Raw genomic sequence first — 57,671 nt, 5'->3', positions numbered from 1 at the left:
GTACAGAAATCAATCTGCCTGGGTCATTTAAGACGACTGTGTGTACGCGATACCAGGGTAGTCCCATTGACTGCGGTTCTCCAAGGTGTAAGTGATGATGTCTATTTTGACGGAAAATGCAGATTCTGAATCCCGAGCAGTTACCTGCGGGCTTTAAACTCTGCCTTTTGCCGAATGCCATCTACCTTCAAAGGTGGAAGCATAAAAATGAAAGTTATTTAAAGAAGTGTATCGAGTGTTAGAACCGATTGCAATATGTTGGGCATTATATTAGTTGCGAGTTGCCCATTTCGCAGCGGGCGGCGATCGTCCCGAGGCGTTCGAGGACTTGCTCGGCATCTATGAGTCTGGTGAGCACGACGTTGCCGATGTTTTTGGCAGGATCGTTCGGATCTGCGGAGGCTGTGGGTTTGACTTCTACCATGAGTACAGCCTCTTCGACGCGGTAGAGCCACATTTTTTCTTTGCGATCGCACAGACAGAGGTCTAGTTGTACAATGTCGGGGTGGCGTCTCCAAGCGGCGTAACTCCACTCGCCGCCGACTCCCCAGACTCGCCCAACTTTCCACCCGTCGGATAAGAAAAAATATTTCATTTGTTGTGTACGCTTGTTGAGATTTTTTTGTCTAACATAGCGCAAAACTGCAAGATTACGGAATTATTGAACCGCGAAGACGCCAAGGACGCGAAGGAAGAGCAGGGAAGAGGTAGGTAATTTTCTAGCTGTTGGGGATAAATTTACCTAATTATGAGAGGGGTTTCTGCTGGGTCGATCGGCAAAATATCCAATCTTTGATTGTTCAAGTCGAGTACAATTCCTAGCATTTACAGGGGAAATACTTCTCACAGCGGCTGGGTTCCGTCAGGAATCTCTAAACATTCTAATGTGCCTTCGGCGCCTAACAAGGTTGTGGTAATTTTGCTCTTTTGGTTCCTGGCTGGCGATCGCATAATCTTAAGCTCAATTAATATGCCCGAATTTTATCCTAATCAACCAACAAACTTCAGATTACACCAGACATCCATCCGCGTTCATCTGCGTTCATCTGCGGTTAAAAATCACCCATCAATATTTTTGCTAAAAACCCAATCCCAAAACAATCGACATTACTGCTAAAATAAAGTACGAGTCTTTGCAACTCAAACACCGACCATGACCGCACAAACACCAGTAGAATTCCAAGACAGTTTCGACATCATCGTAGTTGGTGCCGGACACTCCGGCTGCGAAGCCGCCCTCGCCACTTCTCGCCTCGGCTGTCGCACTCTTCTCCTCACCCTCAACCTCGACAAAATTGCGTGGCAACCCTGCAATCCCGCTGTCGGCGGCCCGGCTAAAACTCAACTCACTAACGAAGTGGATGCGTTAGGCGGGGAAATTGGCAAAATGGCCGATCGCACCTACCTACAAAAACGCATCCTCAACTCTTCGCGAGGCCCCGCAGTGTGGGCGCTGAGAGCGCAAACAGACAAGCGGGAATACGCCGCTGTGATGAATAATATTGTCGAAAATCAAGAGAATTTGACCATCCGCGAAGCGATGGTTACAGACTTAGTGTTGGGCAAAAACGAAGAAGTTATCGGAGTTGAAACATACTTCGGCGTCGCTTTTGAATGCAAAGCAGTAATTCTTACCACAGGCACTTTTTTAGGTGGCACAATTTGGGTAGGTAATAAGTCAATGCCCGCCGGACGCGCCGGAGAATTTGCCGCCGTTGGTTTGACGGAAACTCTCAACCGTTTGGGCTTTGAAACTGGCAGGTTAAAAACAGGAACTCCGGCAAGAGTTGACAAGCGTACTCTCGATTATACCAACCTGGAACCGCAGCCGGGAGATGCAGAGGTTCGCTGGTTTAGTTTCGATCCAGAAGTTTGGGTGGAACGCGAACAAATGCCTTGTTATTTGACTCGAACTACGCCAGCAACTCATCAGTTAATTAGAGATAATTTGCACCTTTCTCCAGTCTACGGCGGCTGGGTGGATGCGAAGGGGCCGCGCTATTGTCCGAGTATTGAAGATAAAATCGTGCGCTTTGCAGATAAGGAAAGCCACCAGATTTTTATTGAACCGGAAGGGAGAGATATTCCTGAACTTTATATCCAAGGTTTTTCGACTGGTTTACCGGAAAGTTTGCAATTGCAAATGCTGCGGACTCTTCCGGGTTTGGAAAAGTGCGAGATGATGCGCCCTGCTTATGCTGTGGAGTATGATTATTTGCCGGCAACTCAGTGCTTTCCAACGCTGATGACTAAGAAGATTGAAGGTCTATTTTGCGCGGGTCAGGTGAACGGTACGACTGGATATGAGGAGGCGGCTGCACAGGGGATTGTGGCGGGTATTAATGCGGCTCGGTTTGCGAAAAATCAGGAGATGATTGTCTTTCCTCGCGAGCAAAGTTATATCGGTACTCTGATCGATGATTTGTGTACGAAGGATTTGCGGGAACCTTACCGGATGTTGACTTCGCGATCGGAATACCGGCTATTGTTGCGATCGGACAATGCGGATCAACGCTTGACTCCGCTGGGACGGGAAATTGGTTTGATTGGCGATCGCCGCTGGGAGTTATTCGATCGCAAACAAGCTAATATTGTGGCGGAGAAGGAACGCTTGTACTCGACGCGGGTGAAAGAACACGAGGAAGTTGGCAAGCAGATTTTTGATGAGACTCAACAATCGATTAAAGGTTCGATTACTCTGGCTGATTTGTTGCGTCGTCCGGGTTTTCATTATGTCGATTTGGAACGGTACAATTTAGGCGATTCTAGTCTGAAGTTGGCTGAGAAAGAAGGTGCGGAAATTGATATCAAATATTCTGGGTATCTGCAAAAACAGCAAAATCAAATTGATGAAATTGTCAGACATGAACGCCGACAATTGCCGGGGGATTTGGATTATATGGCGATTACAACTCTCTCAAAGGAGTCGCGGGAAAAGTTGACTAAGGTGAGGCCGCTGACTATTGGCCAAGCGTCGAGAATTGGTGGGGTGAATCCGGCTGATGTTAATGCTTTGTTGATTTTTCTGGAAGTGCGAAACCGTCAGCAGCCGGCTGGTGTGGGAAAATAATTTGATGTTGCTGGTTTTGACTACGATCAACCAGCGGCAGATGATTAATTAACCACCAACCACGGGAGAATTTAATTTATATTGATCCAGAAGATTATCCAAAAACTGCAAGACATCCCCGAAGATAACCTTGCACAACTTTATGACTTGATTGACTACTTTCGCCTGGGTTTATGGAGAGAGCGTACATAGCCCCGCACTGCCGGTTTACTCACCGGACAACTCGTGGACGCTTTCTTTGAACCCCAACCAGAAGAGGAATTAAAGCAATGGGAATGAGCTACCTCCTCGATTTTGCTGTGGTGGATCTTTGATGACGCTAAACTCAACAACGACTATTGACACAGATCAAAATCATGAACTATATTAAAGAGATGGATGCAGCAGAAATGCTCTAAGCACGACATCCCGTTACCCACTTGGGTCGAGGAAATTCCGGTAAAGACGTTCTGAATACCAAAATTTATTTTTTGGTGAAGGCTCTTTAAGGAGCTTTTGTCACTTTTAAGGTAAGGGTCTAGAATTATGTCTAAACCAACAACTATGTTTGCTATCGATAAAACTAATAGTCAATCAGCAGAATCTCCTCTCTCGGTAACTCGTATTGAAATCGAAAAGTTGTTCGGTACGTACACTTATGATCTTTCAAAAGAAGTAGCAAGTACAGGTTCATTAAGCTCATTGTTTATTTTATATGGTGATAATGGTTCTGGAAAAACCACTATTCTTAAACTACTTTTTCATCTTCTTTCTCTTTCGGAAGACAGAAGACATCGTTCTTTCATAGCGCAAATACCTTTTGCTAAATTTGCTGTTTCGCTAGCTGGTGGAACCGATATAGTAGTTTCTCGTGAAGAAAAGAAGTTACTTGGACCTTTTCAAATTGAACTTCTAGAAAAAGGTAAGAATGTTTCCAAAGTTGAATATAAAATCGATGAGAGGGGAATACCCCAGGGTTTAGATGGAGATTTTTTAAGAAGGTTATCGGAACTTCAGTTAAGTGTATTTTTTCTTGGTGACGATAGAGTTCTCAACAGCGATGTATTTGAGTCAGAAAAAACAGAACTTGAGCAATTCTTTCTTATGTCGGAGAATCGTCGTATGGGTCTAGATCCGCGACGGTTTTTAAGAACGTCATCTCACGTTGCCAATATAGATCGAGATTTTGCATTAAGAACTTCTATAGCCCGTACTGAAAATTGGATTCAAGAGCAAGAATTCAAAGGATCTAATAGAGGGTCGGCCAGTGTTCATAATCTGTATGAAGAGATTATTTCAAGAATTATTACCTCAGGTGAAATAGTATCGGAGGATCTTCCACACTCATCACAACAATTAATTGAAAGATTAAAAGCCGAAGAAGATAGAAGTAAAGAATTTTCTCACTTTGGTTTAATGTCACCACTAGACACTCAAAATCTAATCCGTACAATTGGCAATAATAATAGTGAAGCAACTCTTCCTATTATTTGGAATGTCTTAAAACCCTACCTTGATAGCGTTTCAGCAAGACTAAATGCGTTGCAAGAGACACAAGATTTATTGGATCTTTTTGTAAGTACAGTTAATAGCTTTTTTAATGATAAAAAGATTGAGTTGCACGTTAGAACCGGGTTGAAGATCGCCGCAACTGGAAATGGTCAAGAGATTTCTCCCGAATCACTTTCATCTGGTGAAAAGCAACTGCTGCTATTGCTTTGTAATACTTTAACTGCAAGAGATAAAGCCACAATTTTTATCATTGATGAACCTGAAATATCTTTAAATATTAAATGGCAGCGGCAACTTATTCATGTACTCCTTGAGTTTACGAAGGGTAGCTTAGTCCAGTTTTTACTTGCTACTCATTCTATTGAGTTACTAGCTCAATATAGAAGGAATGTAGTTAAGCTACAAGATGTAAGCAACGAGATTGAAAATGGAAGATGAGAAACGCCGTAAATTAGATGAGTTAGTTGCTCGGTATGACCTTGAACCTAGTTTACGTGATGATGTGTATGTTGAAGGATTAACTGATAAGTCTATCATTCAATGGTTTTTGGAGAAATCTAATTTAGATACAAAAAACGTTGCTGTTTACGAAATTGATACTGTAGATATACCTACTGATCAGCTTTTTGCACTAGGATTAAATGACAGTAATCGTAGTCGAGTGATTTTTTTGGCTTTTCAACTGCAAAGGCTTTTTGAAACAACAAGCCTTCCTCACGTTGTTTGTATTGCTGACAGAGATTTTGATGACTTAATAGGAAGTTCAAGTATAGAATCTGAACTTTTACTATTTACTGACTATACCTCAATTGATATGTATCTTTTTGATTCTAATATTATTGAAAAGTTTTTAAGGTTGGCGTTACGTAAAGATGATTTAGAAGCTGTGAATATTCTCACAAATATTTACCCTATTCTTGAAGAAATGTTTTTACTTAGAGCCGCTAACCAATCTTTGAGTTATGAAATGGAATGGTTGTTACCAGGTGCATTAAAAGACTGCTTTAATAAAAAAAGACGAAAAGGTGATCCACTTGAATTTGATTCAAATGTCTTTGTTGAGAAATACCTAAATAAGAATAATAGAAAGTCAGAGAAAATTGCTTTTTTAGATAAAGTCAACGAACTCCGAAATAAAAATATATCAGAAATTAGGAACAAGATACGTGGACATGATTTTATTCAGCTTTTTTGCTGGTATATTGAGCCTTATCTTCCAAATAATAAAAAAGGGTTTACTGAAACAGAGATTGCATTTGCTGCTTTGCGATGTTGTTTGGATGTAAATTATTTGATGCAAGAAAAACTATTTCAAGAGCTTACAAGGCGTATGAGTAAATAAACCTAGACTAAGAGATAGAGATTGAGTGCATCAAGCCGTTTGATGACTGGTAAGATTATGTTATTCTACAAAAAATAGGCGGGTGGCGATAGCCCCCACTGACAATACTAAAGCATTTCGACATAAAGCCAGAGGTTTGAAACATAAATTTTCGCCCCTTGGCGTACTCCCTACATCTCTCGCCCAAACATCACATCACCCATTTCCTGCCGGTATCCGCACAGTGAAAATAGACCCTTTACCCTCCTCGCTTTCCACCAAAATTTCGCCGCCCATCATCTGACAGTAGTAGCGACTAAGTGTCAGGCCCAATCCGGCGCCGTCGTACGGTCGCGTTGATGAACAGTCAGCTTGCACAAAAGCTTCAAACAATTTGTGCTGTTGTTCTTCCGACATTCCAATTCCGGTATCCTTAACCGATAAGCAAATCCAATCCGACTCTTCAACATTCAGGAGGGGACAAGCGATCGCCGCAGAAGGAGTTTCATCGGCAGGCATTGAATTGTCAATCGCCGATCGCCCTGCTGCATAAAATTTACCACTGCCTTCAATGCGCCTGACAGTCAGTTTCACCCTACCGTTTTTGGTAAACTTCGCAGCATTACTCAGCAGGTGCATCAAAACCTGCCGCACTTTTTTGAAATCTGCGTGCATGATACCCGCAGTTCGATCGCACTCTATGTCTAAAACATTGCCATTTTTCTCTACCAACGGTTTCGCCGCACTCGCAACATTGTCAACCAGGGATTCGATGTCAAACTCCTGGATTTCGAGTTTCATCCCCCCAGCTTCAATTTTTGACAAATCGAGGATATCGTTAATCAAAGATAGCAGGTGCGTGCCCGCCTTCTGAATCTTGTCCAAGTCGGGTACAAACTCATCACATCCCGCATCTTCGGCATCTTCTGAAAGTAGTTGACTGTAGCCGATAATCGCATTTAAAGGCGTCCGCAACTCGTGGCTCATATTTGCTAAAAACTGGCTTTTAGCAGTGTTAGCGGTGACGGCGGCTTCCTTAGCTTGTTTCAATTCTTTTGTATGTTCCGAAACCCGCTGGATCAGGTGATTGAGAGACACAGCTAATGAGCCTATTTCGTCTTGTCCGGTGACGGGGGCTCGCAAATCAAAATTCGACTCGGCGGCCACTTGTTTGGCAATCTGAGTGACGCTCACGACTGGTTTAGCGATCGCCCGACTGGTGCGGTCAGCCACCATTCCAGCCACCAATACCGACAGCAGCATACTAATAATAATTATGGCTTTTTCCATTCCTTGAGCCTCCTCCATCACTTCACCGCCTTGCCCCTCTTGCTGCTGGGCAATATCGAGGATTTTGCTCAATTCCTCAAGGCTGCTGTTAAGCTGTTTTAGACCTTCTCCGCTTTCTGTCGCCAAAAGTTTTCTGGTCGACTCTATCTCCGGAGGTGACAGTTGCGATCGCTGGATTTTCTGCAAAGTTGACTTGAGAGTATCGGCGTAGGATTCTAAATCTTCCGTGCAATCTTGCAGTAAACTTTTGAGAACTTCCGGCTTTGCTGCCAGCCAAGCCGGTTGGCTATCGACAAACTTCTCTATACGTAACTGCTGCTCTTTTGCCTGAACAATACTCTTGACAAACAGCTCTTCTTTCTGTTTCAGATTGGCAGGATTCTCTACCAAAGAATCTAGCTGTGCTCCCTGCAATTGTGCCGCCAGCGCTGCATCTTTAAAATTTCCGAGCAATTGCGCTTGTAGGTGAGCATCATTGAATTGTTTTAATCCTTGTCCTTGGTAGTAATCGGCAATCACCAGCCCGCTCATGGAGCCAATAAATCCGATTCCTATTGCCAGGAAATACCCGCCACCAATTTTTTTATGGATAGACCAACCGCCAATTTTAGATGGCAACATTTTGCGGACTTTTAAGCATGACATTTCTACAAAATCCTGGCGGGGGATTTTCTTATGTGGAGTTTCTATAGAAGCGACTTGTTCAGAAATAAAGAGCGGCATCAGTTTACCTACTTTGCTATTTTTTGGGTTTACCTTTTGCGTTGCCACAGGTTCTTTCTGCGGGTTATATGTTTCTAACTCTGGATTGAGTTCGCCCTGGTATTCCGAAACTGCAACCGATAAACTTGCTTCGTTCCCTGTTTTTTTTAGCAAGTTAATTTTTGACATATGCAACCCCTGTATTCTGTTGAAATCTACCACACTCTTAAGTTATCCAAATGGAAAAGCTTGTCTGTTTGACCGTAGACATCTGTGAAAAAGCATCTGAAACTCTAGTTGAGTCAGAGGATAAACTTAAATTTGGTGGATGTCTAATAGATAATTAGACTGTTGATGGCTGTTGTCAAATTACTTTTTCGGCTTGTAAAAGTCTGTAGCAGGCAAAATCAAGAAAATTTTGTCCAAGCATGGAATTCTTCAGGCAGAAAATTCTCTCTGACCTGTTTTGCCTGTGAGTAGCCCAAAGCTGATATTGTCTGTTGACAATGCACCCGATTTCTTCGCTTTGGACTTTCGCTGCCAGCAATGCGACGATTGCTTGACGATTTTTGTTGAGCATTTTACGAATTCAGACCACAGAATGTCACAAATGCGGCAGCCGATCGAACTTTTGCACCCTGGCGATCGACTTTTGGCATCGTTGCCCCGCAAAGACAAGTCTGAGGTGAAGTGTCGTTAGTTGAGTATAACTGTAGGGCTTGCGAAAAGAAACCCGGTTTCTGCGAGTCAACTGTTGGCGATTGCGAGTTCTGGAGGGGCAGTTGTCAATTCGATCGCGAGTGCTAGCTTACCGTCTCTACCCAAAGCTTCATCGGCCAAGTGTACCATCCAGCGATTCGGCTTGGCTTGGGGTCTGGCGGCGAGCACTAACGCCCAAGCTTCCCGTTCTTTGCCACGGCCCAACAGCGCAGCACACACAGTCAAAGCTGTGGCCGTTGAACGGCTGATCCCACTTTGGCAGCAGATCAGCAAACTGCCTCTGTGCGACGATATTTTGAGGGCGAAGTCAATAATTTTCAGTACATCCTCAAGGGTAGGCAAGATTTGATCGGGGTCGTCAACGGGGGTGTCGAGGTCGTTAAACTCCAGGCACATTCGGTTTGGGATTTGATGAAAAGTTTTGGGTTCGGGAACACCCGGACTGCCGATCGAGATCAGGTATTTAATCTCGCGCCCCGCAGCGTGCTCAACAATGTATTCGCTGGCTTCTGCTTGCGAAGCAATCAGGATTTGCGGCAGTTTTTCACCCGATAAATCTGGGGAAACAGAGGGTTCAAAATCAACGGTTTCTGCCTCAGTCCTGACATCCGCCAAGTATTGGGCAGCCAGCGCACGAACGTCAGCAAATTCGCGATTTAAAGCTGTTTCCAGAGCCAAAATAGCAGCCGTTGAGCCAATTTGACCGAGGGATTTAACAGCGTTTTGGCGCACTCCAGAAGTTTCGTCTCCCAGCAGCCGCACCAAACCTGCCACAGCTTCCTCTGTCCCAATTTCCCCCAAAGCAGCAGCAACTCTCCACCGCACATAAGATTCGCTGTCGCCAATTGCGCTCGCCAGTCCCGCGACCACCATTTTTGGCAATTTCGCATCTCCCTCTGTATTGATGTTCCCAAGGGCAACCGCCGCCCTGCCGCGCACGAAAATGTCTCGATCCGAGAGCGACCCGATTACCGCCACCATAGCCACCTCGCTGCTGATTTCTCCCAAGGCAGAAACTGCACTGCCGCGCACGTCTGAGTCGTCATGGTTGAGGGCTTGCACCAGCCCGGCCACAGCCGTTTCCGTGCCAATTTGTCCCAATGCCTCGGCGGCCCTCAAAGAAACTGCATAGGAGTCTGGATCATCGTGAAGCAATTCTACTAAGCCGGGTACTGCCTCACAATCGCCGATTTTCCCCAAAGCCGCCGCCGCTCTAGCGCGGACGATGTGATTTTCGTCTCTGAGGGCATTCAGCAGCCCTGGAACTACCTCAGAGACGCCGATTTTTCCGCAGTTGACGGCTGCCCGCCAGCGTACCTCAGAGTCTTGGTGTTTGAGGGCTTTCAGCAGCGTGGGGACGGCTGTTTTGGGGTGAATTTTGCCCAAGGCCCAAACAGCCCAGGCGCGCACCCCGGAGGCTTTGTGGTTGAGGGCTTTGAGCAGTGCTACGGCGGCTGGTTTCGAGTCAATTTCTCCTAAAGCCCAAGCGGCCCAAGCTTGGATTTGGGAATCTTTGGATTCGAGCGATCGGGCTAATTCAATTACTGCTGTTTCGGAGCCAATTTTCCCGATCGCTCGAATCGCATCAAGGCGCACTGCACTTTCTTTGTGGTTCAATGCCGCCACCAGCATCGGAATTGCCATATCGGAACTTGTTAGGGCCAGCAGTTGAATTTTGATCAACGGTGAAGTGGGGATTTTGTCGATTAATTTTATTGTGGCTATTTGAAATTCTGGCTTTACTGTTCCTGCTAACTTGGAGCCGAGTTTTAAATTTACTTTTAGAGCTAATTTTACTGCCCGCAAAGCTAGACTTTGCTGTTCTACTTGCGGCAATATAGTCGCCAAGGTTCGCATCCCTTGTTTTTGTTTCAAATATTTTTGATGGAATTGAGCATCGCTGAGCTCGGGTAGCTGTTGGATGAGGCTTGCTGCTGAGTTCACTGATTTATCCTAATATTTTGGCGAGCGGTTGAGATTGCTCTTTTAAACTGTCTTTAAAAAATATGGCGTCTACAAAACGCTACTTCTAAAAAAAAGCTTGCACCCACTTCTAAAATATGTCTTATTCCACTATTTTTGCAACTCCCCAATTATTAATTATTGGGTTTGTTTGGGCAATCACCTTGACAATTAGTAGCACTTGCTGCTTGGCATCGCTGCGCTTTTAACTGGCCTAGCTCTGCTATATCATTTTATACTCACCTCTTGCACCATTGTCAGCAACAGGCAAGATGCCTGTTCCACAAGAAAATTCCCCCTTTGTGGAACAGGCATCTTGCCTGTTAATAAAAGCTTATTGAGAATGGTGCAACATCTTATTTTATACCAACTTGGTTTGAAATAGCGATCGGCGCGGTTGACCGCGGCCAACCGGAAACAGCTTGATTGCGGGACAATCTCTCAACGAGCATAGGGCCCTTTTTTCAAAACCTTAGCCAAAGCGTCATCGTTCTCTCGCAAACCTTCGTAAAAAAACATCACTTCTCCTTGAATGCCGCAAGAGCGGTTGTAAGCAATTACTTGCAACAACAGCTCGGGAGTTATGCTATATTTGCTGGCTCGATTCGTCAACAAAATACCGGGCGACACACACTTTACTTGCTGCCCGCTAAGCTGTCCCCCAATCATTTTATCGACCAATTGTTTGTAAGCATTAAAATCGCGGCGATAAAACTGCGGGTGAAACAGATCGACCAAATTTTTGTCAACCCAAGCTTTAGAATCTTGCAAATATTCCACCAGTCCCCAGTCATAAGGACTCGGCGACATCGATAGCAACAAATCCGGATTAATAGCTTTCACTTCTCGGTGTAAACGAGCTACAAACTCAGTAATAATATTAGCACGCCACTGCACCCACTGTTGCTCTTTACAATCCGATGGTGCTGCCCTACCGCACTCTTCTCGATAGCGTTTAACTGTTTTTTCGTCGTAACCGCCTTCTACCGGAAACGCAATGCGATCGTCTCCTTGAACGCCGTTTACCGGATAATTCTTAGCAACTTCCAGCATCAACCCCATCACAAAGTCTTGTACTTCCGGGTCAAGAGAATTCATCCAGTCAAAGTTATTTTTCTTAAGTAAATTGCCGCTGGCATCACGGGCAGTCCACTCAGGTTTTTTCGCCAGCAAATGACCGCCCTTGCTATTGTAAGAACTCACAAATCCGTATTCAAAACAAGGAATAACTTTTAAACCAACTCTCTTGGCCTCAACACATATTTCTGCTAAGGGGTCGCGACCTTGATAGCGCGAGTCAATTTCCACCCCAAATTTTTCTCGCATAATTTTAGAAGGATAAGCCGTATAGCCCTGGCTCCAAATTATAGGAAAAACGGTATTAAATCCCGTATCGGCGAGAAAGTCCATTGCCTCAGCAATTCGCTCTTTTGATGTGAGAACTTTGCAGTCAGTGGTGGGTATCCAAACGCCGCGAATTCCACCAGGAGTGTTAGTCGCAAACGAACTTGGCAGCGTTGCTGGAGTTGGTGCAGAAAATCCAGTCGTCGCCAACCGCTGTTGGAGGGAAGAGGCAAAACTGCGAATTGCTGATTGGAAAGGTGTGAAAAGTCGCATTTATTTAATCTTTTTTTGTTGTCAGGTGGGCACTGCGCCCGCTACGTTATTGATTGGTAGCACCCGGTATTATTTATGGATAAGATGCGCCGAAGAACCGCCTATATTATTTATGGATAAGGTACGGAGTACGCACCCTAAATTCATTGGTAGCACCCGATATTATTTATGGATAAGGGGCGCAGTCCACGCCCCAAAATTGTACTATCCAGCTACTCCAGACAACTTCTGGCTCAAAGCTTCTTTCAAAAGTTCTGCCTTATCAGTTTGCTCCCAAGGCAGATCTAAATCAGTGCGTCCGAAGTGACCGTAAGCCGCCACATCTTGATAGAAACGGCCGCCTCTTTCAGCAGGCAAATTCTGCAAGTTAAATGCCTGAATGATTCCCGCAGGACGCAGTTCAAAATGTTGCTTCACAACTTCCAAAAGGCGATCGTCATCAACTTTTCCAGTGCCAAAAGTTTCGATCATCATGCTAACAGGCCGCGCAACGCCGATCGCATAACTCAACTGCACTTCGCACTTTTGGGCTAAACCGGCCGCCACGATATTTTTAGCAACGTAGCGACAAGCATAAGCCGCGCTGCGGTCTACCTTGGTGGGGTCTTTCCCAGAAAAAGCGCCGCCCCCGTGGCGGGAATAGCCGCCGTAGGTATCCACAATAATTTTGCGGCCCGTCAAACCCGAATCTCCTTGAGGCCCGCCGACCACAAATTTGCCCGTGGGGTTGACAAGGAAGCGAGTTTCTGCATCCGGCTTCACGTTAATATCGGCAAACACGGGTTGGACGACTGCGGCCCAAAGATCTTCTTTGATTTTGGCTTGAACTGCGAGCGTTTCTGTGATATCGCCGATCGTTTCGGTATGCTGGGTAGAAATTAAAATCGTATCTATGCCAACAGGTTTGCCGTCCTCGTAAATCACCGTAACTTGGCTTTTGCCGTCGGGACGCAGGTAAGATAACTGACCTGTTTTGCGGACTGCGGCCAGTTGACGGCAAATCCGGTGCGCTAAACTGATCGGCAGAGGCATCAATTCTGGCGTTTCGTTGCAAGCAAAGCCGAACATCAAGCCTTGGTCGCCAGCGCCGATGGCGTCCAATTCCTCTTCACTCGATTGTTCCCGGCTTTCGTGGGCTGTGTTCACCCCTTGAGCAATATCGGGAGACTGAGAATCAAGGGCTACCAACACTGAGCAACTATTGGCCGAAAAGCCGTTGTCAGCGTGGATGTAGCCAATATCGGCTATTTTTTTCCGCGCTAACTCTATGTAATTTACATGAGCTTTAGTGGTAATTTCTCCTGTCAGCAGCATCAACCCAGTGTTGACGACAACTTCGGCTGCGACGCGGCTTTTAGGGTCTTCGGTCAGTAAGGCATCTAAAATCGTATCTGAAATTTGATCGCAGATTTTATCGGGATGGCCTTCAGTGACCGATTCAGAGGTAAACAGGTAGCGGCGTGACAATGATTATTTCTCCTTAGATATGGGCTCTTCCTGCGCGACATCGACGACCAACGAGTTATTTTTCCGGTAAAGGCCAAGAATGATCGCCTCTGGGCTACCGTCGAATTTTTGTCGATCTGCAGAGCCGTGTTGAAGCAGGGTTTGAGACTGGGTAAAGTGACACTACTATAGCAAAGTCAGTTCCGGGAAGTCCCTAAAAACTTAGATTTTTTAGGATTGTCGATCGATCTTGGACACCGCTCGTCTACCCCCTAACCTGACAAAGGTAAGATACAGTCAGGGTATCGCCTTGTGCAAGGACTATGGCAGGACTCGAAAAATTACCAAACTTAATCCAAACAGTTGCTGACCTAGAATTTCCCGGCGATCCCATACCGCTTGACTCTCCATTTTATATTGATCCCTCAGGGGCCGAAGCCCTGGCCTGTGCAGAAATTAGCAAACCCGGAGGCCTTGTTCGCATTAAAGCTCCCAGAAAAATGGGCAAAAGTTCGCTGATGCTGCGGATAATTCACGCGGTAGTCGATCGTGCTGTCGTAACAATTAGTTTGGGAATTGGCAGCGTTGTTACGGGCGAGGAGAATGATGCGATAACGCTGCTACTGGCGGCTGATGAGGCTCTTTATGACTCGAAAAGGCAGGGGCGCGATCGGCTCACTATGAGTAAGCTTTTAAATTTTCGGTTGGCTGCTGTTAAGCTGTTGCACATTTAAAATGCGTATTTCAGAGGTTGAAATCCTTTACTGGCTTAGATAGCCTCGAAAATTTAAATGATGAACAGCTTAATTAGGTAATTCGGGGAAAATATAATTGATTTCTACACATAAGCTGTGGTGCATTTAATTTGTATGTTGAGGGCGGGCAGGATGCCCACCCCACAAAGGGAAAGATTTATTTTACTCTCCAATTTAAATGCGGATTAGCTTACAAAGTCCGCCCGCGCGGACTCTGAAGAAAAGGATAGTTAAGAACTGGATTTGATGTTAATAGCGGGGGACGGTTCGATCGACCACCATTGAGTAAGCATCAATGCCGCCAACGATATTTTTAACATTGGTAAATCCTCGCTCGGTTAACCAATGGCACATTTGAGCCGATCGCACTCCGTGGTGGCACAGAACTAGGGTTTCGGTGTCGCGATCGAGTTGATCGTCAATTTCACCAGACCATTCGGCAAACTCGCTCAGCGGAAAAGCTACAAATCCCGGCAGCGCAGCCAGCTCAATTTCGTAAGGTTCCCGCACGTCCACAAGCTGCAATTTCTCAGCATTGGTTTCTGCTAATTGGCGACCTAATTCTTCGACTGTAATTTGAGCAAAATTTTCTGACATAGGATTAAAAAAAATTAGTCATTAGTCATCAGTCATTAGTCATAAATCTGTTAACAGTTAACTGTTGACTGTTAACTGTTAACCGTTATTAATTGGGGGGCGCAGGCGGTGGAATTAGCTCCACAGGAGGGGTAGGTGCAGGGCGCCCGTCCAACTGGCTCACTGTGCCCTTGGGGTCGAGACAAGTGGCGACTAACTTGTCAGTGGGAAAGTCGAGCCTGCCGCTCAACCCGACTACACATTCAGCAAACAGTTCTGGTAATAAACTGCGGCGGCACCCATCGAGCACTAACAGGGCAGCAGCAGGTTGAGTTTTAGTTTTGCTGTTAATATTCACCACGCAAGTAGTCAATTCGTCGGGGCGCCTCACCTCCCGACAGCTAGAGAGCGCTTCGAGGCCAGAAATATTGGTTTTGCGGTTGATTTGCAGGGCGCATCGAGATATATCGCGGGGGTGGAGGGCGTCGGCACAAGCTGCTGCTGCTGCCTCGGCCCCTACTCCGGCTTCGATTAGTTCCTTAGCGCAGACGCGATAGGGATTTTGACTTCGCGGGAATCTCAGAGTGATTGCTGATGCTGGCGAGATTGGCAGTGCTGCTGCTAACAAACTCAGCGCGACTAAGGGAGTGCCGAGAGCCAACATCCAGCGCGGTGCTGGCTTTGGGGAAGCTGTGCGGGAAAAATTGCGGTTGTGCATGGCAGCTCGATTTGTGAGTTTTTGGGCTGGTTGGGACGATCGCGCGATCGGCTTTTACTTCAAAATTTACCGCACATTACGGATGGCTGCGGTCGATCGATTTTTTTTATCGATTTTTGTGGGATTTTTCACCGTTACAAACATATAATATAGAGTCTGCATAAAATTGCATACAGAGATTAGAGAGGAAAATAAATGTCTCGATATCGAGGCCCCCGATTAAGAATCGTCCGTCGCCTGAAAGAGTTGCCCGGTCTAACCCGCAAAACCCCCAGACGAGATTATCCGCCCGGACAGCATGGTCAAAACCGCAAAAAGCTCTCTGAGTACGCGGTTCGCTTGCAAGAAAAGCAAAAACTCCGTTTCAATTACGGTGTGACGGAACGCCAACTGCTCCGTTACGTCCGCAAAGCCCGCCGTGTCACCGGCTCCACAGGTCAAGTGTTACTGCAATTTTTGGAAATGCGCTTGGACAATACTGTGTTTCGGATGGGAATGGCTCCAACCATTCCGTCCGCTAGACAATTGGTAAATCACGGTCACATAACTGTCAATGACCGTGAAGTCAATATCGCCAGCTATCAGTGCAAGCCTGGTGATGTAGTTGCTGTGAAAAATAGAGAGCGCTCGCGCACAATGGTAGAAGCTAATCTCAAAGACCCAGGCTTGGCTCACTTGCCCAATCACTTGGAATTTGATAAGCAAAAACTAATTGGCAAAGTTAATGGCGTTATCGAACGCGAGTGGATTGCTCTACAGATTAACGAACTGCTAGTGGTGGAATACTACTCGCGTCAAGCCTAATTTATTAGTCATCAGTCGTTGGTCATTAGTCATCAGTTAGTTGCTAGCAGAATAATTAATAATTGGGTACGAACCCAGTTATTGATTAATTGCTACTGAATAATAAGGACTAAGGACTAAGAATTCATAATTTTCAAGACTCCCACCCCCTAAAAAGGGATGGGATTTTTTGAAGGTTTCGTTTCTTAACTTCCTGGAATTGCCATTTGTTCTGACGAGAACTGGTTGATGGCATTAAATCATGTCCTACCCCAAATTATTCCCTTAAAATGTTTCTTCTCCTGTAGGTTCTTGGTGAACAAGACCTCGCTTTTGAAGGCGATAATTCGCTACAACGGGGTAAACAACACCGCGTATCCGATTGATGGCGCCTACTGGACGATGAACTGCTAAGCCGTTCCAAGGAGAAAATCGCAGGTTTTCGTTGAAATCAGATTGTTTTTCATAATCAATAATCTGATGCTTGACAGTGAGACGACCTACTCTCAAGAAGGGTGATTCCTGTTCCTTCCAGACATTGATGCCATCGTCGATCGGCATTTTGAGGCTGGTTTGGAACTGAATGCCAAAATCCCAACAGTATTGAGCGTCAGGTTTCCCCAGAGCTTGAATTAGATCGTCCCGGTAATAATTGTCTGGTTGATTAGGATCTAAACCCAAGGCTTTAGCGCGATCGACAAAGGGAATTTTAGGAATTCCCGGTCGAGATTGTTCGGGAATTATCTCGTGCGGTGGCTTGCATGAAACCGGAGTAAACCCATACTTAATTACAGCAGGATATTCGACAGGAATTACACCAGGTTGCGAGGGATCGAAATCGGGATTGAGACCCAAAGCAGAGGGTGAACCGCTCCAATATTTGGCTGTTAGCAAACTCTTCGGAGTCCGGCTACCCGTAAGCGTCGAGACCGCTAGAAAGTGTTTGGGATGTCGGATTAGCCACTTTTTCAATGCCTCTGGTGATTCAACCAGAGCAGAAAAAAAGCCGTAGTAGTCTTTGATGGTTTGGCTCACAAATATCTCTGAATTGTGAACAATGATGTCCTGGGTTTTTGACTCGTGGCTTTGCGCGAGTCGTTCCCCTTCAACCCCCATGACTTTCACTGATATTGACCGCGAATCTTTTTGGTAATCAGGGTATACTTTGGTAGCCCCGTTAGCAAATCGCAACCAAACAGGATATTGTTTGGGTTTTGCCAGCAAACCTTGCTTAAGGGAAATCCCATTGAGTTGCGAAGAAGTTAACGAAGCGCGTTTGCCCAATTCCCGTTTAATCGCTTCCTCATCAAAGTCAAAAATTTCCAGAGTTCCTTTAACGCAGGCATGAGTTTTGGCGTGAGTATCTCGCAGCGCTCGCTCCTTATTGCCGTAAAGATTATCCATCCGAAGCTTGGCCTGCTCAACCAAAAGATCGTAATATTTGCGTTCGTTCTGTTCTGGATATTCGGTAAATAACTTCTTGCTCATAAATAACCTTTTAAAAGCTGATTGTGGCGATAATGGTTGGCATTTTTCCCTTGAAATGTACCTAATTTTTAACCTCATGTCGAGGGAAATCAGGTGTAAGTTTTTCGCCGTTAATTGGGTACTCCTATAAACCACGAACAACTCACCACTGCGACTGTCGGCTATTATTGAATAGGAGTTATATATTTGAAAGAAAGCCGTACACTTTACAATTTGTAACCCTACTCGTGTTCCGTCAGAGCCTTAAGCTCGTTTCCAACCCTCATTATAGAAAGAAACTCTGTACTCTTTACCGCGAGGAACATTACGATTCAACACCTGCGAAAGGGTCTTGGTATTCATAATCTCTTCCCAACCTACTGGTGAAAAAGTTTCGGGATTGAAGACATTTTCAGCCAGCAGCGGATTAGTGAAAGCTTGAGAAAAGGCATCAATTCCTATCAGTCGTCCGACTAAAGGAGGTAAGGCTGAATTGGCCCGCAGATCTTCTGCGTAGAGTCCCACATACAACTCAATGTTGTCTACGTGACCGTACAATCGTTTCAATTCTTTTTGGACATCTTCATTGCTAGTAATTTGAGCGAAATCTGTCACCCGTGGATACTTACACAGTTCGCGGTAATCGTTGTAGCTTCTTAATTTCGCCGCACGACCTACACGAATGCTGGCTGTCTCGGTTGGAATCAGGAACTCAGGCGTATTGAATAAACTCAATTGCGCTGCTGGTTGGGAACAAGTTTCTTCAAACATAGCTCCCAAACCCTTGTTGATAATCATATCATTGTTCCACATCGTCTCCGGCATAGACATTTCTTTGCCGTCATGGATCAGCTTATCGGGCAGCATACTATGCCAACGATAAACTAAAGTAAATTCTACCGACATCCAATTGGTGCGATACCATTTTTCATGATTAAATGCTGGGGGATCGGTGAAGAATTGGAAGTTATAGGGAGTAATGTGGTTGATATAATCCTCTAGCACAATTTTCAGAAACTCTGCCATCACAATATTTCTGGCGGTTTGGAAAAGGCGTTCATCATCCCAAGTTGGATAGTTCTTTGCCAAGAGGTCGCACACGCGATTATGTTCTCTTAAGCTAAGAACGTTGAGCATTACATAGCCAACTTGCACATTGACACGCTCTAACTCAATCCCCATTACAAATAATTTTTGCCTTTTTTCATAGGGAATTTTATCAGATTTTTTTTCATTTTCACCGACTATTAGATGGGGAATTCCGTTGAATTCTTCTTTAGGCTGTCCGTTTTCATCATAGTAAAAAGGAGGATATTCTTCGCCATTAATAATTTGGCTTTTGAGCTTTCCTCCTTGATGAGACCTCAGCAGGCGAGTAATATTTGCGTTCAACCCATAGACGTTACACAGATCTATTTGGTGGTTGGAACTATTTCTGCGCTGATCCAGTCGATCGGTTCGCAGGAAACTGTCGGTAAACCATTGCACGAAATAGGGGAAAATCAGAGAGGATTTGGGCGAGTATTTAGTCTCTCCTCTTTTGCGATACAAGACTTCCAGTTCCTTGACATCTGGAAGATTATTTTCAAAATTTTCGGTGGGAGCTAAATTAACCCCTATGTAATTTTTATCCGTTAAGGGCTTCCAATCCGTAGGCGGTAGTTGGAGTCCGGAATAAGTGCGATCGTTTAATGAATCCCAAGAGGTGTAGGGAGACATGGCACTAAACGGATAGGGGCGAGTTGGAATTTTTAGAATGGCATTGTTAATCAGAGTTTTGTTGACTTTTTTGCTCAGCCCATCGTTGCTTTGAATGAAGCTCCAAAACGGTTTCAAGTTAGTTAAAAGCAAAGTCTCGATCTTGTTTTTAAATCCGTCTCTTGATGTGTCTCTTTTTGAAGACATAATTGTTTTTACTTTTGGTTCTTGTAGATGTGATTGATTGCCAATCCTCAATTCCGGGTTCTTGAGCGAGTTTTCTGTCTCCTCTTCAATTGGTTTTAAGGGTTTATTAGATAAAAAAAGCGGTTCTAGATTCTTGGGGTGGTACTGGATGTCTACGCTTTCAAAACGCTTGATCGCGCTTTCATGAAGATCGTCAATGGTCTCCCTCACGTCGCGCAACTTGATCCCTGCCCATTTGAAGAACCCAGGATCGTTTTTAAATGGAACCTTATAATCAGGCTTGATATCCTCAATGGCCTCTGGCTCGAATTCCAGTTTCAATTCATAGTCACTGATTTGATCCAACATCCACTTCAAGACAGCATCTGATAACCCGCGGTATTCTGGCGTACCACCGCCGATGCAGCCATGCTCGCCTGGAAACCAAACTTGACGAAGCTTCTGCTTCGGGGCATCAGGATTTTTCTTCATCAGGGTAACATCAAAGATTTCGCGAATTTCGTCGATCGCAACGGCGTGCAACGCATTCTCAATATCCTTATTTAAAGTGGTGTCGTGGAATTTGTACTTTGTTTTGAGCTGTTGCTCAAACTTCTTGAAGGCGGGTACAAGAGGAATACCAAGGGCTCCAACGGTGTCGAAACAACCAAGCAAGGTAATCGGGACGCGATCGCCGTTATCTTTGCCGTAATTTTTGCGGAAACTCTTTGCTTTGTCATCATTTGGTTTAAGGCCTCGGTCACGGTAAAGCTCGTAAGCTTCTGATGCCTTGGTAATATAACGGCGGGATAGGAGACCGGAGCAATAGATCATCCCTGCTAGACTCCTGACTGTGTAAGCACCGCGACTGAACCCGAATAGATAGATTTCGTCACCACGATCGTAGTTGAAAGAAAGAAAACGATAGGCATCTTGTATATTTTTATCGATTCCCAGCCCAGTGACTCCGCCCACAATCTTGTTACTGTCAACTCCTATTCCCTCGTCATAAAACACGATCTGCGGAACCCCGTCACTGGCTGTCCGTTTCACGGCCTGGGCAAGCTTAACCACATTACTTGGGTAACTACTATTTAGTTGTTGCCAAGTTCCATCACAACAAACGATCAGACGTTTCATTTTTAAATTCTCTCTTTGAATCTGAAATTTGATAGCGACCTGTCTTTGGTAATCGGTTACAAGAGAATTGCCAATTCCCGTTTTTCTGTCGCGTCTGGCGATCGCTCCTAATTTCTTGCTCGACGAAATTTTTATCTGGCCGGGCAATCTTGAGTTATTTCGATTCTCCGGATATTAGTCCCAAAACACCACCTAGTCGAGTTTGTTGTATTAAAATGTGAATTTTATTTATATTTCTTAACGTAAAAGATTCCGAGCGTGAGATTGTAGGTTGGGCTCTGGGAAAATGCTCGATTCTCCTAAAACGTAAAAAATTCCGAGCCTGAGATCGTAGGTTTGGTTCTGGGAAATTGCTCGATTCTCCTCGCTGGAGTAGTGATCCGACGCCCTACCTAACAAACAGATTTAAACACATTTACGCTCGGCCTTGTCAGCTTTTAAAACAGCTATATCTTATAGATTTGTGGGTTGGCGACAAGATAATAGTGACGTATTAGCCATACGGATAGCAGATTTGGGCTGTGTTTGGGGTTAAAATTTGTTACAGTCACTCTCAGATTTTCTGCGATGTGCTTTAAGTTTTTAACAATGTGTGGGCTTTTCTGGTTTCTCGATCGATAAATTTGTGCGAAAATTTCCTAGCCCCGGTTAAATTTGAAACGTCCAAAAGTGGGGACGATCGACCGCAGCGACTGGCTACGAGGTTCTCGCACCAAAACCAAAGGCAGCAAGCCTACCAGCCGCACAGCAGCCGAGAGGGCAAACAATGCTCCCAAACTCATGCCTGGAAGTTCGGCAAGAAAGCCGCCGGCGGTAGTTCCCAAAGCCCCAGCTAATCCCGAAACCGCTGCGGCGATCGCAAAATAAGTCGAAGGTTGCTCGATCGACGCTATCTCCATTTGAATATTGTTAGTACACAGCCCGATCGCCCCTAAAGTCGTTCCCCCCAACAAGTGCAGCAACGGCAGCCACACCCATAGGGCAAACGGGTAATTGCCCGTACCCAACCACAGCAAAGGCGTTAAGGCCACAACCAGCCCAACCGCAATTAGCAGGGGGCGATTTCCCCAGCGATCGGCTAACTTACCCCAAAACATCAGCAGCAGTAGATTTGCGCCGGAACTTAAGCTGGTGTAAATCGTTACCAAACTCACATCCAAGCTTAAATCTTTCAGCAGGTAGATATTAAAAAAAGGCGCGCTGAGATTAACTGCAAATGTCCACACGCTGAAGTAAAGAATAAACATTAAAAAATTAGAATCTTTCAGCACAGAAGGTACAAAATCTGTTATTTGCTTTTCTTTTTTCTCTGTAAGTCGATCGTTCAGTGCATCTTTTTTGTATAGCTGGGGATTCACATCAACCATGAAGCATTGATACCCTAAACTAATCATTCCCGCCACAACACCCACCAATAAAACAATACCGTAGCCCAAAATTGGACCGCCGTCCCAAGTTGACACGGACAATCCCATCAACGGCACTCCCAGCAAAGTGATGAGGCTGACAGCACTGTTACGAAAGCCAAAATAGCGTCCCCGCAAGCGCTGAGGAACCACGGCAGCCATCCAACTGAACCAGCTAGAATTGGCAAAAGCTGCCAGCACGCTAGCTGCTACGACTGTTACCAGTGTCCATTGCAGCAGTTGGTGGGAGTCTGCGTGCTGGGAACCCCAAACAATTGCCACCGCCAGCACCAGCCACAGCAGCCGCGACACGCCGAATACAAATACGTTGTACCAGTGGCGGCTGGTTGTGCGGTCTGCGATGTAGGCTCCTAATGGTTGCAAGAGATTTACCACCATCGGAATAGCCGAGAATATACCTATTTCCACGCTGCTCGCCCCGAGTTGCAGCAAGAAGTTGCTCAGCAGCACGCCGCCAGTCGCCGACTCGAAGACAGCGGCAAAAACGCCGTCTAGAGTTGAGGCTTTCAGGGTCGATCGAACGTCTTTTTTAGAAAATTTGAGGGCTGTTTTTGCAGAGAGAACGAGCTGAAATATTTTCGGGTCTACTATTTCTGGAGTCTGAAGAGATAGAGGTTCATTTAACTCTGCAACTGGTTCAACCATAGTCAATCGATTTTAGATTGTATATTTTAGATTTAAAACTGCCAAACTCAGGTTGGGAAAGGGTTTGAGGCTGGCTGATCATTCAATTATTTTTCACGCGCAGGTGTCAATAAAATTTAATCTTTCTGCTAAAAATTGCTGAGCTAGCCTGTTAAGATAAAACCAGCCACGCCTTCAAGATGTGAGCTTGAAAGCTAGACTGGCACTTCCGGGTAATGGTTATTAATATAGACGGCAAGCGATTACTCGAACATCAACCGCTTGGGAGATATAAATTTGCTAATTTTACAAAAGTAGGTTTTAGGGCTTAACAAGGAAGCGATCGCAGCATTTCGCCTGACAAAAATTGCTCGAATTCCACCTCAAACAAGTCGCCCCAAGGGCCAAAGCAAATTTCGCGCGAGCTCCTCCACTCCGCTCTCAAACCTTTACGGCTAGCTAAATCTATAGAATGAAAGACGATCGACTTGCCGAGTATAGCTGCTAACGATTTGTACCTAATTCCGGGAATCCGTTTGTTCAGTCCAAGCAATCGCAATCGAGATTCCGGGTTGTTTATGGAAATCCTCCGCACCGGCCCGTAAGGCTTCAAAGTGGGTTTTTGCCGATCCTCTACGAGGGTTCCGCTAACGCACCTCAAGAAAAGTGTGGCTGCTATCGGCAAGTGGTAGGCAAAATTATTAGTTGACAAAAATTACCCTAACTGCGGATAATAGCAAACCATAAAATTAAGCTTAAATGCTTGAGGGGTATCACTGCTACGGCGTGATGTCGATCGCCAGCAAATTTAGGGATTTCTGAATTAAAGCGTGACCAAAACTCAACCTTTATCCGGGTATACACTGCCAGTATTTGCCTGTGCAGCCGCACTTGCAGCTTTGCGATGCTTGCGTGAGGGTATTCAGTCTCTAGAGAGTGTATCAGTAAATTTACTGGAACCGCAAATAACTGCAGAAATTCCGATCGAGCAGGCGTCGGTACTCAAGACTGGTACCGCTTTAGGCGTGACTCGCTCCGATCCGGGGGACAATCTCGATCTGACTCGCAATACCCCTGTTTGGGCAATGGTGGAATTGGGGAGAGAAGGAGAAGGGGAACAAATAAAGATTGTTGGCGGGGAGGGAATTGGACATCATAAAGCAGGTGGAGGAGCGGCAATCTATGATTACGCAATGCGACTGTTGCGATCGAATCTGAGCCGAGAACTCGCACGGGGAGAAAAAATTACTGTCACCCTGATTCTGCCGTCAGGGCGCCAATTAGCCACCCGCACTTCTAACGAAGCTTTCGGCGTGGTAGAAGGACTTTCCCTGCTGGGTACAACTGGCATTTCTCAACCCCTGAGTGCCCCTGGACAGTTGGAAGTTTACCGCGAACAACTGCAACAAAAAGCCGAACGGTTTGACACTTTAGTGTTCTGCATCGGCGAAAACGGCTTGGATTTGGCGCGACAACAGGGGATTAATCCTGATAGGCTAGTCAAAACCGCTAACTGGCTCGGCCCGCTGCTGGTAGAAGCCGGATATCAGGGCGTGCGATCGATTTTGCTGTTTGGTTATCACGGGAAACTGATGAAATTGGCGGCGGGAATTTTTCACACTCACCACCACCTCGCTGACGGGCGCAGGGAAATTCTCACAGCTTACTGTGCTAAAGCTGGAATGCCTGCCGATGCTTGTTCCGCCATTTTTGCCGCAGCGACAGCCGAAGAGGCGATCGGGCAACTGCGGGCTTTGGATGCGGAAACTGGGAGCACTTGGGTCGATCGAATTTACGGCGACATCGCCCGACAAATAGACTTGCGCTCATCGGATTGCATTTTTACTCACACTAACTTGCACATCCCCGTGGGATCGGTGATGTTTGGGCGCGATCGCAAAATTATTGTTAAAAGTGATATAGGAGATACATTTATGACCCAAATTTGTTAATGTAGTGTGAATATCCCTGAATTATGTTTAAAGCATCGGTCAGGGATAATATTTAACAAGTAATAATTCTCTGTCCCTAGACCTTAATTATACTAGGTTGCTTGGGGACGCAGTTTTTGACGCCAGAGTTCAATTAATTAGGGTAAGGATTTAAGTAAATCTATGCTTGCCCTCGACCTTATTAATCGACTACGAGCGCTGACTGCAATCTAGTATAAATAAGATTTATTCTTAGCGACTAATGCTTGCTCGCCTTCCTCAGTATTGTAGTGAAGTCGCGACAAATACCTCCCCTACTTTCTGCCCAATTAGCACTTAGCAATTACGCAATAACCGTGACTACTCAAATAGAAACTGAATCAGTCCTCACAAACTCTTTTGTGGAGCAGATAGAGCGCCAGATTATCGTGATTCTCGACTTCGGTTCGCAATATTCCGAACTGATTGCTCGTCGAATTCGCGAAACTCAAGTATATTCCGAAGTTATTTCTTACCGGACTACGGCAGAACAGTTAAAAGCTATCAATCCTAAAGGAATTATTCTTTCAGGAGGCCCGAGTTCTGTATACGATGAAAAAGCACCCCACTGCGACCCAGAAATTTGGAATTTGGGAATACCGGTGTTGGGAGTGTGCTACGGGATGCAGTTGATGGTAAAGCAGCTCGGAGGGACGGTTGAGCGATCGAAGTTAGCGGAATACGGCAAGGCATCGCTATTTATTGACGATCCTACGGATTTGCTGACAAATGTCGAAGAGGGCAGCACGATGTGGATGAGCCACGGAGACTCCTGTACAGAGCTGCCTACGGGTTTTGAGATCCTCGCTCACACGGACAATACTCCGTCTGCTGCTGTTGCTAACCACGAGAAAAATTTGTACGGGGTTCAGTTTCACCCAGAAGTAGTTCACTCGATCGGGGGAATAGCTTTAATTCGCAATTTTGTTTACCACATTTGCGAGTGCGAACCGACTTGGACGACAGCTACTTTTGTGGAGGAATCGATTCGCGAAATTCGAGAGCAAGTCGGAGAGAAACGAGTTTTGCTGGCTCTATCCGGCGGTGTAGATTCTTCTACTTTGGCTTTCTTGCTGCACAAGGCGATCGGCGACCAACTTACCTGTATGTTTATAGATCAAGGGTTTATGCGGAAGTATGAACCAGAACGGTTGGTAAAATTATTTAAAGAGCAATTCCATATTGACGTTGAATATGTTAATGCTCGCGAACGGTTTTTAGCTCAACTTGAAGGGATAACCGATCCTGAAGTAAAACGCAAGCGGATCGGTCACGAATTTATCAACGTATTTGAAGAAGAATCGAAGCGTCTGGGCCCCTTCGACTACCTCGCCCAAGGCACTCTTTATCCTGATGTGATTGAGTCGGCTGACACTAATGCAGACCCGAAAAGCGGCGAGCGAGTTGCTGTTAAAATTAAAAGCCACCACAACGTGGGGGGTTTGCCGAAAGATTTGCGATTTAAGCTGATTGAACCGCTGCGAAAACTGTTTAAGGATGAGGTGCGAAAAGTCGGCCGGTCGATCGGGCTTCCGGAAGAAATCGTGAACCGACAACCTTTCCCCGGCCCGGGATTGGCGATTCGGATTATAGGAGAAGTTACCGCTGAGAGACTAAATATTTTGCGGGATGCTGACTTCGTGGTTCGCCAAGAAATTAACCGGCACGGATTGTACGGTGAACTTTGGCAAGCTTTTGCAGTTTTGCTACCGATTCGCAGTGTAGGGGTGATGGGCGATCAGCGCACTTATGCTTACCCGATCGTTCTGCGATTTATTAAGAGTGAAGACGGGATGACGGCTGATTGGGCGCGGGTTCCTTACGATTTGTTGGAACTGATCTCGAATCGGATTGTGAATGAGGTTAAGGGGGTGAATCGGGTGGTTTACGATATTACTTCTAAGCCGCCGGGTACGATCGAGTGGGAGTAATACCATTGTCGATTATTGATTTTCGATTTGGATAGATGCCGTCTGTAAGTCCTGTGTTAATTACAGGACTTACACAGAAAATTTATAGTCTAAGAGTCAACTGTCAACTGTCAACTGTGTTGAATAGTGTTGCAAAAATGCTTCCAGTTCTATCCGTCCTTGTTGGGTAATTGAGTTGTAAAAGACTTCTTTTTGTCCATTGGGAGTGTAGAAACGATAGAAGCGTCGATCTCGATCGATTTGTCGCAGGTATACTAAGGGAACGCCAACAGATGCAAGGAGTCGGGCTTTTTTGCGATCGCGCTCCTGCACCTCTGGGCGATCGTGCCAATGAGATTGACATTCTATCACCAGTTTGGCTTTGCGACTAGCACCACAGCCGCGTTCCATCAAGGCGATATCGACTCTGGAACTCACCCAAAATTTCCAAAGTTCAATGGGAAGACGGGTGAAAGTTTCTGGACGAGAACAGATGATTTCTAGGGGAACTTGGGGACAGTAACGGAAGCGATCGCCTAAAATCATCTCTAGAATATCGATAGCGATCGTTTCTAACTCGTTGATGATTTCTCCGCTTTGGAATTCGGGAAATGAAGACAAAGAATTGTCACAGTCAAAGGCGTATAGCATTAGTTTTATCTCCAATTAGGGTTAGTGGGAATTAAGGGGGTTGTAGACGACTGTCCAAGCGTTTGCACCAAGAGCGGTGGCAGTCCAAGCGCCCTTCTGGTAAGGTTTGCCTTCTTTCCGAGCGCGGTAGAGAGTTGTGGTGGATACCTCCAGCAGTTGTGCAGCTCTATGGGTTGTGCAGGATTGCTCTATTACAGTTGGTTGGGATGGGAGTTTTACCCTTCTCTTTTTGTTAAGGGAGTCGATGGGAGTGGGTGGCTCGTCTGGGAAAAGGCTGAGTTGAAAGGCTGTCATAAGCTGAACCTTTGAGTGTTAATGATTCAAGCCTATTGGGGTCAACTGGATTTCTCCAGAGCTGATTGGTGAAGATCGTCAAGTTCCCCAAACTTCCCCGATCTTTGCTGTCAGCAGCGTTTAGAAGCGGTTAATCTAGTAGCAATACAAATGAACGGACTACATCAATGACTCGAAGACGCAAATCCCGCAGTGTGCAGGCTACTGAAGAAGGAATCAGAATACTTAAAGAATCCAAAGCTGCTAATCGTGACAGTGAAGGGCGGCGTCTGACGTTTGAGCGTATTGCAGAGAAAGCAGGTGTAGATCAAAAGACAGTCAAGACCTTCTTATACGGTGGTGGAGTCGATCCGGAGTCGGCGTCGGCGATTGCTGAAAAGGGTTTTGGCTTGAAAGTGATAGATATTGTCGGTATCGAGGCGTGGAACCAGGTTTGTTCAAAGTCAAAATTACCAAAGCTTGGGCATACAGAAGGATTAGAAAATACAGTCTTAGCAACTCAGAGCAGTCTGGAACATCACAATAATATTCCTCGTAGTGGTGCTGTTGAGTTTGTCGGTCGCACGGAGCAACTTTCAGAATTGCACCAACTTCTGGAAAAAAACAATCAGGTAGTAATTGCGGCGATCGCTGGTATGGGCGGTGTTGGCAAAACTGAACTCGCGATCCAGTATGCTCAAGGTCATGCAGAAACCTACAAAGGTGGCATTTGTTGGCTGTATCCCAAAGGTGGAGACATCGGAGTTCAAATTGTCGAGTTTGCGATAGCGCATTTTCCAAACTTCACCTTACCCAATGGATTGACATTAGCTGGTCAAGTACAATTCTGCTGGCAACGTTGGGCTGAAGGTCAGGTGTTAATTGTTATTGATGATGTTGCAGATTACAGGCAAATTAAGTCTTATTTACCATCTGAATCTCGCTTCAAAGTGTTGATTACAACGCGGGAAAGGCTTGGTAAACCGCTTGCTCGTCTAGATTTAGATGTGCTGAAGCCGAAAGCAGCTCTAGCTCTCCTGAAGTCTTTAGTTGAGCGAGAAAGGCTAAAGCGAGAGCCTTGGGTTGCTAGAAATTTATGCAAGTGGCTTGGTTATTTGCCTCTAGGATTGGAATTAGTAGGGCAATATTTGGCACAAGATGAAGATTTATCTTTAGCAGAAATGTTGCGACGATTAAAGCAGAAACGTCTAAGACATTCAGCCTTGAAAAATCCAGAACCAACAATGACAGCTCAACTAGGAGTTGCCGATGCTTTTGAGTTGAGTTGGGAACGCCTAAATGATGCTGAGCAGAGGTTAGGCTGTCTTCTGAGTTTGTTTGCTCCAGCACCCATTCCTTGGAAACCCAATGAATTACAGGTGGCAGTGAGTGAAGAAGATGCAAAAGCCATAAAAGAAGCATTAGAATCTCAGGGAATTACTCAGGAAATACTGGAAGAATTGGAAAACTCCCTAGAAGCGACAGAAGAAGCTAAAAATAAGCTTGTTCGATTGAATTTACTTCAGCCTTGCGGTGAGGGAATTTATCGGTTTCATCAACTTATCAGAGAGTTCTTTCGGCAAAAGCTAGAGGCACTACCAGAGGCAGAATATCTGAAAATTTCGTTTGTAACATTTATAGCCGCACTGGTACAACAGATGCCAAGTTCGCCGAATTACGACGAAATTAAGCAAATTTCTCCTCTGATTCCTCATATAGAAGAAGTTGCCCAACAGATGATCGGCTATCTAAGTAATGAAGAGTTTTGCTACCCTTTCAATATCTTAGTCTCTTTTTATAGAAATCAGGGATTGTACGCATTAGCTGAGAATTGGTGTCAGACTTTTATAGAAAACGTAAAAACTCGTTTTCCTGGCAATCATCTTTTTGTGGCTGGTGTCCAGAAACGATTAGCAACTATTCTCAGATTACAAGGACGCTATGGTGAAGCAGAAACACTCTATAAAAAAGTATTAGAGGTTTTTCTAACTCGTTATGATAGGCGACATTCACTAATAATATCTGTTCAACACGAACTTGCGGTAATTTACCGTCTTCAAGATCGGCTTAACGTAGCAGAGAGCCTATTAAAGAAGTCCTTACAGGATATGTCACCAATCGACGATAACTCTTCTTTAAATAGTTTTGATGAAAACAGTATATATAAAAAAGAAGCTATTTTTAGCAATACTGAAAATTTGGTTTACAAGGCTCTATCATTTATAGAGAATTCCGGCGATCGAGAACCTGATGTATTAATTACTGTTTTAAATACTCTGGGAACTTTGTATCAAGATCAGGGTCGCTATAGAGAAGCTGAGGTTTTACTTAAGAAGACTGTAGAGCGTGCTGAAAATTTATTAAATAATAACCCTGCAAGAATTGCTGTGTATAAAGGCGAGTTGGGATTGCTGTACAAGCTTCAGGGTAAATATAAAGAAGCTGAATTTCTATTACTAGAATCTTTAGATAGCCTTAAAAGCTATTGGGGAGAAAATTGCCCCGATATAGCCCCTGTCCTCCAAAGTCTAGGAAATCTCTACAGCTTAAAAGGAGAGCCAATCAAAGCTAAAACATACTTAAAACAAGCTTTAGAAATTACGAAAAAATTCTTCGGTGAAAATAATCCTTATTATGCCGATCAGCTCAACGAATTAGGACTACTTTACACGGAGCTAGGTTGTGATAAAGATGCGGAGCCTCTATTGATACAGTCCTTATATATAAGGGAAAAGTTAATAGGTAAAAATAATTTAGGTTATGCTAATACTTTAAATAACTTAGGTCTAGTATACTGGTATCGTAACCAATATAAACAAGCAGAAGCTAGGTTTATAGAGTCTTTACAGATAAGAAGAGAAATTCTAGGAGAACAACATCCAGATGTTGCCTCATCTTTCCATAATTTAGCAGACTTGTACTGCCTACAAGGAAACTTTGACGAAGCAGAGGAGTTGTGGAATAAAGCTTTCAATATTGCCTTGAAGACTTTAGGACAGGAACACGAAGATACTAATATGTATCAAAAAAAACTGCAAGATATGCCTTTGATTCGCACACTTCCTGCTGAATATATGCAAAGGATAATGCAGCCTTTTCCGGGAATATTTGCATTAGTAGATATAGAATCAACACTTAAAAAATCATCAAAAAAGAACCGTAAAGCTCAAGGATTTAGAAACGAGAGGCAACCTCGTGCTTTAATCAGTGAGGGTATTAGTAGTAAGGAAATGTTTCAAACTCCTGAGTTGTTTTACGATTTAGTTCCAGTAGCTCAAAAAATATTCTCGCAATTAAGTGAGTTAATTAAACAGCAAGCTGTTAACAGTTATCAGCAATTGGGGAAAGGAATTGTCTTAATTGAAGTACAAAGTTCGTATGATGAAGTGACTATGGCTTATGTAACACAAAAGAATTGTGTAAAAGCATCCCAAAATGCTCCAAGTGAAATGTGGGATTCAATTCTAATGTTTTTGGAAATGTATAATACAAAAGATTACTTTATTGTGCTGATTGTAGATCCATTAGAAAATCCTGGATCGAACACTTGTCATCACTATATGATGCCCCTATAAACTAAAGTTTCAGTTTTTAAACTGAAAATGATTAAGATTGAAGGTTGAGATGTATATCTGCGTTATCTGGTTCGGTGGTAAGAGAGCGAGCGCACTCACTCCCCCAAATCCAACTCGATCGAAACATTTCTTCATCTTTCTCTGAATTAAGAGAATCGTCGCCTAAAACAGAGTAGGAGAATTTCCGCTACGATCGAGAGTAGATAGGCTAGCACCAGATAAAATAAAGTAAAAATTCCATCCGCACTACCCGTTGAGATGGCTGCGAGCTCTCGGTTCAAAAGTGAAGATTTTGCTACCTTGGCATTTGCGGGGGGAAATGGCTACAGAAATTCAAAATACTTGGAATTTATACAAATAGAAAGACAGAAATCGACGACAGCCGATCGATCTATTGTGGAAAACTTGCCGATTTCTGTGGAAAACCCCCCTTTTCCTGTGGAAAACTAGCACTAAATTAAGTGCGATCGCTTTAACTTCATTGATAGCATTTAAAAAATTGGAGGAATTGCGATCGCAAAAATCGCCTTCCTCCTTCATCCCTCAAGCTGCTGTTTGCTGGGGATACACCCTACATTTTTTCTCCTTCCTGCTTCCTCTTTCCTTCTTCCTTCTCTCCAGAATCGTAGCTAATTTGGTCGGACTTGTAAGCAGGTGGCTCAACGTGAATTAAGATGCGTACAGGGCTGAAACGTTCTTCCAAACGGGCTTCTACTTCTTCTGTAATCCGGTGAGCTGTTTCTACATCGACAGCATCCACAATCATGTGCATATCAATAAATACTTGACGCCCTACAACGCCACGGGAGGCGATCGAGTGACAGTTGACAACCCCCGGTACATCCATTGCGATCGCGTGAATAACTTCCGGTGCGATCGCCATTTCATCCACCAACCAAGGCAGATTTTCTGTTAAAACCTTCCAACCGCTGCTAAATACCAAAACAGCCACAGGAAAAGACAAAAACACATCCAGGGATTGTAATTGAGGTATATTCCAAACCTGCCCTTGCCAAACACCAATCAACCCGCCGATGACCATAATTGTCACCCAAACATCGCTCATCGTGTGCTGAGCGTCAGCCACTAAAATCGCGCTACCGAGACGTTGGCCAACTCTGCGCTCGTAAAAAGTCACAAAAATATTAATCCCCAGTACGAGCAGCAAAATCCACAGTTCATTTGGGGATATTTTGACAGCTTTACCCCCGTTAATCAGCCTTTCGACAGCACCGCTGAGAATTTCAAAACAGGCAATTCCCAGAAAAACAGCAATTCCCAGAGCTCCGAGAGCATCAAATTTCTGGTGTCCGTAAGGATGATCGCGATCGGGCTGCGGATTGGCATAATGATTAGTTACCAATCCTAAAATATTACTAGCGCTGTCCGTGACGCTGTGCAAAGCATCTGCCAGCAAACTGAGGGAACCAGTCAGCCATCCCACGGCTGCTTTAATTGCCATCACCAGCAAATTTAGCAATAAGGTAATTATTAAAACCTTGCGGACTTCGGAACGGTTCTCGGCTACCATAAACTCTCCTCTATCTGCCATCAAGTTTTCTGGCTTCTAGTTTAAAGCTTATCAAGTCATAAAAGGTTAAAAGTATTGCTGAATCTAGCTTGCGACTAGATTTATATTCATTAATTTAGCCTAGCTTCTTGAGACAAATTTTAATTAATACCAGTTTCGCAGTCCAATTGAGCTGGAATGTACTTCTTTTGGGTTACTATATTTTTTATCATTAACAATAGTATGTTAAATTTCATTGCCCATGTCTCTTTCTCCGCTGACACTGAATTTAGTCGAAGGTTCTGTCTCCTTTAGCTTTTCCCCGCAAGCCGTGCGGGATTTGCAAAACGAAATTGCAGCTTTGATGGAAAGCTTGAAAGCTGTAGCAGCCAAAACCGCTGGCGCTAAAGCTTCTCCCCAAAAACCGATGGAATATCGGTATGCAGGAGATGTATTTTTGGAAGTTTTCTGCAACCCGAATATCTGGCCGACTCCTTTTGCTGCGAAAGTGCTGATTACGGTTAGGGACGATCGCGTGCGCGTGACCACCGAAGCCGAACTCAGCCGCCTGCGCGACGATCTCGCTCAGTATATCGAACAAGTCGGTTGAGATTCTCAACCTGAAACGCTCTTGTTTTAGATTCCCGACTTCTTGAAGAAGAACAGGCTTTGGGGCCTGTTCCACAAAGAGTTAATTTTATTGTGGGGAGTAGGGGCTGGGCTTCTAGTCGGCGCCTGAAAGGCTTATTGAAAGGGGATAACTATCTGCAGGCGACGCCGACCATTCCCACATTGAACCTGCATAATTCTTAGCATTAAATCCCACATTTGTCAACACTGAAGTCAACCATGCAGAGCGAATTCCCCCGGAGCAATAACTCACAATTTGAGTTGACTGCGAAACTCCTTTTTGCTGCAAAATAGCGACAATTTCCCCCCGAGCCAGCAGTTGTCCATGTTTGTCCATTAACTGTTTGTAGTAAAGATGCACCGCACCGGGAATGTGGCCGCCCCGCTTTTCTCCGTAAGGCGTTTTACCTGCATATTCTCGCGGCTCTCTGGCGTCAATAATGACTAAATTATCATCTCCTAAAATAGCTTTAAATTCATCCCGCTGAATTTCCCAATTCGAGCGGCGAGATATTACAAAATCTCCTGTTTGCAGTGGATTGTTTGCAGCTTTTACTCGATTAATTCCAGCTTTGATTAAAGCCCGATATCCTCCATCGACAAAAACGGCTTTTTCGTGTCCCAAAGTCCGCAACATCCAAACAAGTCGCCCGTCTTCGCCCCACCCTTTCACCGAATCGCCAACAACTATGACAGGTTTATCTTGACATATGCCAATTGCTTGCAGTTTTTGAGTTAAAACTGTGTTATTTTCGAGAATTTTTCCTTTGTGGGGAAAGTGCGATTGAGAAAATTCCTGCCAAGTTACGGGAATAGCTGGTGGGAGACGGCAAAACCACTTTAAAACAGGTTGACTAGCATCGAGCAGCGTCGCACCCGCTGACAGTAATTGCTTAGCTACATCGGCGCTTACTATCCAATTATCTGCCAAATTATACAGTAAAGTAGACATGATTTATTGAGCAATTTTGCCTGTACCCGCAGCGCATTTTAAAACCCCTTTGGTATTAGTTGGATTAGGTGGTTTAATCTTGCCAGGAGCAGCATTTAGACACAAGATAGTTTGGGGCTTGTTTCCAACCAAAAAGACTCCCCCCACAAAACTTTTGAGATTAGCTTGCTTCGATACTCCGTAGTTAAATACAGCAGCTTTGTTGACCATGCCGATCGAGTAGCTGTAATTGGCTGCGCCAGGTTTAATTTGGAGACCCATATAAACCAATAGATTGGAAACAGAACTTGTAAAGCCTGCTTTTTCACCATAGTAAACTTGCTGAGCTTTATTCATCGAACCCACAAATTGTTTGGCTTCTGATTCCTTAGCTTTAAGCGTTTGTGACACTTGAGCTTCCGAGACAGGACTAAAAACAACTGGCAGAGTTAGAGCTGCGATCGCAACTTTGAGCGGCCAGTTGCGGCTGCTGGGAATCATGCTTAATTTCACAGATAACAGGTGGAATGAGCGGTTGAGCAACATACAATCAAACTAATTGTTTTTCCTGAAACTGTTGCAACGCCCAAGGAGCAACCGTGCCGTGTTCTGTAATAATTCCTGAGATTAATTCCGCCGGAGTTACGTCAAAAGCGGGATTGTAAAATTCGACTCCCACAGGACAAATTCGCGTAGTTCCAACTTGATACATTTCAACTGGATCGCGTTCTTCAATGGGGATTTTGCTGCCGTCGGAAAGTTCAAAATCAATTGTTGACAGAGGCGCGGCAACAAAAAACGGGACGTTGTGAGCTTTGGCAACAATTGCTAAACTGTAAGTGCCAATTTTATTGGCGGCGTCGCCGTTAGCAGCGATTCTGTCTGCACCGACAACTACTGCGTGAATCATGCCGAGTTTCATGCAGTGAGCGGCCATATTATCGGCTATTAATGTGACGGGAATTCCTTCTTGCACGCATTCCCAAGTGGTGAGTTTTGCACCTTGGAGACGGGGCCGAGTTTCGTCTGCAAAAACTCTTCCGAGTCTTCCTTCTCGCCAAGCAGAACGAAATACACCTAATGCAGTACCGTAGCCGGCAGTTGCTAATGCACCGGCATTGCAGTGAGTTAATAAGTTCAATTTTTCAGGTGTCGCTGGCAGAACTTCTAAACCTTTGTCGCCGATATCTTTACAAGTTTGCAAGTCTTCTGCTTGAATGGTTTTGGCCATTTCTAACAAAGTTTTTTGCACTTGTTCGACAGAACCGCTAGTTCTCTCGGCAGTTTTGAGCATTCGCGATATTGCCCAAAACAAATTAACTGCTGTCGGACGAGTCGATCGCAATAACTCGCCAACTTGTTCTAATTTAGTAAAAAACTCGGTACGATCGCCAGTTTCGATTTCTCGCGCCCCCAAATACATCCCGTAAGCTGCTGCTACCCCGATCGCCGGAGCACCTCGGACTATCATAGTTTTAATCGCCTCAGCCATATCTTCGTAGCGGCTAATTTCGACTACACCGTATTCTTTCGGCAGTCGGTTTTGGTCAATTAGCAGAACTCGGTCTTCCATCCAGGTGACGGGGGAAACAGGGGAGTTTTGATCGGTCATCTATTTTAATTATGTGAAGGACAAGTTTATATGATGCCACGAAGGCAGGTATTTCTCTATGTTATGAGGGTTTACCAATATTTGCACTGGGTGGGAATCCAAGTTCCGAGTAAACTCGTCCCTAAAGGATTGGGATGCTTTCGTAACTATCTGCCGATATTCCGCTTCATTTGATCTAGTTCTTCTTGAGCTTCCCAATGCTGAAACTTTTTTTCTAAAGGATCGGCCGCATTAAAAATGTTATAATTTGAACTCTGATTCCAACCCTTTGTATCCCAGTTTGGCTCTGTTTTAGTGGTAGTATGAGTGGCAGCTTCTGCTGCTTTTGCCCGGACTTCTTTGCGACGCAATTGAATTTGGCGGTACAGTTCTTTGGCTTTTTCAATCCGTTCTTTGCAGCCTTGCATTTGCCCCCAGCGCTGATTTCCCTGACGCAGCAAAGCGGCTTGCCTCTCTTGGGCTGCTTGAGCTAAATCGAGCCTTTGAGCGACTTTAGCTTTGTTGATTCGATCGTTCCAGCGCTGAATTTCTTGGGCAGCGGAGAGAATTTCTGCTTGCAATTTTTTCTCTTGTTTTTGGATATCGAGAATCAGCCGCAGAGTGTCTTCTTCTTGTTCTTTCAGTTGTTCTTCTATTGCCTGCAATTCCAGATGGGGATTGCTGCGTAAGAATTCTTCTAAGCGGGTTTCTAGAAAGCGGCTGACATCATCAAATAGGCCCATTTTTTATAATTCCTATGTTATTGGTTATTTGTTATTGGTTGTTAGTTGTTAGTTTTTCGCAGTTGAGATTCCCCAGTGATTATTTTTTTAGCAACTAACAACTGACAACTGACAACTAACAACTAACAACTAACAACTGACTGATTAAAATTTCTGCCCGACAAAAACCGATCGCACATCTCCTCCCTTGCGGATAACTGCTTCTTGATTTTTGATTTCTGCCAGCGTCCAACCGCTAGCGCCAATGCTTTCGCCGACATAAATTCTGCGGGCTACGCCGTCTACTTCAAACAAAGCGGCCGATCGATCGCCCAACTCCAAAATCCCTACCAACGTATGCGCGGAAGTCGGGGCGCTGCTGACGATCGGTGCGGATTGCTGGGGCGCGGGCGCGGATTGCTGGGCTGCTGCTGGCGCTGGTGCCGGTTCGGTTTCGCGAGCCAAAATCTTTGGCTGGGGAGACTCCGAGGCGGAAGGGGAAGCAGCGAGGGGAGAGCGAGTGCCCGCAGCGGCGATCGCACGACCCGAGGCTGGAGCAGCAGGCGAGGGGGAAACTGCCGCGGTTTGAGGAGCCGCCGGAGCCGCCGGAGCCACAGTCACCTGAGCGGGGGGAGGGATGACTACGACTTGAGGTGCTGGTGCTCCCGGCTGCGAGGCAGCTTGTTCCAGGGCATTAGCAATGCGGTTGACTGCGGTCGAAAGACCTGCGGTTGCCGGCGGCGCACCGGAAATTGGAATGCTCGGCAGCGTCCCTGGGGTGGCGGCTCCGGGAACTCCTGCAAGTTGGGGGTTAGCTTGGGGTGCTTTTTTTTGTTCGATCGCTTCTAGCGAGCGCTGCACGTATTCGACAAACGGGGTGTCTGGTGCTGTTTTGCCACTTGCTGCGGGTGTCTCTCGTGCGGGGGCGGCGGGCAAACGCACCAGTCCCGATCGGCTTGCCAGCCACAATCCCATGACTAGCAGCAGCGACCCAAATGCTGCTCCCAGCAGCATTCTGTCGAATGATTGTTTAGACTGCTGTTTTTTGGTTGTTTCTAGGGCGACTTGGCGGGCGATCGCTTCTACGTCTTTTTCGGCTCGCGGAGGCTGGGGAGCCAACTGCGACAAAACTATTTGAGGTACCGATATCGACTTGAGCGCCACGAATTCTGGCTGCACTGGCTCCGATGGCAGTCCGTCGCTGCCTTCGAATGCTTGATCGACTCCTTCAAACAGTTCGTCCATCAACCGATCGGCGTAGGACTCTACTGCCACTGCTTCGGCTGGCACTGTTTCCACCGTCGCCCTCACGGCGATCGGATCTGACGCTGATTCCAAAGACATCTGTTTGGCGATTACTTTTTGAGGCATAGTTTTCTGTTTGCTCCCGCTCCTCGACAACCCTGAGACTCTCAACTTCAGACTTCTACAGGATAGTTGTGATGTTGACCAATTCTTGGCTCAGAACAGGTCAATTGTAGCTCACTCATCACCATATTTTTAGTCCTCGGCGAACTTACTTTGCCCGCTCGACTTTTTTTTTACCTGTTTTGGGCCTTTTCATCCCTGTTTTCTGCTGCCAGTCTTATTTGCTTACGCTGACTTTTACTGCATATTCTACTGCTTTTGTCAACCCCACCCTCCGGGCCTTCACAGTTTTTGACATACAGCTTTAGTTGAGGCGAGCGCAAAAAAAGCTGGTTTTTTGTCGCTGTTTCCGCTGGCATTGCAGCTTAGACTAAGGATTTCAGACTTTTACTCGTCTTAAGTTTGTTGGTAAGTTTGCTTGACAGTAACAGGCGATCCATTTTATAACTTTAATAACCATAAATTCATCACACTTAGGTAATAAATTGTCAAAGGTTGCCAAATTGTCGGCTAAATAAGAATTATTCCTAATATTCTTTTTACCCCACTATTTGTAATATAAAAAGAAAAAAATATTGAATTTTGTCCATATATATTCCTTTCAGCATGAAATTTTTTCACTCATAATTTCTCTAGCTCCTGCCATTATTAACAGGAGCTAAACACAACACTCGGACAACCCAAATTAACCCACCCGTTCCGCCAACTCCAACCAGCGCTCAGTCGCCCGATCGATCTCCTGCGTCAACTGAGCCAAACGATCCGATAACTTCTTCATTTCTGCAAACCCGCTCGGAGCATTGTTAGACAAAATCTTCTCAATGTCTTGTTTTTCAGCTTCCATCTGCGGAATTTTACTTTCTAACTGTTCGTATTCCCGCTTGTCATTGAAGGAAAATTTGGTGGTTTTTTGAGTAGAAAGTGGGGGTTTTGAATTGTTAGATTCAACGGTGCGTGTAAGTTTTTCTTTTTCTTTTTGCCCTTTGATTTCCTTGGCCTCTTCGGCTTTCTTGTAGTCTAAATACACCGAATAATTGCCGGGATACAAGCGCAAATTGCCGCCCGGTTCCAAGGCGAAAACCATGTCGATCGTGCGATCGAGAAAATAGCGATCGTGGGACACCACAATCACGCAGCCGTTAAAATCTTCGAGATAATCCTCCAAAACCGCCAAAGTCTGCACGTCTAGGTCGTTTGTCGGTTCATCCAAAATCAGCACGTTTGGCGCACTCATCAGCACTTTCAACAGAAATAACCGACGCTTTTCCCCGCCAGAAAGTTTGCTAATTGGTGAATACTGTTGGTTCGGTGGAAACAGAAACTTTTCCAACATTTGAGAAGCGGTAATGATTTCCCCATCCGCCGTTTGCACTAACTCTGCCACACTTTTCAAGTATTCAATAACTCGCTGGTCTTCGTTCGGCGTCAAATCCTCTGAATGCTGGTCAAAATAACCGATATGAATGGTTGTGCCAATTTCGACAGTACCCGAATCCGGCTGAATGCGTCCGGTGATGATATCCATCAGCGTCGATTTTCCCGCACCGTTGCAGCCAATAATTCCAATCCGGTCTTCGGGAGTGAAATTGTATGTAAAATCTTTAATTAAAGTGCGATCGCCGTAAGCTTTACTGATATGCAGTAACTCAATCACCTTCTTACCAATCCGGCGGCCCGCTGTCGCAATTTCGACTTTGCCGTTGGCTGTTTTGAATTCCTCTGCTCGCATATCTTTAATGCGATCAATCCGAGCTTTTTGCTTGGTACTGCGCGCCTTGGGCCCCTTCTTCAGCCATTCCAACTCGCGCCGCAATACTCCCGAGAATTTGCGCTGAGTGCTGGCGGCGGATTCTTCAGCTAGGGCTTTTTTCTCCAAGTAATAAGCGTAATTGCCAGCATAATTGTAAAGGTCGCCGCGATCGATCTCTAGGATGCGATTGGTAACGCGATCGAGAAAATAGCGATCGTGCGTAATCAGCAACAAAGCACCGCGATAGCCGTTCAAATAGTTCTGCAACCACTCCACAGACAGCGCATCCAAGTGGTTTGTCGGTTCATCCATCAGCAACACATCGGGTTCGGACAACAAAGCCGTTGCTAAGGCAATTCGCTTGCGGTAGCCGCCGGACAAGTCGGCAATTTTCGCATCAAAATCCTCAATTCCCAACTTAGTCAAAATCAATTTCGCCTTGGTTTCCAAGTCCCACGCATCCACCTCATCGATGCGTTCAGACACTGCCGACAGACGCGCCATCAACTTGTCTGTATCGCCTTTGCCGTGGGACAATTGAGCGGAAATTTCCTCGTATTCGCGCACTAAAGCCATTTGTTCGCCACTGTCGGCAAATACTTGCTCTAAGACAGTGTGATTTTCGTCTAAATCCGGCTGTTGGGGGAGATAAACAATTTTAGACCCTGGATTGACCCAGCGATCGCCAGAGTCGATCGACTCCATACCGGCAATCATTTTCAGCAGCGTTGATTTGCCGGAACCGTTTGTGCCGATGAGTCCGACTTTATCGCCTTCATCAAGGCTGAAGCTGGCATCTGTCAAGAGTTCCTTGATGCCGAAGTCTTTTTTGATCGATCGCAGAGTAAAAATAGTCATGAGTATAGAAAGTCATTTACCTGACTTAGTTTAACGCAAGTTCGATCGAGTCCGGCTGCATGGATATGGTCGATCGTTCCGATGAAACTTCTTCAAGACAAGGGCGAACTAAATTTTTCCGACTATCTAAATCTTGATAAATGGGTAAACTTTGACTGAAGTGCGATCGGGATTCAGGATTGACAAACAAAAATTATATACGGTAAAATAATGTTTATTCTAGTAAAGAATTCAACTGTTTATTGTCAAACCTTTTTTTTATGAGCCAATTAGATAATGCCTTGCGTAAATTTGGAGCTGCAGAAGCTAATCTAGCCAAACTCGAAAAATTATGGAATTTGTTGCAGAAGAATATACCTAGCGACATTGTGTTCGGCGCCAATCCTGTTTATGAAGACGCTTGTCGTTCATACAAACAGTTACTTGTAGAATTACCGTTGATTGATGGCTGGAAACCAACTGCATTGCCTTGGGAGCTAGATGAAATAGCTCAATCTCGTCTAGATGCACGTGAAAGTGGGGAAATACATATTCAAATAGAAGTAGAGGGTGAAATTGAAAAGGGAGGAAAAGAACTGCGAAAGTATAGATTTTACTTCGCTCAAAAGCGAAGAAAAGTTATCCATAACCTAGTTGACCAAACTATTAATGAAATCGATAAACTGCTTGATAAACTTCAAAAAACATACCCTGTAGATGATGAAACCGTTGGAAGAGTTGAAAGTAGGGCAGTGATTGTAAAAATCCAAGAGCCAGCCGACTGGCAATTACTTAGTGACAAAATACAACAAATAGATGTATTGCTTGGTAGTAGCGTACCGCGCCCTTCAAGGTGGGGAGATATGAAGCGTCATCTCTACTACGGAGAGATAGGAGATTTTAGAGATATTATTACTTTCGACTGGCCATCAGTAAAGGAAGGTCTACTAACGCCACGATATGCTGAAAACGAGCCAATTCCCGTGGGAGTAACTGATCTCTCTGAACTTATTTTATCAAATACTTCTGGTTCTGTTCTAACTCAATTAAATTGGAAAAACTTATCTGCAGAAGATTTTGAACGTCTAATATTTAGGTTGATTACTTCCGATGAAAACTATGAAAATCCTCAATGGTTAATGCATACTAATGCCCCAGATCGCGGTCGTGATTTATCTGTTTATAGGGTTAACCGAGATCGATTCAGCGGAGTCATCCGCAGAAGAGCTATTATTCAATGCAAACATTGGCTCAGTAAAAGCATTTCTTTACCAGATATCAGCACAACTAAGGATCAAGTGAAACTTTGGGAACCACCGAGAGTAGATAGTTTAATAATTGCGACAACAGGACGCTTTACGGCTGATGCTGTTAATTACACTGAGCGACACAATCAATCCGACTCTGCAATGACAATTGAGTTATGGCCAGAAAGTCACCTTGAAACAATTCTAGCTTCAACTCCAGCCTTGGTTGCAGAGTTTGGTTTGCGATAGAGCATATTCGTTGAAGCTGTCTAACAACTCTAGCGAGTTTCGCCATTACGTGGATTTTCTGGTTATCAGCCATTAGTGCGTGTCTACATTGGACAAGGACTTCGCCCCGATATCGAGCGTCTAGAAGAGGATACAATCTCTGCACTTATTGCCAGTTTGAAGCGTGATGGTGTGAGTGATGAAATCATTCAAGAGGCACTTGGTGAAATCAAAGGTTATCTGTTTTCAGCCGAGATTAGGCAAGCAAAATGGTTGACTTTGTGGCTAAGTGCAAGCGATAGCCGAGCGGTATAACACATCACTGCAACCGACCTTATGCTAAGTTATTGTTGGAAAGAGAAGCGATCGGCAGCGCCAGCAGAAAAGGAGGATATAGAAAAATGGATAAAGGCAGGTTAGAAGCATTCAGCGATGGTGTAATCGCCATTCTCATCACCATTATGGTGCTGGAATTGAAAGTGCCCCATGAAGCTGATTTAGCTGCACTGCGTCCGCTAGTTCCAGTATTTCTGAGCTATGTACTCAGTTTTATTTATCTTGGTATCTACTGGAACAACCACCATCACTTGTTACAGGCGGCTCGGCAGGTCAATGGTAGTGTTTTGTGGGCTAATCTGCATCTGCTGTTCTGGTTGTCGCTCATTCCCTTTGTCACTGGCTGGACAGGCGAGAACCACTTCGCAGCCTGGCCAGTTGCGCTTTATGGCACAGTGCTGTTGTTTGCTGCGATCGCTTACTTCATTCTTACTCGTGTCCTTATTTCTCACCACGGTAAAGATTCCACTCTGGCAATTGCACTTGGGCGAGACTTTAAGGGTAAAGTATCAGTGCTGATTTATACCGTAGCAATCCTGCTTTCATTTGTCAACTCATGGTTGGCTTTCATGCTTTATGTTTTAGTTGCGATCATGTGGCTTATCCCCGATCGGCGTATTGAGAGAACTCTGAATGCGTGAAAAAGGTTCCCCCAAAAGCCATCGCCCGCCAGCTAACACTTCGCTTTACCAATAAACATCTCCAACAAATAAACTAAAAGTGCGATCGTACTTATACGGTTGTTGAGAAATCTAGACCAACTTGTGACCCAATATTGGCTCAATTACTAGCGTTGTTTTTTATGCGTGCAGCCTACAGATAGTGTGCCTGCGTAAGTCCTGTTTGATAACTGCCTTCCCATACGCCTAACTCCACTCCGATCAGGTCGATCGCGTAGTGAATAAAAGGATATTACAAAATAAAAGCCTTTCATCCCCGGACTAAAGTCGCCGGCATGAAAGGCTTTTGCACGTTTTAACCTGCCTTCAATTTTGTTGGTTTGACAGATTTAAGCTAATTTTATTCTGATGAAACTATGTTAAATTTCGGACTTCTGTCCTTGCGGTTCCGGCACGGCCACTTCTGAATCGGGCTGATTGAGAGAAATTTCTCTAGATTTTGCAATCTCCACTGGCTCTGCAGAGCGCTTAGAAAATCCCCACACAAACATCAAGACTATACTGGAAACTAGCAGCCATTGCGGAGGAACTAAATCCGGATTAATTACTTTCACCAACAACCGCAGTCCCACGAACCCAACTGTGATGTAACCAGCACTTTCTAGGTTAACGAACTCATCCAGCCAGCGGATGAACAATCCGGCCATGAATCGCAGGGCAATAATTCCAATAGTAGCGCCGCTTACGATGATAAAAGTGTTGTCAGAAACAGCGATCGCAGTAGTAACGCTATCCAATGAAAACGCTAAATCCGTAAAAGCAATCATGGGAATTGCTTCCCACACAGAGGCAAATCTGGGCCCATGATGTTCTCCTTCGGTGTCTGTATCTGAAGTAAAATGTTGGAAAACAAGCCACAGCAAGTAGAGAGCACCAAGCAGTTCAAACTGCCAGTATTGGATCACCCAAGTAGCCGTTAAAATTAGTGATATCCGCAGTACAAAAGCAATTATCAAACCCCAGTTGAGAGCCTTTTGCTGTTCCTGGGCATCTTCTAAACCTTTAGAAATAGACGCCAAGGCGATCGCGTTATCAGCCGAAAGTACAGCTTCCAAAGCCACCAAAACCAACAATAATAAAAAGCCGTCAAGTCCAACATTGGGCGAAGTTTCGAGAAATTTATCTACCATTAACTATTTTGTGCACCTAAGATTGGCAAGGGTTGAGCGCAGCGCAAATTACCCGCTCTGTCTAACATTAGTGTCACCTTCATTTAAATCTTAACCTAACGCGGTAATTCTGTGGGAGGCGATCGTCCCAACAACGTCCGAAGGAAGCAGTCCCAGGAAACAAGGAAAAATTCTCCCCCTCCGACACTCACAAACTGCGCCACTGGGCCACTGCGCCACTGCGCCACTCCCCCCGGACGCACCATTTGTGTTGCAAGTTGTAACAAATGATTCCCAAAAGTGCCAATTTGTCTCAAATTGGTGAAAGCTCGTGCCCGCGAAAAGGAGTTTTGCGAATATGTCTTTAACAGATACCCAAGTCTACGTAGCGCTCGTAATTGCTTTGATTCCCGGAATCTTGGCTTTCCGGCTGTCAACTGAACTGTACAAATAGTTTCCAGACACCAGTTGCGAACCGCAAAACGCCTGCCTGACCAGTTAAATCTCTTGCATTACAGATACAGACAATTGCTGCCCCAGTGCAGTAGATTGTTTGTGTTCAGCAAGACGAGACTGCAAGGGCAGGCATTTTTATGGGGAAATTCCGTCTTCACGCGTCACCTTTGTCTCAACAATTTTGGGTGTCAGCACCCTGACAAACAGCGGCGAGTGTGCGTTAAGCTCAGAATTTGCTCTTTGGAACTCTAAAACGTCAGTCTCAGGTATTTGAAAAAAAATTATGCAAGCGATTCAACCCACCGTTACCCCACTGCGTCCTGTAAAAAACTCCCCTCGGGTTACTCCTCGTCGCAGCAGCAGCCGCCAGCGTTCTTACCCTCACCAAACCCTCGCGGCCGAAACAGGGGTCAAGTTGGCAGTCAACATGGTACTTTCAGTCTGTGCCACTTCTGCTTTGCTTCAGCTTTGGCCTCACTACCGGGCGGTGCAAGAAAAATTGCACGAAATCCAAGCTGAAGTCAATCTTACCCAAGGGCGAGTAAATCAGTCGCGATCGGACTTTAACCGCTACTTTGACCCTAGTCTGGCTAAAACTGTGATGCAAGAGCAAAGCAACCAAGCTGACCCCCAGCAGCGTCCGGTGATTTTGCAGGAACCCGAGGTACCCGAAGCGGAGGAATCAACCCCCCAACCTTAAGGGAAGGGGAGTTTTGGGTTTTGATATCACGTCCGATGTGCATCATTCTTTTATGTCATTGCTTCGCACAGCGAAGAATGAAAGATGAATCTGTCGGACGTGATATCAGTTTTGAGTTAAAACAGTTTTTAGGATTATTCTTGTCTGTCCTTGCGAACGAAACGCAGAGACAGACTTAGATGTGTGTATTGAGGCCCTGCTGCAAGCTCAAAACTTCAAACTCAGGCTTATACTGACTTTGCCAGCACGGTTTTTTCTTTCAGTAGTTGCAGTGCAGCTTGATATTGCAAGTCTGCGGCAGTGCCAATCTGATCACGCGCGATAGGTTCCAAAGGTACTACGCGATCGGGCGCAATCCCCAGCTTGTTAATATCTTTATGGTTAGGTGTCTCGTACTTAGCAACAGTCACGGCTAACCCAGAACCGTCAGACAAATCAAAGAGCGACTGAATCAGTCCTTTGCCAAAAGTCTTTTCTCCTACCAGTTGAGCTCTGCCGTTATCTTGCAGCGCACCCGCCAAAATTTCGCTAGCACTGGCAGTTCCCTTGTTAACCAAAACAATCAGTGGATCGTTAGTTATGGCTTGTCCAGAGGCTTCAAAACTGCCGAGAATTCCTTGTCTGTTCACCGTGTAGACGATCGTCCCGGAATCGAGCCACAGGCGGGCAATTTCAATCCCTGCTTGCAACAGTCCCCCCGGGTTGTTTCGTAGGTCGAGAATGTAGGCGGCGGCTCCTTGTTTTTCCAAGCGGTCGATCGCGTGAGCGACCTCCTCAGTGGCATTAGCGCTGAATTGACTCAGGCGAATGTAGCCTACGGGTAAATTCTCCGCCCCCGACTGCAATTCGGCATAAACCGGATTCAGAGCAATGCGATCGCGCACTAGCTCAATTTCCTCAGCAACGTCCCTTCCGTCGCGCCCCAAGGTCAAGGTAACGGCAGTGCCGATGCGGCCGCGCATTCGAGTTGCTGCTTCGTCTAGGCTCAATTCTGAGGTAGGAGTGCCGTCAATTTTCAGAATGCGATCGAGGGGTTGGATGCCAGCTTTATCTGCCGGTGAGCCGGCCAAAGGAGCCACCACTGTCAGGGCATTTGTCTGGGGGTCGATCGCAATTTGCAGCCCCACTCCCGTCAATTCTCCCGAAGTGTTGACCTGCAAACTGCGGTACTGTTCGGGTTTCAGCAGTCGAGTGAACGGATCGTCGAGATTCGCCAGCATCCCCTGAATCGCCGTGTAAGTCTGCTGTCTGTCGTTAAGCGGTTCCTTGACAGCTTTTTGGCGAATCAACCACCAGTTTTGAGAGTTGAAGCTGTCGTCCACATAAGAGCGATTGACAATTCGCCAAGCTTCGCTCAATAGCTGCTGTTCAGGAGTCAGCGCCGCCGCAGGCCCGGCCCAGGGGCCTAGAACTAGGGCGACTTGGAGGAAAAGTACAATAGCAATCTGGAAAACTCGTCTGTGCATGATTTTTCTGTAAAAGATAGGCAAGTATTGCATCTCCTGTATTTTAAGTTTGTAGGCTTTTAAGCTTTTGGGCATTTAACTCTCCCCAAGGCATTCGGCATTCGTCAAACGTCGGCCGCCAACAAAAAATTAGTTAAATGTAACATTTAATCGCAAAATGAGTGAAGTTTTATCATAAATATTAAAATTTACGCCCCAGCGACCCGGTGGCAGGCTCGCATTTGGGTCCTGGGCTGTGGTCTTGGCTGTATGCCAGCTTGGGGCGGATGTTGAGCTTGCAGAACATGGTATTTGAGACTCGGCTAAAGCTTCGCTCGCGTGAAATTTGCACAGCAATTATGTTACATTTTTTATCACAGTCTGGAATTCGATCGGGCAACGCCAGCGAGTAGGGACAAGCCACCGCTTAGTTTCCCAGGGCTTGCAGGCGATCGCACAATAGAGTTCCTTTCGTCAGCTCCAAATTTAAAAAATAGCCTCAGGCATTTGCTAGTAAAAGCAAGCTGCTCGGCGCGGGGCGACAAAAAACCTTGTGGCTGCTGCCCTGAACCTCAACCACAGCAATATTCTTTTAGGAATTCTGGCTCCATGTTTTCTAAACAAATCACCGACTCAAAAACCTACCAGTGGTTTGAGGAACGCCTGGAAATTCAGGCGCTCGCTGATGACATCACTACGAAGTACGTACCCCCGCACGTCAATATTTTCTACTGCTTGGGCGGAATTACTTTAGTTTGCTTTCTGATCCAGTTTGCCACCGGCTTCGCCATGACTTTCTATTACCGTCCCACGGTAGCAGAAGCTTTTTCTTCAGTGCAATACCTGATGAATGAAGTGAATTTCGGCTGGCTGATCCGCTCCATCCACCGCTGGTCTGCCAGCATGATGGTACTGATGATGATTTTGCACACCTTCCGGGTTTATCTGACAGGCGGCTTCAAAAAGCCCCGCGAGTTAACCTGGGTGACAGGAGTAATCTTGGCAGTCATCACTGTTTCTTTCGGCGTGACCGGCTATTCGCTGCCTTGGGATCAAATCGGTTACTGGGCCGTTAAAATCGTTTCCGGTGTCCCCGAAGCCATCCCGTTTGTCGGCTCTTTGATGGTTGAACTGCTGCGTGGCGGTGTCAGCGTCGGTCAAGGTACTTTGACTCGCTACTACAGCTTGCACACTTTTGTGTTGCCTTGGCTGATTGTAGTGTTCATGCTGGCTCACTTCTTGATGATTCGCAAGCAAGGTATCTCTGGCCCGTTGTAAGTTTTGAGTTGTGGGGGTGGTATTTTTTTTGCCCCCCGCTGAATTTTGAGTTGAAAATTCAGAATTCATCACTCATGATATTTATTTACGACCAATACTTCCTGCGATCGCACCGCTGATTCAGACTAACGAATACAGCGGAATCCCAGGCCCGGGTAAAACTAAAAGGAGAACACTCTTACTATGTCTATTCTCAAAAAACCAGATTTGAGCGATCCAGACCTCCGCGCTAAGCTCGCTAAGGGCATGGGTCACAACTATTACGGCGAACCAGCTTGGCCTAATGACTTGCTCTACGTTTTCCCTATAGTAATCATGGGAACGATTTCTCTGTGCGTGGGTTTGGCCGTACTAGACCCCGCTTTGGTTGGAGAACCGGCTAATCCTTTTGCTACTCCGCTAGAAATTCTTCCGGAATGGTATTTGTGGCCTGTGTTCCAACTTTTGCGCGTTTTGCCTAACAAATTGTTGGGTATTGCTTGCATGGCCGGTGTTCCCCTTGGCTTGATTTTGATTCCGTTCATCGAGAGTGTTAACAAGTTTCAAAATCCGTTCCGCCGCCCTGTTGCTACTACTGTTTTCCTCTTGGGAACTGTGTTCACTCTGTGGTTGGGTATTGGTGCTATTTTCCCGATCGACAAATCTTTCACGCTGGGTCTTTTCTAAGATTTAAGCTTGCTTGATTTCGACGCCCGCGGGTTTCCGGTAAAGTGCTTTTGTACTGGTGGGAAACTTTAGCGGGCGTCATTTGATTTTAGATTTTAGATTTTAGAGTTGGGATTTTTAGCTCTAAAATTTAATAATTATCGGTAATTAAATCTCTAACTTTATTCAATAAAATTCAGAATTATAAAATATATCTAACTATATAAGCACAAACAAAACAAGAGTATTTTGTAAGGGGGAGTCCCAGTTAATATCTATGATACCAGCGAATAAAGGAGTGAGTTCACCCGCCTGAACCATCTAATGTTTATTTGTAGCTACTTACTTATCAATATGCACACTTTGAAGTAAGGAACATCGAGGATATTGTTGGGGCGATCGCTCTATTGCTGAGGTTACAAGTTATTACAGCTTGATGCAGTAATATGGCAAAACTGAAATGATAGCTTATCATTAGTTAAATTGCTCAAAAATAGATAATGAATCTAAACGAAGCAGATACTTGTCGCAAATACGTTCTGCCCAAACTTATAGAATGGGATAAAGAGCCTCATTTTCTGACAGAGCAGTATTACATTGATGCGGGTCGGATTTTGATAACGGGGGGAAAAGTCCGCCGCCGCCAACGTCTATTTGCTGATTATCTTCTTTGTTACACTCGCGATTTTCCTTTAGCTGTGGTTGAAGCAAAACGGAAATACAAACACGCTCAGGATGGATTGCAACAAGCTAAGAAATATGCTGAAGTTTTAGGCTTAAAGTTTGCTTACTCTACGAATGGTGAGAGCATATATGAATTTGACTACACAACTGGGTTAATTACCCAGATGGACTCGTTTCCCAGCCCTAATGAACTTTGGGCAAGGTTAAGGCAATCTGAGGGATTGAGCGATGAAATAGCAGAGGAACTGCTGACACCCTTTGATTTGACGGGTGGGAAAATCCCTCGCTATTACCAGCGCATCGCCATTCACCGAGCCCTCAAAGCTATCCTCAGCGGCCAAAAACGCTTGCTGCTAACCCTCGCCACTGGGACGGGCAAAACTACTGTTGCATTTCAAATCTGCCAAATGTTGTGGAATCTTGGCTGGAATGCAACCGACGAACACCGCAAACCCAGGATTCTATTTTTAGCAGACCGGAATATCCTAGTTGATGACCCAATGCTAAAAGATTTCTCAGCTTTTCCAGAGGATATTATTCATAAAATTCAAGGGGAATCGGTCAAGAGTCGCGAGATATATTTTGCCATTTATCAAGCAATTGCTAAAGATAAAAACAAGCCGGGTTTATATCGAGAATATAGCTGAGGTTTCTTTGATTTGATTGTGATTGATGAGTGTCATCGAGGAAGTGCACGGGATGATAGCAACTGGCGGGAAATCCTTGAATACTTCAGTCCTGCTTATCAGTTGGGGCTGACAGCTACTCCGCTGCGTGATGACAACATTGATACTTACCGATATTTCAGCAATCCGCTTTACACCTACTCCTTAGCCCAAGGTATTGAAGATGGGTTTTTAGCGCCTTATCGGGTGCATCGCGTTACTACCAGCTACGATGCTTTGGGGTGGCGACCAAACTCTGATGACCTTGACCGCTACGGGCGCACCATTCCCGATGAAGAATACCAGACAGGAGATTTTGAGCGGGCTGTGGCTCTCAAAGTCAGGACGCAAGCGATCGCGCGACACATTACAGACTTCCTCAAGAAAACTGACCGCTTTGGCAAAACGATCGTCTTTTGTTTGGATGAAGAGCACGTCTTGGAAATGGTGGCAGCGCTCAACAACCTCAACGCTGACTTGACAAGACAACATCCCGATTATGTATGTCGCGTGACCGCAGCAGCGGGCGATACAGGGAAATCGCAGCTTTACAAATTCAAAGATGTACTCACCCAGACACCTGCGATCGCAGTGACATCCAGGCTGCTGACAACGGGCGTGGACATTCCCACCTGCAAAAACATTGTTCTGGTGCGGGTCATTCGATCGATGACTGACTTTAAACAGATTGTTGGGCGCGGCACCCGTGTAGATGAAGATAACGGCAAGCTGTTCTTCAATATCCTCGACTACACCCACAGCACCCGCTTGTTTGCCGATCCAGAGTTTGACGGCGAACCGGCTTTGATTGAAATTGAGGCGATGAACGATGAAGGGCAAACGGTTGAGGGTAGCCAGCAAGTCATTGAACCACAACAGCCAGAAGTGGATGAAGTTGAACCCATTGAAGGCGCTGCCCCTCGTGGCTTTACTGGTGTGCCTGATGATGACGAGATACCACCCCGCAAATATTACTTTGATGGGGGTCAGTGCGAAGTCATCGGCGAAATAGTTTATGAACTCGACCCCAACGGCAATCGGCTTCGTTCCTTCAAGCTGGTAGACTATACCAAAGAACAAGTCCGTATCCTCTACCGCTCTGCTCTGGAAATTCAGCAGCGGTGGGTAAATCCAGAGGAGCGATCGCAAATTATTGACCAGCTAGCAGAAAGAGGCATTGACTTTGAGGACTTGAAAACCGTTACCAATCAGCCCGACGCAGACCCCTTTGATTTACTGTGTCACATTGCGTTTAACACGCCGGTGATGACTTGCCAGCAACGAGTAGAACGGCTAAAACGTCAGAAAAAAGACTTTTTTGACCAATACGGCGCTGATGCTAAAGCAATCCTGGAAATTCTGCTGGACGGTTACGCTCAAGGTGGGCCGCAGCAGTTGATAATGCCAGCATCTCTGAAGGTGAAAGCGGTTGAGAAGTATGGCAATGTGCGGGAAATTGCCGCTAAATTTGGCGGGGCAGATAAATTGAAGCAGGCAGTCGAGCAGTTACAAACTTTGTTATACACAGCTTAATTATTCATGGTCAAACGCACAAAAACAAACGGTGACAGTAAACCCGTTACCACCGCTCAACGTCTCGGAAGTGTCATTAAGTCTGCACGAGATATCATGCGGAAAGATAAGGGAATGAATGGGGAGTTAGACCGTTTGCCCCAATTTACTTGGATTCTTTTTCTTAAACTATTAGATGATGCAGAAAAAGTCAGAGAAGAAGAAGCTTTTTTAGAGGGAAAAGTTGATAAGTACAAACCGCTAATTGAATCGCCTTACCGCTGGCGAGATTGGGCTGCTGATGATGAAGGGATGAGCGGCGATGACTTGCTCAAATTCATTAACAATGATGAGGTAACGCTGCGGGACGGGACAAAAAGCCCTGGTTTGTTCGCTTATTTGCGGAGTCTTCAAAGTGCGACGGGGCGCGATCGCAAAGATGTAATCCGCCAAGTTTTTAACGATGTCACCAACCGCATGATTAGCGGCGCATTGCTGCGAGATGTGGTGAATAAGGTTAATGATATTCACTTCGATAACTCAGAAGAAGTGAACATCCTCAGCAACCTCTACGAGTCTATGCTCAAAGAGATGCGCGACGCTGCGGGGGATTCCGGCGAGTTCTACACGCCCCGGCCGGTAGTGCGGTTTATGGTGAAAGTTCTTAACCCGCAACTGGGTGAAACTATCCATGACCCGGCTTGTGGCACGGCTGGGTTTTTGGTAGAAGCTTACGAACATCTCAAGGCACAATGTCAACCTAAAGATTGGGAAATTCTGCAATCAAGTTTATCTGGAATTGAAGCCAAGCCTTTGCCATTTATGCTGGCTCAAATGAATTTGCTATTGCACGGCGTTGAGTACCCAGACGTTGAAAGGAAAAATAGTTTAGCTAGAGCGATTAACCAAATAGGTGTTAAAGACCAAGTTGATATTATTCTGACTAATCCGCCGTTTGGAGGTGAGGAAGAATCCAAAATTAAAGAAAATTTCCCCCCAGAATTGCAGACAAGCGAGACAACTCTGTTATTTATACAGTTAATTATGCGCTTGCTCAAACGCCATCCTCAACTGGGACGGGCGGGAATTGTTGTACCAAATGGCACTTTATTCGGTGATGGTCTTTGCGCTAAAGTTAAAGAAAAGTTGCTGACTGAGTTTAACTTACACACAATTGTTAGATTGCCTAATGGAGTCTTTGCACCTTATACCGGCATCCCAACCAATTTGTTATTTTTTGATGCTTCTGGGGCTACTGAGGATATTTGGTATTATGAATTAACCATTACAGATGGTCGCAAGAATTACAGCAAAACTAAGCCAATTCAAGATGATGAGTTTAGCGAGTGTTTAGGCTGGTGGAACAATCGCGAAGAAAGCGATCGCGCCTGGAAGTACAACTTTAGGGAAACTTACGACAAAGCCAAGGCTGAAGCGCAGCCCCATTGGGATGCTGCTAGAGAATCTGAGACGATCGCCAACCTGTGCGCCAAAAAAGTCAAGGAGTTAGACGGGCAAATCCAAACGCTCAACACCTCTATTCTTGACTTTGCTCCACCTGACCAAATTAAAGCTGAGAAAGTACAAATTAAACTACTTAAGGACAAGCAAGCCGAAACGCGACAAGAGGAACAGCAGCAGCGCCAAATTTCTAAGGATTTTCAGGCTAAGGGGGATGCAATTTACTGGGCTATTTTCAACCTAGACAAGAAAAACCCTAATGTTCTCGATGATTTTGAGCATTTACCGCCAGAACAATTAGTTGCTGATATTTGGGCAAAAGAGCAGCGGATTTTAGATATTTTAGGTGAAATTAAGAGTGAGCTGTTGAAAAAAAGATGAAAAAGCTTGTGATGATGCCACTTAATAAACTTTTATTTCGCCATAAAGATTCAATTAATATTGAAGAATTTGAGACTTACAAAAGAATAACTATACGAATGAATAATCATGGAGTCGTGATGCGTGATTGTGTTTCAGGTAGTGAAATAGGCACCAAAAAGCAATTTATAGCAAAAGCAGGTCAGTTGGTACTTTCTAAAATAGATGCTCGTAATAGTGCTTTTGGAATTTTACCAAAAGAATGTGATGGTGCAATTATTACAGGTAACTTTTGGGCTTTTGATGTCAATTATAAGCTTCTCGATACTAAATATTTTAACTATTTAACTCATACTCCTCTTTTTGTTGAGTTTTGCATTAAAGCAAGTGATGGCACTACCAATCGTCGTTACTTAGATGAATCTAAATTTCTTTCTATGCAAATCCCCCTACCCCCCCTAGACGAGCAGCGGCGCATTGTGGCACGGATAGAGGAACTTGCCGGTAAGGTGGAGGAGGCGCGGGGGCTGCGGTGGCAGAGTGCTGAGGAAAATCAATTAATTATTAAAGCTTCCTTACAAAAATTTTTCTCACCTACAATTGATTCTATAGAATTAGGCAAAGTATGTACAGTTATTGACCCTAATCCCTCACACCGTTACCCAATTTATATCGAAGATGGTGTACCAATAATTTCAACTGTTGACTTTGTAGGGGAAGATGCAATTAGTACAGTAAAGGCAAGGCGCGTACCCGTATCATTTTATGAAGATACTCTTGGACGATTTGGAGTTGGGGAAGGGGATGTTATTTTTTCAAGAAAAGGCAAAATTGGTTATGCTCGACTACACCCTGCTAATATAAAACTAGCAATGACTCATACTTTATGTGTGATTCAACCAGAACAAAATAAACTCTTGCCTAAATACTTGCTTTATTACACCAAAAGTTCAGCCTTTATTGACTATCTTATGGGTATAATGAATCCCAACTCTGGTGTTCCAACATTAGGATTAGGTGTCATTCGTTCAGCACCGTTTAATCTTCCTCCCCTAGAGGAACAACATCGCATCGTTGCCTACCTCGACAACCTCCAAACCAAAGTAGATGCACTCAAGCGACTGCAAGCAGAAACTGCCGCCGAACTAGATGCCCTGCTGCCATCTATCCTGGACAAAGCGTTTAAAGGAGAATTGTAAATCGATAAAAGCAAGATACTTGCAAACGAGACACTTTGTAAACAAATGCAGAAATCAGCAACGATCGAGAGTCCGATCACAGAAAATACAGACACATCTAACGATATCCTGCTTGGCGGTGATGGCGAAGATTTTCTCAGCGGTGAAATGGGAAATGATAATTTGATAGAGCGAAATGAGAACGATCGCTTCCTATTATCTGCCAATTATGGAATCGATACGATCGCCGATTTTGAAGATGGCAAAGATTTGCTAACACTCGCCAGTGGCATTACTTTCTCCTAATTGGCGATTTCTCAAAATGGCAGTGCAACCTTAATTCGGTTGGCGGCAACCGGAGAAGTCTTAGCTTCTTTGAAGGGGGTATCGTCCAGTCTGATTAGTGTCGCCGATTTTGGCTCAATCTAATAGCAAGTAATCGCAGATCGCCGTAGTTATCTGCGACCCTCAGAGATTGGGGCTAATAGTTGAGAAGCAGAGAGTAGATATATTTACCAAGAATTGTTATAAATTACACCAATTCTCCGGGACAAGGTTAGACTTTGGCGCAGACATATTCAGTAAAACTATATCTATATTGCCACTGCGTTTACAATAAAGATGGCTATAGTTATACATACTGATTTGTGCATTTAAGCGGGATTCAATACCCGCTCAATTGCCACTCTATACCCTCTTGCTCCTAAGTGCAAAGCGGGTTATGGCGAAGGATTCTCGGAGGAATTATGATGAACCTAAATTTAGATACTATTTTCTCATCGCTGATGAACCCGGCTCTAAACGAGTTTCAGGCTTGGGCTTTGCAAAACCCGGAAGAAAGTCTCAGCAAAACGATGCTACCGCCGATCGCCCTGATTGAGGGTTTGATTGCCAACGAACCCACGTATTTGCAGATAAAACGGCTGGCTTTCGGAGCCAACTTTTGCTGCGCGGGGCAAGTCGTGATGGGAGAGTTTGACACCCTAGAAAAAGCACTCACATCGCCCCAGGCGCGCGGATGGCGGCTTGGTACTTCTGTACTCGATCCCGATAGCGCCCCCAACCAAGATGTAGGCGGCAGAAACCTTTTCCTGCTGTCTTTGTCCGATCGTGAAACTGATGGTAGCAGCAACCACGCAGCATTCCGAAGCTGTATGCAGAAATATCTGTTCAACAGTGCCACAACGGATCGCCAGGGAGACGAAATCAGCAGACGGTTGCTCGATCGGCTAGCCGCAGATTATGCCGAGATGTCCCACGGTGCGGGGGGAGCGTTTTTTACAGATGTCAAGCGCGGTTGGATGGGATTTTTAGTCCGATACCTGCACTACGTCATCTTTGGGATTAATCCAGACAATTCAGAGTCGATCGAACTCCTCACCGAATTACATTACACCCGCCAAAGCCCGCTGCACTACTTCGCCGTCATCGGCAACCTGCTGCAAAGCCTCAACCTATTTGGACACGGTGATTTGTCCACTCTAATCGAGCGTGCAGCAACTATCTATGAAAATTCCCCAGCTTTAGCCGACTTCGAGGAGAGCTCGGAAAACAACGGCATGACTAAGCGGGAATTGGCAAAGCTGATGACATCGATTATGGCCATAGCGGGACTGCAAGGCCCCCTGCACCTAGGCTACACGGCAATGGGATATCGCGCTCTCCCCGCCTATAAAGGACAGCAGACGGCCGAAATTAACCCGACTGACTTTTGGGACGATCTCGATTTGGACGATCGCCAGTCGATCGAGCTCTTCCTCCTGGAATGCGCCCGCCTCTGGGCCCCCGTCAGCGCTACCCACCGAGTGGCGACAGAGCCTTTCACCGCAACGGTAGCGGGCAAAGAGCGCACTTTCCCTGCCGGAACCAAGGTACTGATACCGCTGAGTCTGGGGCTGCTAGACGGCAGTTTCTGGGGTTCTACGGTATACGAATTCAACCCTAAGCGGGAGAATCTGTGCCCTTTTCATATGGGATTTCATTCGGTGGGCGATCGGAGTGCGGGACGGATTTGCCCCGCTAAAGACATCGCACTCAAGATGCTGGTGGATGTCGTGAGTACGGTAGGCAAAGTGCGACGAGCTTCTGAGCCGAATTTGCCGGGGTAATTAATCCCAAAGCTCGATCGTAGATATCCGGTAGGGACTTTGGCCAAGCCATGTCTAAAGCTGTATTTCATCCGGTTGAAAACTGCTATGAGACTGCGCGGTTGAAACCCATCCTAGACAAGCTCTCGTGCGATCGAGCGAGGGACTAAGAAATAAAAGGGGTATCTAACAGGACACGAAATCACAAATCTTTTTGAGAATAAATAATACCATGTTAATCGAAACAAAGCAACTAAAAGAAATCGCTAATTGGATGAAAGTAGAACATCCAGCCCAGTTACCCGAAGTCCTGCAAGGTATCTTCTTTATGGACGGAAACGGTCTCCCCGACCATTGTTTAACGATGTACAGTTCAGAATGGAATGCTGACGAACGGACGTTATTGCTGCGCGTTTTTGACCCTGTTATCTGGACATTTCATTCATCAATGGCGGGACGGATGTTACTTTATTTAGTCAAATTTTCTCGGATCACTTACTTGTTCCGATTCTCTGATGCAACTTTGCAGCACGGGCACATCACGCCGATAGTGTTTGGATGGTCTGTGCCACAATGGCTTGTAGATTTTTTGATCGATCGAGATCCGAACACTCCGAATGGAGATATCTGGCATCGCACAAACTCGTTTTTCGGCAGACCTGCTGAGAGCGGATATATACTCCGCAGGATTGTAGACAAAGATGGCAACTACACATCAGCGTTTCCAGATATGCTGTCTAAAGTTGACAGTGATTGTTTAATCATTGCCAAAAAGTGAAAATTTTAAAAAAAACTACAAACCCCGCTTAATTAGGGAGCGTGTCACTTTTGCAATAAGTATAAATGCTCAGAAAAAGCAGAATAGTAGTTTTGAGCTATTGTTGAGCAA

49 protein-coding genes and 1 pseudogene (1 of these 50 running past the window's edge) are annotated in these 57,671 nt (G+C 45.3%); 25 read left to right on the top strand and 25 right to left on the bottom strand.

Annotated elements, in window-relative coordinates; translation table 11 throughout:
• Together psbB and QUA40_RS05765 are read right to left on the bottom strand one after the other, a co-directional pair.
• Positions 1–67, bottom strand: the 5' end (the start) of a protein-coding gene (gene psbB, locus QUA40_RS05770; RefSeq protein ID WP_333122652.1) for a photosystem II chlorophyll-binding protein CP47. Its footprint begins 1,463 nt before the window's first position; only the first 67 of its 1,530 coding nucleotides appear in the window; it begins with the start codon at positions 65–67; its stop codon lies beyond the left edge, outside the window.
• A gap of 198 nt (positions 68–265) precedes the next feature.
• Positions 266–595: a hypothetical protein gene (locus QUA40_RS05765; protein WP_333122649.1), complete on the bottom strand. Its 330-nt coding sequence runs from the start codon at positions 593–595 to the stop codon at positions 266–268.
• 558 nt (positions 596–1,153) lie between these two features.
• Between QUA40_RS05765 and mnmG the strand changes: the two genes are divergently transcribed.
• The 3 genes from mnmG to QUA40_RS05750 all read left to right on the top strand — a co-directional run bounded on the left by mnmG (position 1,154) and on the right by QUA40_RS05750 (position 5,903).
• The gene (mnmG, locus tag QUA40_RS05760) at positions 1,154–3,070 is read left to right on the top strand and encodes a tRNA uridine-5-carboxymethylaminomethyl(34) synthesis enzyme MnmG (protein WP_333122646.1); all 1,917 of its coding nucleotides are present in this window, start codon (positions 1,154–1,156) and stop codon (positions 3,068–3,070) included.
• A gap of 525 nt (positions 3,071–3,595) precedes the next feature.
• Positions 3,596–4,999 (top strand): AAA family ATPase, encoded by a 1,404-nt coding sequence (locus QUA40_RS05755; RefSeq protein WP_333122643.1) that lies wholly within the window; start codon positions 3,596–3,598, stop codon positions 4,997–4,999.
• Positions 4,989–5,903, top strand: a complete 915-nt coding sequence (locus QUA40_RS05750; RefSeq protein ID WP_333122641.1) for a DUF4435 domain-containing protein — start codon at positions 4,989–4,991, stop codon at positions 5,901–5,903. Before QUA40_RS05755 ends, QUA40_RS05750 begins: the two co-directional genes overlap by 11 nt.
• A gap of 195 nt (positions 5,904–6,098) precedes the next feature.
• On the opposite strand, the gene QUA40_RS05745 is transcribed toward QUA40_RS05750, so the two are convergent.
• Entirely contained in the window at positions 6,099–8,063 is a 1,965-nt protein-coding gene (locus QUA40_RS05745) for a HAMP domain-containing sensor histidine kinase (RefSeq protein WP_333122639.1), read from the bottom strand.
• Positions 8,064–8,367: 304 nt separating this feature from the next.
• Between QUA40_RS05745 and QUA40_RS05740 the strand changes: the two genes are divergently transcribed.
• A complete protein-coding gene (locus tag QUA40_RS05740) occupies positions 8,368–8,574 on the top strand; it encodes a hypothetical protein (RefSeq protein WP_333122637.1) in 207 nt (68 codons plus the stop codon).
• Positions 8,575–8,621: 47 nt separating this feature from the next.
• Here QUA40_RS05740 and QUA40_RS05735 read toward each other — a convergent pair whose 3' ends face one another.
• The 3 genes from QUA40_RS05735 to metK form a co-directional block, all read right to left on the bottom strand.
• Positions 8,622–10,538 carry a HEAT repeat domain-containing protein gene (locus QUA40_RS05735; RefSeq protein ID WP_333122634.1) on the bottom strand — a complete coding sequence of 639 codons (1,917 nt, stop codon included), beginning with the start codon at positions 10,536–10,538 and terminating at the stop codon, positions 8,622–8,624.
• A gap of 459 nt (positions 10,539–10,997) precedes the next feature.
• Complete coding sequence (locus tag QUA40_RS05730; RefSeq protein ID WP_333122632.1) at positions 10,998–12,173, bottom strand: family 10 glycosylhydrolase; 1,176 nt, start codon at positions 12,171–12,173, stop codon at positions 10,998–11,000.
• A 204-nt stretch (positions 12,174–12,377) separates the two neighbouring features.
• Positions 12,378–13,640: a methionine adenosyltransferase gene (metK, locus tag QUA40_RS05725; RefSeq protein ID WP_333122629.1), complete on the bottom strand. Its 1,263-nt coding sequence runs from the start codon at positions 13,638–13,640 to the stop codon at positions 12,378–12,380.
• Positions 13,641–13,942: 302 nt separating this feature from the next.
• On the opposite strand from metK, the gene QUA40_RS05720 reads away from it, so the two are divergent.
• Entirely contained in the window at positions 13,943–14,353 is a 411-nt protein-coding gene (locus tag QUA40_RS05720; RefSeq protein ID WP_333122626.1) for an AAA-like domain-containing protein, read from the top strand.
• Positions 14,354–14,623: 270 nt separating this feature from the next.
• Here the strand turns inward: QUA40_RS05720 and QUA40_RS05715 are convergent, their stop codons facing one another.
• Positions 14,624–14,971 (bottom strand): rhodanese-like domain-containing protein, encoded by a 348-nt coding sequence (locus QUA40_RS05715; protein WP_333122623.1) that lies wholly within the window; start codon positions 14,969–14,971, stop codon positions 14,624–14,626.
• 88 nt (positions 14,972–15,059) lie between these two features.
• On the bottom strand, positions 15,060–15,668 hold the full coding sequence (locus QUA40_RS05710) for a hypothetical protein (RefSeq protein ID WP_333122621.1): 609 nt from the start codon (positions 15,666–15,668) through the stop codon (positions 15,060–15,062).
• On the opposite strand from QUA40_RS05710, the gene QUA40_RS05705 reads away from it, so the two are divergent.
• Positions 15,667–15,816, top strand: coding sequence for a hypothetical protein (locus tag QUA40_RS05705; RefSeq protein ID WP_333122618.1), 150 nt, complete (start codon positions 15,667–15,669; stop codon positions 15,814–15,816). The two genes, QUA40_RS05710 and QUA40_RS05705, sit on opposite strands and share 2 nt — an antisense overlap.
• Before the next feature lie 47 nt (positions 15,817–15,863).
• Complete coding sequence (gene rpsD, locus QUA40_RS05700; protein WP_193975783.1) at positions 15,864–16,472, top strand: 30S ribosomal protein S4; 609 nt, start codon at positions 15,864–15,866, stop codon at positions 16,470–16,472.
• A gap of 264 nt (positions 16,473–16,736) precedes the next feature.
• Here rpsD and QUA40_RS05695 read toward each other — a convergent pair whose 3' ends face one another.
• The 4 genes from QUA40_RS05695 to QUA40_RS05680 form a co-directional block, all read right to left on the bottom strand.
• Positions 16,737–17,939, bottom strand: coding sequence for a catalase (locus QUA40_RS05695; protein ID WP_333122616.1), 1,203 nt, complete (start codon positions 17,937–17,939; stop codon positions 16,737–16,739).
• Positions 17,940–18,182: 243 nt separating this feature from the next.
• Positions 18,183–20,942 carry a phospholipase effector Tle1 domain-containing protein gene (locus QUA40_RS05690; protein WP_333122615.1) on the bottom strand — a complete coding sequence of 920 codons (2,760 nt, stop codon included), beginning with the start codon at positions 20,940–20,942 and terminating at the stop codon, positions 18,183–18,185.
• A 638-nt stretch (positions 20,943–21,580) separates the two neighbouring features.
• Positions 21,581–23,014 carry an MFS transporter gene (locus tag QUA40_RS05685; protein ID WP_333122689.1) on the bottom strand — a complete coding sequence of 478 codons (1,434 nt, stop codon included), beginning with the start codon at positions 23,012–23,014 and terminating at the stop codon, positions 21,581–21,583.
• A 307-nt stretch (positions 23,015–23,321) separates the two neighbouring features.
• A complete protein-coding gene (locus QUA40_RS05680; protein ID WP_333122613.1) occupies positions 23,322–23,705 on the bottom strand; it encodes a hypothetical protein in 384 nt (127 codons plus the stop codon).
• Positions 23,706–23,823: 118 nt separating this feature from the next.
• On the opposite strand from QUA40_RS05680, the gene cbiD reads away from it, so the two are divergent.
• The gene (gene cbiD, locus QUA40_RS05675; RefSeq protein ID WP_333122611.1) at positions 23,824–24,945 is read left to right on the top strand and encodes a cobalt-precorrin-5B (C(1))-methyltransferase CbiD; all 1,122 of its coding nucleotides are present in this window, start codon (positions 23,824–23,826) and stop codon (positions 24,943–24,945) included.
• 347 nt (positions 24,946–25,292) lie between these two features.
• On the top strand, positions 25,293–26,894 hold the full coding sequence (gene guaA, locus QUA40_RS05670; RefSeq protein ID WP_445301126.1) for a glutamine-hydrolyzing GMP synthase: 1,602 nt from the start codon (positions 25,293–25,295) through the stop codon (positions 26,892–26,894).
• A 96-nt stretch (positions 26,895–26,990) separates the two neighbouring features.
• On the opposite strand, the gene QUA40_RS05665 is transcribed toward guaA, so the two are convergent.
• Both QUA40_RS05665 and QUA40_RS05660 read right to left on the bottom strand, forming a co-directional pair.
• The gene (locus QUA40_RS05665) at positions 26,991–27,524 is read right to left on the bottom strand and encodes a DUF2726 domain-containing protein (RefSeq protein ID WP_333122607.1); all 534 of its coding nucleotides are present in this window, start codon (positions 27,522–27,524) and stop codon (positions 26,991–26,993) included.
• Between the two features lie 21 nt (positions 27,525–27,545).
• Entirely contained in the window at positions 27,546–27,818 is a 273-nt protein-coding gene (locus tag QUA40_RS05660) for a hypothetical protein (protein ID WP_333122605.1), read from the bottom strand.
• 167 nt (positions 27,819–27,985) lie between these two features.
• On the opposite strand from QUA40_RS05660, the gene QUA40_RS05655 reads away from it, so the two are divergent.
• Both QUA40_RS05655 and QUA40_RS05650 read left to right on the top strand, forming a co-directional pair.
• Entirely contained in the window at positions 27,986–31,372 is a 3,387-nt protein-coding gene (locus QUA40_RS05655; RefSeq protein WP_333122602.1) for a tetratricopeptide repeat protein, read from the top strand.
• 258 nt (positions 31,373–31,630) lie between these two features.
• The gene (locus QUA40_RS05650) at positions 31,631–31,822 is read left to right on the top strand and encodes a hypothetical protein (RefSeq protein ID WP_333122599.1); all 192 of its coding nucleotides are present in this window, start codon (positions 31,631–31,633) and stop codon (positions 31,820–31,822) included.
• 121 nt (positions 31,823–31,943) lie between these two features.
• On the opposite strand, the gene QUA40_RS05645 is transcribed toward QUA40_RS05650, so the two are convergent.
• On the bottom strand, positions 31,944–32,903 hold the full coding sequence (locus QUA40_RS05645) for a cation diffusion facilitator family transporter (RefSeq protein ID WP_333122686.1): 960 nt from the start codon (positions 32,901–32,903) through the stop codon (positions 31,944–31,946).
• Positions 32,904–33,144: 241 nt separating this feature from the next.
• On the opposite strand from QUA40_RS05645, the gene QUA40_RS05640 reads away from it, so the two are divergent.
• Entirely contained in the window at positions 33,145–33,492 is a 348-nt protein-coding gene (locus QUA40_RS05640) for a hypothetical protein (protein ID WP_333122597.1), read from the top strand.
• Positions 33,493–33,606: 114 nt separating this feature from the next.
• On the opposite strand, the gene QUA40_RS05635 is transcribed toward QUA40_RS05640, so the two are convergent.
• The 7 genes from QUA40_RS05635 to QUA40_RS05605 form a co-directional block, all read right to left on the bottom strand.
• Entirely contained in the window at positions 33,607–34,464 is an 858-nt protein-coding gene (locus QUA40_RS05635; RefSeq protein ID WP_333122596.1) for a rhodanese-like domain-containing protein, read from the bottom strand.
• 3 nt (positions 34,465–34,467) lie between these two features.
• Positions 34,468–34,944 (bottom strand): type IV pilin-like G/H family protein, encoded by a 477-nt coding sequence (locus QUA40_RS05630; protein WP_333122594.1) that lies wholly within the window; start codon positions 34,942–34,944, stop codon positions 34,468–34,470.
• Between the two features lie 49 nt (positions 34,945–34,993).
• A complete protein-coding gene (gene mtnA / locus QUA40_RS05625) occupies positions 34,994–36,055 on the bottom strand; it encodes an S-methyl-5-thioribose-1-phosphate isomerase (protein WP_333122591.1) in 1,062 nt (353 codons plus the stop codon).
• Between the two features lie 146 nt (positions 36,056–36,201).
• Entirely contained in the window at positions 36,202–36,777 is a 576-nt protein-coding gene (locus tag QUA40_RS05620) for a TIGR04376 family protein (protein ID WP_333122589.1), read from the bottom strand.
• Between the two features lie 144 nt (positions 36,778–36,921).
• On the bottom strand, positions 36,922–38,127 hold the full coding sequence (locus QUA40_RS05615) for a hypothetical protein (protein ID WP_333122586.1): 1,206 nt from the start codon (positions 38,125–38,127) through the stop codon (positions 36,922–36,924).
• Between the two features lie 682 nt (positions 38,128–38,809).
• Positions 38,810–40,732, bottom strand: a complete 1,923-nt coding sequence (locus QUA40_RS05610; protein WP_333122583.1) for an ATP-binding cassette domain-containing protein — start codon at positions 40,730–40,732, stop codon at positions 38,810–38,812.
• A gap of 25 nt (positions 40,733–40,757) precedes the next feature.
• Positions 40,758–40,922, bottom strand: coding sequence for a hypothetical protein (locus tag QUA40_RS05605; protein WP_333122581.1), 165 nt, complete (start codon positions 40,920–40,922; stop codon positions 40,758–40,760).
• 70 nt (positions 40,923–40,992) lie between these two features.
• On the opposite strand from QUA40_RS05605, the gene QUA40_RS05600 reads away from it, so the two are divergent.
• From QUA40_RS05600 to QUA40_RS05590, 3 genes are all read left to right on the top strand, one after another.
• Positions 40,993–42,207 carry a restriction endonuclease gene (locus tag QUA40_RS05600; RefSeq protein WP_333122579.1) on the top strand — a complete coding sequence of 405 codons (1,215 nt, stop codon included), beginning with the start codon at positions 40,993–40,995 and terminating at the stop codon, positions 42,205–42,207.
• 75 nt (positions 42,208–42,282) lie between these two features.
• Positions 42,283–42,501, top strand: coding sequence for a hypothetical protein (locus QUA40_RS05595; RefSeq protein WP_333122577.1), 219 nt, complete (start codon positions 42,283–42,285; stop codon positions 42,499–42,501).
• A gap of 86 nt (positions 42,502–42,587) precedes the next feature.
• Positions 42,588–43,163 (top strand): TMEM175 family protein, encoded by a 576-nt coding sequence (locus tag QUA40_RS05590; RefSeq protein ID WP_333122575.1) that lies wholly within the window; start codon positions 42,588–42,590, stop codon positions 43,161–43,163.
• Positions 43,164–43,561: 398 nt separating this feature from the next.
• Here QUA40_RS05590 and QUA40_RS05585 read toward each other — a convergent pair whose 3' ends face one another.
• Positions 43,562–44,332, bottom strand: a complete 771-nt coding sequence (locus QUA40_RS05585; RefSeq protein ID WP_333122573.1) for a TerC family protein — start codon at positions 44,330–44,332, stop codon at positions 43,562–43,564.
• Between the two features lie 95 nt (positions 44,333–44,427).
• Positions 44,428–44,628 carry a hypothetical protein gene (locus QUA40_RS05580; protein WP_333122571.1) on the bottom strand — a complete coding sequence of 67 codons (201 nt, stop codon included), beginning with the start codon at positions 44,626–44,628 and terminating at the stop codon, positions 44,428–44,430.
• Between the two features lie 41 nt (positions 44,629–44,669).
• Here QUA40_RS05580 and psaM point away from each other — a divergent pair, with 41 nt between their 5' ends.
• Positions 44,670–44,765 (top strand): photosystem I reaction center subunit XII, encoded by a 96-nt coding sequence (gene psaM, locus QUA40_RS05575; protein ID WP_015174804.1) that lies wholly within the window; start codon positions 44,670–44,672, stop codon positions 44,763–44,765.
• A 285-nt stretch (positions 44,766–45,050) separates the two neighbouring features.
• On the top strand, positions 45,051–45,467 hold the full coding sequence (locus QUA40_RS05570; protein WP_333122568.1) for a slr1601 family putative cell division protein: 417 nt from the start codon (positions 45,051–45,053) through the stop codon (positions 45,465–45,467).
• Positions 45,468–45,694: 227 nt separating this feature from the next.
• Here the strand turns inward: QUA40_RS05570 and ctpA are convergent, their stop codons facing one another.
• Positions 45,695–46,933, bottom strand: coding sequence for a carboxyl-terminal processing protease CtpA (gene ctpA / locus QUA40_RS05565; RefSeq protein ID WP_333122565.1), 1,239 nt, complete (start codon positions 46,931–46,933; stop codon positions 45,695–45,697).
• Positions 46,934–47,521: 588 nt separating this feature from the next.
• On the opposite strand from ctpA, the gene petB reads away from it, so the two are divergent.
• From petB to QUA40_RS05520, 8 genes and pseudogenes are all read left to right on the top strand, one after another.
• A complete protein-coding gene (gene petB, locus QUA40_RS05560; RefSeq protein ID WP_172190423.1) occupies positions 47,522–48,190 on the top strand; it encodes a cytochrome b6 in 669 nt (222 codons plus the stop codon).
• Positions 48,191–48,373: 183 nt separating this feature from the next.
• Complete coding sequence (gene petD, locus QUA40_RS05555) at positions 48,374–48,856, top strand: cytochrome b6-f complex subunit IV (RefSeq protein ID WP_333122563.1); 483 nt, start codon at positions 48,374–48,376, stop codon at positions 48,854–48,856.
• Positions 48,857–49,335: 479 nt separating this feature from the next.
• Positions 49,336–51,717: pseudogene (hsdR, locus tag QUA40_RS28945) on the top strand (EcoAI/FtnUII family type I restriction enzme subunit R).
• A gap of 6 nt (positions 51,718–51,723) precedes the next feature.
• Positions 51,724–53,538 (top strand): class I SAM-dependent DNA methyltransferase, encoded by a 1,815-nt coding sequence (locus tag QUA40_RS05540; RefSeq protein WP_333122562.1) that lies wholly within the window; start codon positions 51,724–51,726, stop codon positions 53,536–53,538.
• A complete protein-coding gene (locus QUA40_RS05535; protein ID WP_333122559.1) occupies positions 53,535–54,716 on the top strand; it encodes a restriction endonuclease subunit S in 1,182 nt (393 codons plus the stop codon). Before QUA40_RS05540 ends, QUA40_RS05535 begins: the two co-directional genes overlap by 4 nt.
• Positions 54,717–54,761: 45 nt before the next feature.
• Positions 54,762–55,001: a hypothetical protein gene (locus QUA40_RS05530; protein ID WP_333122556.1), complete on the top strand. Its 240-nt coding sequence runs from the start codon at positions 54,762–54,764 to the stop codon at positions 54,999–55,001.
• Positions 55,002–55,441: 440 nt separating this feature from the next.
• Positions 55,442–56,803, top strand: a complete 1,362-nt coding sequence (locus QUA40_RS05525; protein WP_333122553.1) for a cytochrome 450 — start codon at positions 55,442–55,444, stop codon at positions 56,801–56,803.
• 211 nt (positions 56,804–57,014) lie between these two features.
• Positions 57,015–57,560 carry a hypothetical protein gene (locus QUA40_RS05520; protein WP_333122551.1) on the top strand — a complete coding sequence of 182 codons (546 nt, stop codon included), beginning with the start codon at positions 57,015–57,017 and terminating at the stop codon, positions 57,558–57,560.
• Positions 57,561–57,671: the final 111 nt, after the last annotated feature.

This window comes from Microcoleus sp. Pol11C3 (genome assembly GCF_036701485.1).
In the GTDB taxonomy this organism is placed as follows: Bacteria; Cyanobacteriota; Cyanobacteriia; order Cyanobacteriales; family Microcoleaceae; genus Microcoleus.
Note: the sequence above shows the minus strand (reverse complement) of the source record. Positions and strands in the feature narration are given on the sequence as shown.

What these genes read in the sequence shown, in the direction of transcription:
- QUA40_RS05765 (WP_333122649.1), bottom strand. Translation starts at nt 595, where the DNA reads ATGAAATATTTTTTCTTATCCGACGGGTGGAAAGTTGGGCGAGTCTGG.
- mnmG (WP_333122646.1), top strand. Translation starts at nt 1,154, where the DNA reads ATGACCGCACAAACACCAGTAGAATTCCAAGACAGTTTCGACATCATC.
- QUA40_RS05755 (WP_333122643.1), top strand. Translation starts at nt 3,596, where the DNA reads ATGTCTAAACCAACAACTATGTTTGCTATCGATAAAACTAATAGTCAA.
- QUA40_RS05750 (WP_333122641.1), top strand. Translation starts at nt 4,989, where the DNA reads ATGGAAGATGAGAAACGCCGTAAATTAGATGAGTTAGTTGCTCGGTAT.
- QUA40_RS05745 (WP_333122639.1), bottom strand. Translation starts at nt 8,063, where the DNA reads ATGTCAAAAATTAACTTGCTAAAAAAAACAGGGAACGAAGCAAGTTTA.
- QUA40_RS05730 (WP_333122632.1), bottom strand. Translation starts at nt 12,173, where the DNA reads ATGCGACTTTTCACACCTTTCCAATCAGCAATTCGCAGTTTTGCCTCT.
- QUA40_RS05720 (WP_333122626.1), top strand. Translation starts at nt 13,943, where the DNA reads ATGGCAGGACTCGAAAAATTACCAAACTTAATCCAAACAGTTGCTGAC.
- QUA40_RS05715 (WP_333122623.1), bottom strand. Translation starts at nt 14,971, where the DNA reads ATGTCAGAAAATTTTGCTCAAATTACAGTCGAAGAATTAGGTCGCCAA.
- QUA40_RS05705 (WP_333122618.1), top strand. Translation starts at nt 15,667, where the DNA reads ATGGCAGCTCGATTTGTGAGTTTTTGGGCTGGTTGGGACGATCGCGCG.
- QUA40_RS05710 (WP_333122621.1), bottom strand. Translation starts at nt 15,668, where the DNA reads ATGCACAACCGCAATTTTTCCCGCACAGCTTCCCCAAAGCCAGCACCG.
- rpsD (WP_193975783.1), top strand. Translation starts at nt 15,864, where the DNA reads ATGTCTCGATATCGAGGCCCCCGATTAAGAATCGTCCGTCGCCTGAAA.
- QUA40_RS05695 (WP_333122616.1), bottom strand. Translation starts at nt 17,939, where the DNA reads ATGAGCAAGAAGTTATTTACCGAATATCCAGAACAGAACGAACGCAAA.
- QUA40_RS05690 (WP_333122615.1), bottom strand. Translation starts at nt 20,942, where the DNA reads ATGAAACGTCTGATCGTTTGTTGTGATGGAACTTGGCAACAACTAAAT.
- QUA40_RS05685 (WP_333122689.1), bottom strand. Translation starts at nt 23,014, where the DNA reads ATGGTTGAACCAGTTGCAGAGTTAAATGAACCTCTATCTCTTCAGACT.
- QUA40_RS05665 (WP_333122607.1), bottom strand. Translation starts at nt 27,524, where the DNA reads ATGCTATACGCCTTTGACTGTGACAATTCTTTGTCTTCATTTCCCGAA.
- QUA40_RS05660 (WP_333122605.1), bottom strand. Translation starts at nt 27,818, where the DNA reads ATGACAGCCTTTCAACTCAGCCTTTTCCCAGACGAGCCACCCACTCCC.
- QUA40_RS05655 (WP_333122602.1), top strand. Translation starts at nt 27,986, where the DNA reads ATGACTCGAAGACGCAAATCCCGCAGTGTGCAGGCTACTGAAGAAGGA.
- QUA40_RS05650 (WP_333122599.1), top strand. Translation starts at nt 31,631, where the DNA reads ATGGCTGCGAGCTCTCGGTTCAAAAGTGAAGATTTTGCTACCTTGGCA.
- QUA40_RS05645 (WP_333122686.1), bottom strand. Translation starts at nt 32,903, where the DNA reads ATGGTAGCCGAGAACCGTTCCGAAGTCCGCAAGGTTTTAATAATTACC.
- QUA40_RS05640 (WP_333122597.1), top strand. Translation starts at nt 33,145, where the DNA reads ATGTCTCTTTCTCCGCTGACACTGAATTTAGTCGAAGGTTCTGTCTCC.
- QUA40_RS05635 (WP_333122596.1), bottom strand. Translation starts at nt 34,464, where the DNA reads ATGTCTACTTTACTGTATAATTTGGCAGATAATTGGATAGTAAGCGCC.
- QUA40_RS05630 (WP_333122594.1), bottom strand. Translation starts at nt 34,944, where the DNA reads ATGATTCCCAGCAGCCGCAACTGGCCGCTCAAAGTTGCGATCGCAGCT.
- mtnA (WP_333122591.1), bottom strand. Translation starts at nt 36,055, where the DNA reads ATGACCGATCAAAACTCCCCTGTTTCCCCCGTCACCTGGATGGAAGAC.
- QUA40_RS05620 (WP_333122589.1), bottom strand. Translation starts at nt 36,777, where the DNA reads ATGGGCCTATTTGATGATGTCAGCCGCTTTCTAGAAACCCGCTTAGAA.
- QUA40_RS05615 (WP_333122586.1), bottom strand. Translation starts at nt 38,127, where the DNA reads ATGCCTCAAAAAGTAATCGCCAAACAGATGTCTTTGGAATCAGCGTCA.
- QUA40_RS05610 (WP_333122583.1), bottom strand. Translation starts at nt 40,732, where the DNA reads ATGACTATTTTTACTCTGCGATCGATCAAAAAAGACTTCGGCATCAAG.
- QUA40_RS05600 (WP_333122579.1), top strand. Translation starts at nt 40,993, where the DNA reads ATGAGCCAATTAGATAATGCCTTGCGTAAATTTGGAGCTGCAGAAGCT.
- QUA40_RS05590 (WP_333122575.1), top strand. Translation starts at nt 42,588, where the DNA reads ATGGATAAAGGCAGGTTAGAAGCATTCAGCGATGGTGTAATCGCCATT.
- QUA40_RS05585 (WP_333122573.1), bottom strand. Translation starts at nt 44,332, where the DNA reads ATGGTAGATAAATTTCTCGAAACTTCGCCCAATGTTGGACTTGACGGC.
- psaM (WP_015174804.1), top strand. Translation starts at nt 44,670, where the DNA reads ATGTCTTTAACAGATACCCAAGTCTACGTAGCGCTCGTAATTGCTTTG.
- QUA40_RS05570 (WP_333122568.1), top strand. Translation starts at nt 45,051, where the DNA reads ATGCAAGCGATTCAACCCACCGTTACCCCACTGCGTCCTGTAAAAAAC.
- ctpA (WP_333122565.1), bottom strand. Translation starts at nt 46,933, where the DNA reads ATGCACAGACGAGTTTTCCAGATTGCTATTGTACTTTTCCTCCAAGTC.
- petB (WP_172190423.1), top strand. Translation starts at nt 47,522, where the DNA reads ATGTTTTCTAAACAAATCACCGACTCAAAAACCTACCAGTGGTTTGAG.
- petD (WP_333122563.1), top strand. Translation starts at nt 48,374, where the DNA reads ATGTCTATTCTCAAAAAACCAGATTTGAGCGATCCAGACCTCCGCGCT.
- QUA40_RS05540 (WP_333122562.1), top strand. Translation starts at nt 51,724, where the DNA reads ATGGTCAAACGCACAAAAACAAACGGTGACAGTAAACCCGTTACCACC.
- QUA40_RS05535 (WP_333122559.1), top strand. Translation starts at nt 53,535, where the DNA reads ATGAAAAAGCTTGTGATGATGCCACTTAATAAACTTTTATTTCGCCAT.
- QUA40_RS05530 (WP_333122556.1), top strand. Translation starts at nt 54,762, where the DNA reads ATGCAGAAATCAGCAACGATCGAGAGTCCGATCACAGAAAATACAGAC.
- QUA40_RS05525 (WP_333122553.1), top strand. Translation starts at nt 55,442, where the DNA reads ATGATGAACCTAAATTTAGATACTATTTTCTCATCGCTGATGAACCCG.
- QUA40_RS05520 (WP_333122551.1), top strand. Translation starts at nt 57,015, where the DNA reads ATGTTAATCGAAACAAAGCAACTAAAAGAAATCGCTAATTGGATGAAA.